Origin of the sequence: Pelagimonas phthalicica, from assembly GCF_004364805.1 — a bacterium.
In the GTDB taxonomy this organism is placed as follows: Bacteria; Pseudomonadota; Alphaproteobacteria; order Rhodobacterales; family Rhodobacteraceae; genus Pelagimonas; species Pelagimonas phthalicica.
This window is the reverse complement of the sequence record NZ_SOAP01000001.1, coordinates 1860533-1917950: the sequence shown is the minus strand read 5'-3', so window position 1 is coordinate 1917950 and position 57418 is coordinate 1860533. Positions and strand designations below refer to the sequence as shown.

Annotated in this window: 53 protein-coding genes (2 of these 53 cut by a window edge); 29 read left to right on the top strand and 24 right to left on the bottom strand. The window is 56.6% G+C overall.

Features of this window, described 5'->3' with window-relative positions; genetic code table 11:
- The 3 genes in view from gspD to CLV87_RS09325 are tightly spaced (at most 4 nt apart) and all read left to right on the top strand, a layout consistent with a single transcriptional unit that may run on beyond the window.
- Positions 1-359 carry the 3' end of a type II secretion system secretin GspD gene (gspD, locus tag CLV87_RS09335; protein WP_235871884.1) on the top strand. Its footprint begins 1639 nt before the window's first position, so the window shows 359 of its 1998 coding nt (coding positions 1640-1998); the start codon falls outside the window, past its left edge; it ends in the stop codon at positions 357-359.
- Between the two features lie 4 nt (positions 360-363).
- Positions 364-1821, top strand: a complete 1458-nt coding sequence (locus CLV87_RS09330; protein WP_099241691.1) for a GspE/PulE family protein — start codon at positions 364-366, stop codon at positions 1819-1821.
- On the top strand, positions 1818-3035 hold the full coding sequence (locus CLV87_RS09325; protein ID WP_235871883.1) for a type II secretion system F family protein: 1218 nt from the start codon (positions 1818-1820) through the stop codon (positions 3033-3035). Before CLV87_RS09330 ends, CLV87_RS09325 begins: the two co-directional genes overlap by 4 nt.
- A 321-nt stretch (positions 3036-3356) precedes the next feature.
- On the opposite strand, the gene CLV87_RS09320 is transcribed toward CLV87_RS09325, so the two are convergent.
- Positions 3357-3830 carry a hypothetical protein gene (locus CLV87_RS09320; RefSeq protein WP_133840731.1) on the bottom strand — a complete coding sequence of 158 codons (474 nt, stop codon included), beginning with the start codon at positions 3828-3830 and terminating at the stop codon, positions 3357-3359.
- 105 nt (positions 3831-3935) lie between these two features.
- Here CLV87_RS09320 and CLV87_RS09315 point away from each other — a divergent pair, with 105 nt between their 5' ends.
- The gene (locus CLV87_RS09315) at positions 3936-4448 is read left to right on the top strand and encodes an outer membrane protein assembly factor BamD (RefSeq protein WP_133840730.1); all 513 of its coding nucleotides are present in this window, start codon (positions 3936-3938) and stop codon (positions 4446-4448) included.
- 29 nt (positions 4449-4477) lie between these two features.
- Here CLV87_RS09315 and CLV87_RS09310 read toward each other — a convergent pair whose 3' ends face one another.
- From CLV87_RS09310 to CLV87_RS09300, 3 genes are all read right to left on the bottom strand, one after another.
- On the bottom strand, positions 4478-5674 hold the full coding sequence (locus tag CLV87_RS09310) for a tetratricopeptide repeat protein (protein ID WP_099241696.1): 1197 nt from the start codon (positions 5672-5674) through the stop codon (positions 4478-4480).
- Positions 5671-7206 (bottom strand): tetratricopeptide repeat protein, encoded by a 1536-nt coding sequence (locus CLV87_RS09305; protein WP_099241698.1) that lies wholly within the window; start codon positions 7204-7206, stop codon positions 5671-5673. The genes CLV87_RS09310 and CLV87_RS09305 overlap by 4 nt, the downstream gene beginning before the upstream one ends.
- A 101-nt stretch (positions 7207-7307) precedes the next feature.
- Positions 7308-8033 (bottom strand): prepilin peptidase, encoded by a 726-nt coding sequence (locus tag CLV87_RS09300; RefSeq protein WP_255301721.1) that lies wholly within the window; start codon positions 8031-8033, stop codon positions 7308-7310.
- A gap of 163 nt (positions 8034-8196) precedes the next feature.
- Here CLV87_RS09300 and gspG point away from each other — a divergent pair, with 163 nt between their 5' ends.
- The 7 genes from gspG to gspM all read left to right on the top strand — a co-directional run bounded on the left by gspG (position 8197) and on the right by gspM (position 13071).
- Positions 8197-8661, top strand: coding sequence for a type II secretion system major pseudopilin GspG (gspG, locus tag CLV87_RS09295; RefSeq protein WP_304363311.1), 465 nt, complete (start codon positions 8197-8199; stop codon positions 8659-8661).
- Positions 8646-9095, top strand: a complete 450-nt coding sequence (locus tag CLV87_RS09290; protein WP_166652703.1) for a prepilin-type N-terminal cleavage/methylation domain-containing protein — start codon at positions 8646-8648, stop codon at positions 9093-9095. Before gspG ends, CLV87_RS09290 begins: the two co-directional genes overlap by 16 nt.
- On the top strand, positions 9080-9454 hold the full coding sequence (locus CLV87_RS09285; RefSeq protein WP_099241704.1) for a type IV pilus modification PilV family protein: 375 nt from the start codon (positions 9080-9082) through the stop codon (positions 9452-9454). Before CLV87_RS09290 ends, CLV87_RS09285 begins: the two co-directional genes overlap by 16 nt.
- A complete protein-coding gene (locus tag CLV87_RS09280) occupies positions 9451-10104 on the top strand; it encodes a type II secretion system protein GspJ (protein WP_099244536.1) in 654 nt (217 codons plus the stop codon). Before CLV87_RS09285 ends, CLV87_RS09280 begins: the two co-directional genes overlap by 4 nt.
- Positions 10104-11048 (top strand): type II secretion system minor pseudopilin GspK, encoded by a 945-nt coding sequence (gene gspK / locus CLV87_RS09275; RefSeq protein WP_099241706.1) that lies wholly within the window; start codon positions 10104-10106, stop codon positions 11046-11048. The genes CLV87_RS09280 and gspK overlap by 1 nt, the downstream gene beginning before the upstream one ends.
- 332 nt (positions 11049-11380) lie before the next feature.
- Complete coding sequence (gspL, locus tag CLV87_RS09270; RefSeq protein WP_133840729.1) at positions 11381-12571, top strand: type II secretion system protein GspL; 1191 nt, start codon at positions 11381-11383, stop codon at positions 12569-12571.
- Positions 12568-13071: a type II secretion system protein GspM gene (gspM, locus tag CLV87_RS09265; RefSeq protein ID WP_099241710.1), complete on the top strand. Its 504-nt coding sequence runs from the start codon at positions 12568-12570 to the stop codon at positions 13069-13071. The genes gspL and gspM overlap by 4 nt, the downstream gene beginning before the upstream one ends.
- Before the next feature lie 48 nt (positions 13072-13119).
- Here the strand turns inward: gspM and CLV87_RS09260 are convergent, their stop codons facing one another.
- The 14 genes from CLV87_RS09260 to CLV87_RS09195 all read right to left on the bottom strand — a co-directional run bounded on the left by CLV87_RS09260 (position 13120) and on the right by CLV87_RS09195 (position 39110).
- Positions 13120-22746 carry a DUF7933 domain-containing protein gene (locus CLV87_RS09260; protein WP_099241712.1) on the bottom strand — a complete coding sequence of 3209 codons (9627 nt, stop codon included), beginning with the start codon at positions 22744-22746 and terminating at the stop codon, positions 13120-13122.
- A 166-nt stretch (positions 22747-22912) separates the two neighbouring features.
- A complete protein-coding gene (locus CLV87_RS09255) occupies positions 22913-25978 on the bottom strand; it encodes an FG-GAP-like repeat-containing protein (protein ID WP_099241714.1) in 3066 nt (1021 codons plus the stop codon).
- A gap of 27 nt (positions 25979-26005) precedes the next feature.
- Complete coding sequence (locus CLV87_RS09250) at positions 26006-26887, bottom strand: sulfotransferase family protein (protein ID WP_099241716.1); 882 nt, start codon at positions 26885-26887, stop codon at positions 26006-26008.
- A gap of 60 nt (positions 26888-26947) precedes the next feature.
- Positions 26948-28066 carry a hypothetical protein gene (locus tag CLV87_RS09245; protein WP_099241718.1) on the bottom strand — a complete coding sequence of 373 codons (1119 nt, stop codon included), beginning with the start codon at positions 28064-28066 and terminating at the stop codon, positions 26948-26950.
- A 64-nt stretch (positions 28067-28130) separates the two neighbouring features.
- Positions 28131-28538 (bottom strand): hypothetical protein, encoded by a 408-nt coding sequence (locus CLV87_RS09240; protein ID WP_099241720.1) that lies wholly within the window; start codon positions 28536-28538, stop codon positions 28131-28133.
- 260 nt (positions 28539-28798) lie between these two features.
- Positions 28799-31234, bottom strand: a complete 2436-nt coding sequence (gene gyrB / locus CLV87_RS09235; protein ID WP_099241722.1) for a DNA topoisomerase (ATP-hydrolyzing) subunit B — start codon at positions 31232-31234, stop codon at positions 28799-28801.
- A 110-nt stretch (positions 31235-31344) separates the two neighbouring features.
- Positions 31345-31866: a GNAT family N-acetyltransferase gene (locus CLV87_RS09230; protein ID WP_099241724.1), complete on the bottom strand. Its 522-nt coding sequence runs from the start codon at positions 31864-31866 to the stop codon at positions 31345-31347.
- Positions 31863-32966 carry a DNA replication/repair protein RecF gene (gene recF / locus CLV87_RS09225; protein WP_099241726.1) on the bottom strand — a complete coding sequence of 368 codons (1104 nt, stop codon included), beginning with the start codon at positions 32964-32966 and terminating at the stop codon, positions 31863-31865. Before recF ends, CLV87_RS09230 begins: the two co-directional genes overlap by 4 nt.
- Before the next feature lie 68 nt (positions 32967-33034).
- Positions 33035-34153, bottom strand: a complete 1119-nt coding sequence (gene dnaN, locus CLV87_RS09220) for a DNA polymerase III subunit beta (RefSeq protein ID WP_099241728.1) — start codon at positions 34151-34153, stop codon at positions 33035-33037.
- A gap of 176 nt (positions 34154-34329) precedes the next feature.
- On the bottom strand, positions 34330-35694 hold the full coding sequence (dnaA, locus tag CLV87_RS09215) for a chromosomal replication initiator protein DnaA (protein ID WP_099241730.1): 1365 nt from the start codon (positions 35692-35694) through the stop codon (positions 34330-34332).
- A gap of 482 nt (positions 35695-36176) precedes the next feature.
- Positions 36177-36440 (bottom strand): 30S ribosomal protein S20, encoded by a 264-nt coding sequence (gene rpsT / locus CLV87_RS09210; protein WP_099244538.1) that lies wholly within the window; start codon positions 36438-36440, stop codon positions 36177-36179.
- A gap of 268 nt (positions 36441-36708) precedes the next feature.
- Positions 36709-37485 carry an enoyl-CoA hydratase gene (locus CLV87_RS09205; RefSeq protein ID WP_099241732.1) on the bottom strand — a complete coding sequence of 259 codons (777 nt, stop codon included), beginning with the start codon at positions 37483-37485 and terminating at the stop codon, positions 36709-36711.
- A 64-nt stretch (positions 37486-37549) separates the two neighbouring features.
- Entirely contained in the window at positions 37550-38401 is an 852-nt protein-coding gene (gene mutM, locus CLV87_RS09200) for a bifunctional DNA-formamidopyrimidine glycosylase/DNA-(apurinic or apyrimidinic site) lyase (protein WP_099241734.1), read from the bottom strand.
- A gap of 49 nt (positions 38402-38450) precedes the next feature.
- A complete protein-coding gene (locus CLV87_RS09195) occupies positions 38451-39110 on the bottom strand; it encodes a hypothetical protein (RefSeq protein ID WP_099241736.1) in 660 nt (219 codons plus the stop codon).
- A 107-nt stretch (positions 39111-39217) separates the two neighbouring features.
- Here CLV87_RS09195 and ubiE point away from each other — a divergent pair, with 107 nt between their 5' ends.
- Positions 39218-39970: a bifunctional demethylmenaquinone methyltransferase/2-methoxy-6-polyprenyl-1,4-benzoquinol methylase UbiE gene (gene ubiE, locus CLV87_RS09190; protein WP_099244540.1), complete on the top strand. Its 753-nt coding sequence runs from the start codon at positions 39218-39220 to the stop codon at positions 39968-39970.
- 1 nt (position 39971) lies between these two features.
- On the top strand, positions 39972-41501 hold the full coding sequence (gene ubiB, locus CLV87_RS09185) for a 2-polyprenylphenol 6-hydroxylase (protein WP_099241738.1): 1530 nt from the start codon (positions 39972-39974) through the stop codon (positions 41499-41501).
- 61 nt (positions 41502-41562) lie between these two features.
- On the opposite strand, the gene CLV87_RS09180 is transcribed toward ubiB, so the two are convergent.
- Together CLV87_RS09180 and CLV87_RS09175 are read right to left on the bottom strand one after the other, a co-directional pair.
- Positions 41563-42243, bottom strand: a complete 681-nt coding sequence (locus CLV87_RS09180) for a flagellar hook capping FlgD N-terminal domain-containing protein (protein WP_099241740.1) — start codon at positions 42241-42243, stop codon at positions 41563-41565.
- A 9-nt stretch (positions 42244-42252) separates the two neighbouring features.
- Positions 42253-44499, bottom strand: a complete 2247-nt coding sequence (locus tag CLV87_RS09175) for a flagellar hook-length control protein FliK (protein WP_166652702.1) — start codon at positions 44497-44499, stop codon at positions 42253-42255.
- Positions 44500-44610: 111 nt separating this feature from the next.
- Here CLV87_RS09175 and CLV87_RS09170 point away from each other — a divergent pair, with 111 nt between their 5' ends.
- The 7 genes from CLV87_RS09170 to CLV87_RS09140 all read left to right on the top strand — a co-directional run bounded on the left by CLV87_RS09170 (position 44611) and on the right by CLV87_RS09140 (position 49770).
- The gene (locus CLV87_RS09170) at positions 44611-44880 is read left to right on the top strand and encodes a rod-binding protein (protein WP_099241743.1); all 270 of its coding nucleotides are present in this window, start codon (positions 44611-44613) and stop codon (positions 44878-44880) included.
- The gene (locus CLV87_RS09165) at positions 44873-45220 is read left to right on the top strand and encodes a flagellar protein FlgN (RefSeq protein WP_099241745.1); all 348 of its coding nucleotides are present in this window, start codon (positions 44873-44875) and stop codon (positions 45218-45220) included. Before CLV87_RS09170 ends, CLV87_RS09165 begins: the two co-directional genes overlap by 8 nt.
- 201 nt (positions 45221-45421) lie before the next feature.
- The gene (locus CLV87_RS09160) at positions 45422-46645 is read left to right on the top strand and encodes a flagellin N-terminal helical domain-containing protein (RefSeq protein WP_099241746.1); all 1224 of its coding nucleotides are present in this window, start codon (positions 45422-45424) and stop codon (positions 46643-46645) included.
- Positions 46646-46818: 173 nt separating this feature from the next.
- The gene (locus tag CLV87_RS09155; RefSeq protein WP_099241748.1) at positions 46819-48105 is read left to right on the top strand and encodes a flagellin; all 1287 of its coding nucleotides are present in this window, start codon (positions 46819-46821) and stop codon (positions 48103-48105) included.
- 77 nt (positions 48106-48182) lie between these two features.
- Positions 48183-48560, top strand: coding sequence for a flagellar biosynthesis regulator FlaF (gene flaF / locus CLV87_RS09150; RefSeq protein ID WP_099241750.1), 378 nt, complete (start codon positions 48183-48185; stop codon positions 48558-48560).
- Positions 48557-48961, top strand: a complete 405-nt coding sequence (flbT, locus tag CLV87_RS09145; protein WP_099241751.1) for a flagellar biosynthesis repressor FlbT — start codon at positions 48557-48559, stop codon at positions 48959-48961. Before flaF ends, flbT begins: the two co-directional genes overlap by 4 nt.
- A complete protein-coding gene (locus tag CLV87_RS09140) occupies positions 48958-49770 on the top strand; it encodes a DUF1217 domain-containing protein (protein ID WP_099241753.1) in 813 nt (270 codons plus the stop codon). The genes flbT and CLV87_RS09140 overlap by 4 nt, the downstream gene beginning before the upstream one ends.
- Before the next feature lie 30 nt (positions 49771-49800).
- Here CLV87_RS09140 and CLV87_RS09135 read toward each other — a convergent pair whose 3' ends face one another.
- Positions 49801-51165 carry a FliI/YscN family ATPase gene (locus tag CLV87_RS09135; RefSeq protein ID WP_099241755.1) on the bottom strand — a complete coding sequence of 455 codons (1365 nt, stop codon included), beginning with the start codon at positions 51163-51165 and terminating at the stop codon, positions 49801-49803.
- Between the two features lie 85 nt (positions 51166-51250).
- Between CLV87_RS09135 and CLV87_RS09130 the strand changes: the two genes are divergently transcribed.
- The 9 genes from CLV87_RS09130 to CLV87_RS09090 are packed head-to-tail and all read left to right on the top strand — an operon-like array spanning position 51251 to position 55796.
- The gene (locus CLV87_RS09130) at positions 51251-51628 is read left to right on the top strand and encodes a FlgB family protein (protein WP_099241756.1); all 378 of its coding nucleotides are present in this window, start codon (positions 51251-51253) and stop codon (positions 51626-51628) included.
- Positions 51629-51640: 12 nt separating this feature from the next.
- Positions 51641-52030 (top strand): flagellar basal body rod protein FlgC, encoded by a 390-nt coding sequence (gene flgC / locus CLV87_RS09125; RefSeq protein WP_099241758.1) that lies wholly within the window; start codon positions 51641-51643, stop codon positions 52028-52030.
- A gap of 23 nt (positions 52031-52053) precedes the next feature.
- Positions 52054-52347 carry a flagellar hook-basal body complex protein FliE gene (fliE, locus tag CLV87_RS09120; protein WP_099241760.1) on the top strand — a complete coding sequence of 98 codons (294 nt, stop codon included), beginning with the start codon at positions 52054-52056 and terminating at the stop codon, positions 52345-52347.
- A gap of 3 nt (positions 52348-52350) precedes the next feature.
- Positions 52351-52620, top strand: coding sequence for a flagellar biosynthetic protein FliQ (locus tag CLV87_RS09115; protein WP_099241762.1), 270 nt, complete (start codon positions 52351-52353; stop codon positions 52618-52620).
- A gap of 1 nt (position 52621) precedes the next feature.
- Entirely contained in the window at positions 52622-53335 is a 714-nt protein-coding gene (locus tag CLV87_RS09110; RefSeq protein ID WP_099241764.1) for a flagellar hook-basal body complex protein, read from the top strand.
- 9 nt (positions 53336-53344) lie between these two features.
- Entirely contained in the window at positions 53345-54130 is a 786-nt protein-coding gene (gene flgG / locus CLV87_RS09105; RefSeq protein WP_099241766.1) for a flagellar basal-body rod protein FlgG, read from the top strand.
- Positions 54130-54549 carry a flagellar basal body P-ring formation chaperone FlgA gene (flgA, locus tag CLV87_RS09100; protein WP_099241767.1) on the top strand — a complete coding sequence of 140 codons (420 nt, stop codon included), beginning with the start codon at positions 54130-54132 and terminating at the stop codon, positions 54547-54549. The genes flgG and flgA overlap by 1 nt, the downstream gene beginning before the upstream one ends.
- 8 nt (positions 54550-54557) lie before the next feature.
- A complete protein-coding gene (gene flgH / locus CLV87_RS09095) occupies positions 54558-55286 on the top strand; it encodes a flagellar basal body L-ring protein FlgH (protein WP_099241769.1) in 729 nt (242 codons plus the stop codon).
- Positions 55287-55295: 9 nt separating this feature from the next.
- A complete protein-coding gene (locus CLV87_RS09090; protein ID WP_099241771.1) occupies positions 55296-55796 on the top strand; it encodes a flagellar basal body-associated FliL family protein in 501 nt (166 codons plus the stop codon).
- A gap of 93 nt (positions 55797-55889) precedes the next feature.
- On the opposite strand, the gene CLV87_RS09085 is transcribed toward CLV87_RS09090, so the two are convergent.
- The 3 genes in view from CLV87_RS09085 to CLV87_RS09075 are tightly spaced (at most 6 nt apart) and all read right to left on the bottom strand, a layout consistent with a single transcriptional unit that may run on beyond the window.
- Positions 55890-56315: a hypothetical protein gene (locus CLV87_RS09085; protein WP_133840728.1), complete on the bottom strand. Its 426-nt coding sequence runs from the start codon at positions 56313-56315 to the stop codon at positions 55890-55892.
- On the bottom strand, positions 56312-57403 hold the full coding sequence (locus CLV87_RS09080; RefSeq protein WP_099241775.1) for an EscU/YscU/HrcU family type III secretion system export apparatus switch protein: 1092 nt from the start codon (positions 57401-57403) through the stop codon (positions 56312-56314). The genes CLV87_RS09085 and CLV87_RS09080 overlap by 4 nt, the downstream gene beginning before the upstream one ends.
- A gap of 6 nt (positions 57404-57409) precedes the next feature.
- On the bottom strand, positions 57410-57418 hold the end of the coding sequence (locus tag CLV87_RS09075) for a flagellar biosynthetic protein FliR (RefSeq protein WP_306438008.1). Its footprint extends 759 nt past the window's final position; 9 of the gene's 768 nt are visible here — the last part of the coding sequence; the start codon falls outside the window, past its right edge; its stop codon occupies positions 57410-57412.

Below are 57418 nucleotides of genomic sequence, written 5' to 3'. Positions count from 1 at the left end.
ATGGATCGGTCTCGCAGCGCGTACCGGGACTGTCCAAGCTCCCGGTTCTGGGCGCGCTTTTCAAAGGAAAGAACAGCAATAAATCGCAGCGCGTTTTGCTGATGCTGATCCGCCCGCAGGTGGTGACCAGTGACGCCGAGGCGCGACGTATTACGCGGCAAGTCACCAAGAAGGCCAAGGAAATCAGTACTTCCATTGCGCCGCTGGATGATGGAAGCTTTCCCAAAAGCAAGGTCGGCGGATTGCCCTTTGACGGTGCCGATCTGAACCAACCCTTTGACGCCGGATTTGTGGATGACGTTGCCCAGCGCCGAAACTACCCCCCGCTTCCCAGCCGACTCAAATTCGGCGGGCATTAAGGGCGTGACGTCGCAACGCTTGCCGTTTGCTTTTGCGCAGGATCAACAGGTTGTCCTGACGCCGGGCCGTGTGGTTCTGGGCCCAAAGGTCACGCAGTTGGGCCTGCGCGAGGTGCAGCGCCGCATTGGCGGGGCTGAGATTGTCGTAATTGAGGTGGATCAGATGGCCTTTGACACCGCCTTGGCCGAGGCCTATCGCGACAGCAACAACGCCGAAGGCTCCGCAACGGAAGACATCAGCTTTGACCTCGAAGAGGCGGAATTTGCCCGCCGTCAAAGGGATTTGCTGGACGAACCCGGCGACGCTCCGGTCATACAGCTTGTGAACCAGATGCTGCGCCGCGCGCTGCAAAGCGGAGCCTCTGACCTGCATGTGGAGCCGCATGAGGGCGGATTGCGGGTGCGCATCCGCGTCGATGGTGTCTTGCAAGAAATGCTGGACCGCCCGGACGTGCCGGTGAAACGCATCGTCTCACGGTTCAAGGTCATGGCCGGGTTGGACATTGCCGAAACCCGCCTGCCTCAGGATGGGCGCATCCCCCTGTCTCTGGGTGGTCGAGTGATCGACACGCGTGTCAGCTCGCTCCCCGGTCATTATGGCGAACGCATTGTGCTGCGGATTCTGGATCGCTCGACCGGGTTGATGCCCCTGACCGATCTGGGCCTATCCGAGGCGCAGGAAACCCTGCTGCGCAAACTGGCCGCCTTTCCTAATGGTGTCATTCTGGCGACCGGTCCCACAGGGGCGGGCAAAACCACGACGCTCTATTCGATCCTGCAACTCGCCAACCGGTCCGAGCGCAATATTGTCACGGTCGAGGATCCGATCGAATATGACCTGCCCGGCATCTCGCAATCACAAATCAATTCTGAAATCGGCATGACCTTTGCCGCCGGGTTGCGTGCCACATTGCGCCAAGACCCGGATGTCATTCTGGTCGGCGAAATCCGCGATGCCGAGACCGCAAGCACTGCCGCTCAGGCGGCTTTGACCGGTCACCTCGTGTTTTCCTCTCTGCACGCCAACAGCTCGGTCGGGGCAATTGTGCGTTTGCGGGATCTGGGGTTGGAGAATTTCCTAATCGCCGCCACCCTGCGTGGCGTGATCGCCCAGCGCCTGTTGCGGGTTCTTTGCCGGGAATGTCGCGTGGCCATCCCGCTAAGCGCCGATGATCGCGCGCTCTTTGAGCGTCACCAGATCACACCGCCAAACCATCTTTTCCACGCGGATGGTTGCCCCTCCTGCAACGGATCAGGCCATGCCGGTCGGATGGGAATTTTCGAAATCACTGAGGTCACGGAATCGCTGCGAAACGCCATTGACCAAGGCGAAAGCGAAGCCGCGATCAAATCGCTGGCCCTGACATCGCGCGACACGCTGACCGGCCAAGGGTTGCAAGCCGTCGCCGATGGCAAAGTCAGCCTGGGCGAGGCTTTGCGCGTGGTCGGAGACGTCACGTGAGGGCCTATAGCTACGTCGCCTATACCAGCGCCGGGCGCAAAAAGACCGGCACAATTGTCGCCGAAACCGAAACCCATGCAACGGAACAACTGGCGCGCCAGGACCTGTTTCCGGCCGAGATTTCCGAGGCCAAACAGGGTGGCTTAAAGTCATCGCTTAGTTTTGGCCGAACAGCGAGACGGCTAAGCCCAGATTTGCAAATCGTCTTTACCCGCCAGATGGCAGTCATGCTGGCTGCTGAATTGCCGGTGGATGAGGCCTTGGAAGCGGTTCGAAATGGCGGTCACCCGGCGCTCGAAGCCGTGGCTGCACGCAGCCGCGCCGAATTGCTGGATGGCGCGCCATTATCCCAAGCTTTGGAACGCTCTGGCGCGGGCTTTGCGCCGTATGTCTTTGCCTCCTTGCGAGCGGGTGAAGATGCTGGGGAATTGGCCGCTGTCTTTCAAGAACTGGCCAATCATCTCGAAGAGCTGAGCATCGGCAAATCCAAGATCGCCACCGCCCTGATCTATCCCGGGTTCGTCGCCGCCGTTTCCCTGTTGGTCTGCGGTATTCTCATGGTGAATGTCGCCCCTGAAATCGTGTCGATGTTCGAAATGACCGGGCGCGACTTGCCGCCTTTGACAGTAACAGTCATGGCAATTTCCGATTTCCTGTTTGGCAACTGGCAGATCGTTTTGGCCATCTTGGGCGCGGTGATCCTGTTGATCACGGCCATTCCCTATTTCCCCGCCCTGCGGCGCTTGCGCGACAATACCGCGTTGAAATTGCCAGTTCTGGGCAAGCTTGCGCGCATGTCCGAGGCGGTTCAATACATGCGCACCCTGGCCCTTGTCCTGGGGTCACGCCACGCGGTTCTCAGCGCCGTTGAAAGCGCGGCAAGTGTTCTGAACATCGACCAGTTTCAAAGCGAAGCGCAGGCCGTGTCACAAGCCATTCGACAGGGGCGCAGCCTGGCCTCCGCTTTGGAGGAACTCAGCTTTTTGCCCCCTGTCGCGCGCCAATTGATTTCGGCCGGGGAGATTTCCGTGCGACTGGCCCCAATGACGGATCGCGCCGCGACACTGACCGAACATCAGTTGCAAACCGAGCGCAAACGCATCGCCGCCCTGTTAGAGCCGCTATTGATGATGCTGGTTGGCGCTTTGGTATTGGTTGTGGTTCTGGCCGTGCTCTTGCCAGTCTTTGACCTGCAGGCCGCTGTGGCTGGCTAGGGTCAGGACCCATTAATTCACAATGCTCAGCATGGAAAAATACGTGTTATCAGTGGGTTGAATTTCGCAGACAAGGCTGGTTGCCTTGGCAAGAAAGTCGAGCCATTGAGAGCATGTATTTCTCCTTGCCCGTCCTCCCAAAGGGAGGCCGACTATGCTCGGCGCGCCTCTGGCGCGACGGGTTCGCCAAATTTTGCCCCAACCTGCGTTATATGCCCTTGAAATAGAACCACTATTCCTGCGGGCATATGCCTGGTCTGGAACAAAATTTGGCGAACTGAGCGTTGTGAATTAATGGGGCCTGACCCTAGGGTCCTGACCCTATGGCTGATCTACAAATTCCAGCAATTCCGGTTCATCCCCGGATCGCGACACCCAGACCCCGGCTTGGTCAATCTTGACCACCTGAATATCCTCCGCCAGATCATCGCCCCGGCGCACCAAGCGTTCCCCAGTTGGGTGGTCAATCATAGCCCAGGTCGCACTGCCCATTTGCACCATGCCCTTAAGCGCATAGCCCAAGGAGTCGATTGGCGGTTTCGGAGGTTTGGGTGGCTGGGGTTCTTCCTGGGGCGCATCCGAAACTGGCTTGGGCGGCTGAGGCTCTCCGAAAATTGGCGGCCAGTTGCGTGGCTTGCGTTCCACCACCTCATCAGCAACAGCGTCCACCGGTTTCGCATTGCCTACCAGCACGATCTGAGCCTCTTCCTGCTGGAGGTCCTGCCACAGATCATGACCAGCCTTCCCGGCAAAAGCCAGCGCAGCAAGCATCACGATCCAACCCAACAGACGCATAAAAACCTCATTCTCCAACGCTTTTGCCCAGACCATAGACCCAGCAACGCAAAATGGGTATACTCACTGGAAATACGCAAGAAAATAAGCGTTGAGAGAGCAGATATGCAGGTATTCCCGATGACCCGGGCCGGATTGACCGGCTTGGCTATTTTGTTTTTGGTCGGCTGCGATGATGCAGCTGTGGGCCAAAAAGGTTTTGAGGCCAAATATGCCGTCGCGCGCACAGCGCTAGAAGAGGGCAATTACGAAGCCGCCAAGCGCCATTACCTCAAACTGGTGCCGCAAGCTGGCCCGCTGGCCCAGCGATTGCAATTGGAATACGCCCATGCCGCCCTGCGCAGCAATGATTTTGGCAAAGCCGCGGCGGTGACATCATCGCTTGCCAATACGCAGACAGGCGAAGCGCGCTCAGCAGCGTTGGCGGTTTATGGCACTGCCAAACATGAAATGGGGATGATTGCCCTCGGCCAAGGGGACACGGCAAGCGGCAAAGCCCATTTGACGGCAGCCAAGGGCGCGCTGGCTGAGGTGGTGAAAAAGCACCCAGATATGGACCCAATCGGCTCTTTGACGGGGCGTTTGGCCAGCATCAAGGCGCAGCTGAAAGCGCTCTAGCGCACAATCAGCTTCGATCAGAGATCAACTTAATTTGACGACACCCGTTGCTTTGCCATGGTCTGCGCCATCGCAATTTGGGCCTGTGTCATCCGTGTGGCCAGAGTGAAATTCATGTCTCGCGCCGGGGCAAAACCGCTGGCCCCGGCCAAAACCAACCACATCTGCGCCAGCACGTAATCCTGTGGCAACGCCCATCCCTCAACATACATCACCGCCAGATTTGCCATGGCGGGCGCGTAGCCAGCCTCGGCTGAGGCACGAAACAACGCCTCGGCCTGTTGCAACTGCTCAAATGCCACATCAGTCTTGGACACGAGCAGCCAAGCCAGTTGGAACTGCGCCACCGGGTCGCCGGATTTGGCGCCAGTGGTCAATTGCTTGACGGTTAGCTCATCAGCCTCAACCGGCAGCAACCGTGGATCATAGACCGGGTGCAACTTACCGCTTTCCGACCCTGCCCGAGCGGCCTCTTTGGCCAATTCGGCCGAAAGGTCGTCGTCAAAATCTACGCCAAACCCATTTCCATACATGGTGGACAGATTGCTTTTGGCGACTGCCAAGCCCTGATCCGCAGCGGCCTTGAACAAGCGAAAGGCCAAATCATGGTCGACCTCGACACCTTCGCCACGGGCATAGATCAGACCTAGGTTATTCTGCGCTCTGGCATGACCGGCATTGGCTGCCTGTTGGTAGATCGACAGAGCCATCGCGAGGTCTTGCGGCACGCCGCGCCCTGCCTGCAGCAACACGGCCAAGCTGACAGCCGCGTCGACATGGCCCTTGTCCATGGCCTTGCCGTATTGGTTCGCCGCGAGCGCCAGATCAGCGTCACCCGACGCGCCATGCTCCAGAGCCAAACCATAGTCATACAGGAAATTTTCGTTCCCCTCAGCCGCAGCTTTTGACAGCCAGATCAAAGCCTGAGCGCGATCCTTGGCCACGCCAATTCCCGAATGATACATTTGCCCCAATCGGTTCTCGGCTTCTGGCAGGCCTTGGTCTGCGGCGCGTTGCAGCCACTTGGCCGCTTCCGAAAAATCCTGAAGCACCTCATTGCCTTCATGCAGCAGGATGGCCAGTTGATACTGCGCTTGAGCGTCTCCTGCTTCTGCTGCTTGGCGCAATTGCTGCGCTTCGCCAGCACCCCCTTGCGCCTGCACGGTTGGTGCCAGAACAGCCAATAACAACGCCAGAACCCAACCTAATCGGAGTGTGCGGATCATGGCTTAACCTCTGTCGGCGCGCTTGCCTGGTCAAAGAACTCTCTGGCAGCTGTTTGCGCCTCGGCGATTTGTTCAGGGGTCATCAGATCAACCAGAACATCCCGTTTTTCCGCCGCCGCCTCTACACCTCTGGCAGCAGCGATATTGACCCACTTATGCGCCTGAACATAGTCGAGCTCCACACCCTGCCCGGTGATGTACAATAGGCCCAGCTCATATTGCGCCCTTGCATCCCCGGCCGCCGCCGCATTGGTCAAAAGGGCCGCAGCATCGTCAGGGGCACCCTCGGTTCTGCCCGCCCATATGCCCAGAGCCGTTTGCGCAGGGCGCAACCCTTGGGCGGCTTGATCACGCAGCCAATCCAATGCCGCCTCGTCTCCGTTTTCGATGGAAGACATCACCCAAGGCACCATACGATGCGGTGCAAGCATTTCGGCCAATGCACCCGAGCTGGCCAATCTGCCCAATTCCAGCGACGCCTCGTCAAAGCCCAAATCCAGCGCGGTTCTGTAGAGTTTGACAGCCTCTTCAAGGTCACGTTCAGCCCCGCCTTGCGCTTGTTCCAACATCCCGGCCAAAGCGACCATTGCCTTTGGTGACCCGCGCTGGACCGCCTTTTGCAACAAATTGAGAGCAAGAGGTTCGTTCAACTCCACGACATCCCCAGCCAGATGGCCCTTTGCCAGTGATGTCATAGCCTCAGAACTGCCGGACTGCGCGGCGATCTTCAACCAGCGCTGTGCTTCTGCCCCGTTTGTGGGTACGCCGTCACCGGACAGGTATTTGCGCCCAACCGCCACCTGAGCCGGAATAAACCCACTCTCAGCGGACCTAAGCAACCATTCAAAACCCAGTTCGCGGTTTTGTTTCGCACCTTGGCCCTGATCCAAGGCATATCCCAGGAAATACTGCGCTTCGCGATGGCCCTGGCCCGCAGCCTCATTCAGCCAATACAGCGTTTGTTCCGAGTCCTTCGCCCTTGAGTAATGACGGCTTAGGGAAAATTGCGCATCCACATAGCCGCCAATGGCCGAAGCCCGCATCCAGTTAAAAGCATCTGCACCGCTTTTGGCGACTCCCTCGCCCTTTTGGTAAAGGCGTGCCAGATAATACTGGGCCTCGTGATTGCCAAGCGGCGCGGCGGCCTTGAGCAATTGCGCGGCGCGTTCAGGATCCCGCGCGGTTCCGTCCTCGGTCTTGGTCAGCAATAGGCGTGCCAAAAGAACGGATGCATTGGGTTGATTGGCCTCGATCGCCTTTTCCAGCCAAAACTCGGCCCCTTCCTGATCTTTGGGGCCACCCAAGCCCTGCAACAAAACCCGACCATAGCGGTACATGGCAAAAGGCATCCCCTCTTCCGCCAGAACCTTGAGCCCTCCGCGCACTTTAACAAAATCTTGTTGCGCCCAGGCTGCTTCGACCTCTTGCATGCTTAATTTGGGGTCCGCGCTCTCTTGTGCTGAAGCGGCGCCTGACAGGCCAAGAGCGATGCACAGGGCAAGGGCGGAAAGGGATGCGTTTGAAAAAGACATGGCTCGCTCGTTTCAAAGATCAAAAACAAAGGGGAACTCGAACACTGCTAGCAGACCCTAAAAGGTCAGGCAGGCAAACTCAAACCGGGAATCCTGTCAGGTCAAATGATATATCCCTGTCTCAGCACCCATAACAGCATCGCCGCCGCACAAAGTGCGGCCCCGAATGGCAGGCGATGCAGGCCAATCGGAGCGGTGGATCGTTTGTTTCCCAACCCAACGACACTGGCCAGCAAGGCCCCCAAAGACGCTATCAGCAAGAGTAGCGGCAAATCCCACGGCCCTGCAAAGGCCCCAAGCCCCGCCATGAGTTTGACGTCGCCAAGTCCCAATCCTTCGCGCTTGCGTATGGCTTGGTAGCCAATGCGCAAGGCAAGAAAGATCACCACACCCAGAAAAGCCCCTATTAGAGCAGCCTTCAAACCGATCTGCCCCGGTTGAACAGAAACACCCACTGCAGCGACCAAAAGCGCTGCGTTTAACGGGTCAGGCAGGCGAAACCAGATGAGGTCTGCCGCCAAAAGTGCCAGCAAGAGCCACAGGAACACCGCGCTGAGCCATATTTGCAACGCATCGCCGCCTGCGGACACCGCCACCACAGCAAGGCCAAAGGCCGCAATCTCCATATACAAGTGCCATGGGGACAGCTCTGCCCGACAATATCGGCATTTCCCGCCCAACCAAACATAGCTGAGCACCGGCACCAGATCCCAAACCGCCAAAGGATGCTGGCAATCCCGACATCTGGATCTTTGCCGGAAAACGTCCTCTTGTCTTGGCAACCGATCAACCAGAACCCCCAAAAAAGATCCGACCGCCGGAGCCATCAACAGCAAGAAAACGACTGCAAAAGCCTCTCCAAAACTCATAGGATGAGCCCGGCCTGCCAACATCGTCTGGACAACGGTAGGGCCGCGTGAATAATGGTTTGCAGGTGCATTGCGATCTTTCCAAACCCCTCGACCAGAGCTTTATCCATAGGCCTTATACATGCAGAATTCCGACAATCATGGCATGACCAAGACAAATCAGCCACAGGATGACGGGTTTTCCCTGCTCGAACTGATGGTCGTTGTGGTTATTCTATCAATCCTGGCTTTGGTCATCGTGCCACGGGTCATTGATCGACCAGATCAGGCGCGGGCCGCGCGGGCGCAATCGGACATTGCCGCCATTGTCAGCGCGATCAACCTCTATCGTCTGGACAATTTCCGCTACCCGACCACGGAACAGGGCCTGGCTGCGCTGGTCACCCGCCCCACCAGTGACCCTGCCCCGGCCAATTGGGCCGAGAACGGCTATATGGATCGCAACCCCGTCGATCCCTGGGGGCAGGAATACAAATATCTCGAACCGGGTGTGCACGGGGATTTTGACGTGTTTTCCTATGGCGCGGATGGCGTGGCAGGCGGTTCCGGGGCGGATGCGGATATAGGATCGTGGATGCTGAAGTAACAGAAAACGCGACAGACCAAGGGTTTACCCTGATCGAACTGCTGGTCAGTGTCGCCATTCTGTCAGTTCTTGCCGTTGGGGCCAGCCTCGCCCTGTCACGGCAAAGCGCTCCCGAAAGTCGCGATATGGCGGTTTTTCAAACCCTGTTTGATACCCAACGGGACCAGGCCATTCATTCGGGTCAACCCCGAGGCTTGGTAATCTCGACCACATCTTTTGAGTCTGCCGGGCTGCAATCAAACGGCTGGCAAACGGATACCAAGGAACGTGATTGGAGCGGGCGTGTTTCCCTATCTGCCAAGCTGCGACCGGCACAAACGCCCGATATTGTCCTCTTGCCGTCCGGAATGGTCACTCCGTTTCGGATATCCTTTGGGGGGCAAAATCAATGTGACCATGATGGGCTGACGGGGCTGCGATGTTCCGGAAACTGATCAAAGCCCGACAGGACAAGGGGATCACGCTGGTCGAGCTGGCCGTTGCCATCCTGATTTTGACGATTGGGACCATCGGTGCCTTGCAAGCTGTCGATCAATCGCAGCGCAATATCGGAGCAGAGACGCCGCGCCTGCTGGCTCGTCTTGTCGCGCGCAATCATGTGGAGCAGTTGCAGCTCTTGGGGCCCGACGCACAAATTCCAACGCAAGTACAGATGGGGCCGTATGAGTTCACCATTTCGGTCGACCGCCAGACCACGGCCGGTGGATTGGTTGAGGCACGCGTCACCGCGCGCAGCAGCAATGGCGAAGGCGCGCAATTGGTGACGTATCTCTCGCGCAGGACTGGCCCATGAAGGCGCAAAGATCAGATACCGGGCTAAGCCTGATCGAATTGGTGGTGGCCCTGTCGATTTTCGCCCTGGTCGCGGTGATGGGATCACAGGCCCTGACCGGCATGTTGCGCAATCGCGACATAATCCTTGAGCATGTCGACGACAATGCGGCCCTGTCCCGCGCTCTGACTTTGTTGCGCGCAGATCTTTCGGCCATTGTTCCCATGGCCTTTTACCCGCCAAACCGCCAATCTCCGCAATCTGCCTTGCGCTTTCGGGGGCAGACTCTGTCCATCTCAGTGGCCGGTCAACCCGCTTTCCTGGCGGATGGATCAATTGACGATGGGTTTCATCGGGTGGAATGGTCGCTGGATGAAAACGGATTAACCCGGCGCAATTGGGTGACACTGACACCTTTGGACTCAAGTTCGAAATCCGGTGACCAGCAGGTTCTAAGCAATGTCAGCGATTTGCGCATTCGCAGCTACGTCACCGGGCGGGGTTGGATCGACGGGTTAAACAGCGGCTCGGTCGGGGCAACGGATAGCGGCGGCGATGGCGACAGCGCCGGGGCCGCCCCCGAGATCTATTCCAGCGCCCTGCCCCAAGCGATTGAACTGAGCTTCACGCTTGAGGGCGTCGGCCCGATCAGATTGGTGCAAAGCTTTTGATGGTCGGGACCCGACATAAAGATCGCGGCTTTGTGCTAGTGAATGCGTTGATCCTTGTCGCAGCACTGGCTGCGGTCTCAGTCTTTCTGCTTTCCCGGTCCGAAGCAGGTCGGGCGCGATTGGTTTCAGGCTCCGGGGCCGAGCAGATTTCGTTGAACCTCGACGCTTTTGATGCCTTTGCATTTGAAACGCTTGCCCGTGATCTGAACGGCATTGATCATTTGGGCGAGGCTTGGGCAAAACCTTTGCCACCGGTTGATCTGGCCCGTGGTCAAGTGACTGGATCACTGCAAGACATGCAGGGCCGGTTCAACGTGAACTGGCTGGTGGATGCCGACAACCTCGTGGCGCAAAACGCGTTTGACAGCCTGTTAAAGATCCTGGTTCTATCGCCCGAATTGGGGCGAGACATCCGCGCCTTTCTCCAACCCGGCGGACCAAGTGACCGCGCGGTTTGGCGGCAGATGCAACCTGCCCTGGACCCGGTTGGCGGTGCGGTTTTAACGCTGGACCAGTTGCGGGCGATCCCTTCGCTGTCGGATGAGAATTTCACAAAAATGCAGCCCTATCTCACTGCCTTGCCAGGGGATTCAACCTTGAACGTCAACACGGCCAAACCAGAAGTACTGGCTGCCTTCCTGCCCAATCTGCCACCCGCCACCCGTGCCCGGCTTTTGGCCGCGCGTGACCAGGACCCGTTTCAATCAACCACAGATTTCCTGGCCGCTGCGCGTTTGCCCACCGAGGAAGAACGCGAAGGCCAGGGGGATGAAGTTGACCCGCTGCTTTTGACCGAACAACATATTTCCGTTGCCTCGGAATGGTTTCTTGTTCAATCGCAGACCAAAATCGATAAGCTGACCGCCCGTCGCGAGACGGTGTTGCATCGCAAGGGGCGACCGCCCGTGTTCGACGTGCTGTGGCGCCAAACACGACGCCCTTAGGGTCAGGACCCATTACTTCACAATGCTCAGCATGGAAAAATACGTGTTATCAGAGGTTTGAATTTCGCAGACAAGGCTGGTTGCCTTGGCAAGAAAATCGAGCCGCTGAGAGCATGTATTTCTCCATGCCCTGCGGGTTCGCCGGATTTTGTCCCAGCCTGCGTTATATGCCCTTGAAATAGAACCACTATTCCTGCGGGCATATGCCTGGTCTGGAACAAAATCTGGTGAACTGAGCATTGTTAAGTAATGGGGCCTGACCCTCGACCCATTGCACTTAAACCGCCCAATCGGCATTCTGCCCAAGGCTACACCACGACCGGAGACCAGATTTGCGCCATTCCGCCCAAAACCCAGACATGGCGCAAATGTTTGTTCGCGCGGGCGAAGCCGAGGCCACAAACCGTCAGGTGACATTGGTCTCGGGCAGCGACGTTCCCCTTGTTCAGTTGGACTTGCCTCCGCGATTGCGTGGTCAGGCACGTGAGCAAGTCGCGTTGCGGCAATTGTCGGACAGGCTGGGTTTGAAACCAGATCAAATCGCCATGCGGCCTTTTGTGTCTGGCCTTGATCCGAAAAAGAAAGCCCCTTGGAATACGGTTTTCGCGGCGGATAAGGCCTGGTTTGCCAATTTGCAAAAACTCCCCAGTCGCGCTGTTTTGCCAGATTATTTGTCTTTACCCGCGGCCCCCGATCTATGGGTGGTTCAACCAGTTGAGATTGACGGGCAACCCGGTCTAAGCCTGCGTTTTGGACCGGATGACGGGATGACAGCACTGACCCTGTTGGCAATTGCCGCTATGCGTCAGACGATTGAGAAAGGGCCTGCACCCAAGGCCATTCTGGCCATGGGCAACCTGCCAGAGCAAGTCTCCACCTTGGCGGCTGATGCGTCTATCCCGGTGGTGGCTGATGTAAATGAATTGGACAGGTTTCAAATAACACCCAAAACACTGGGCCATGGCGAATTGGAATTGGACCTGCGTAGCAATCCCGCCGCAGCCAAGGACCGCGTAGAAAAACAGATCCGCCCCTGGGTCTGGGCTGGGTTGGCGGCATCCTTGGCGGCGGGTGTCTGGGCGGGCGGCGAATGGCTGGCCCTGCAACGCAATCAATCGCAATCTCGCGATTTGGCGAAACTGATCACGTCAGAGGTTCAAGAGACCTTTACCAAAGGCGCGCCGGTTCTGGATGTGCGCCTGCAAGTCACGCGCGCGTTGGGCGCGATGAAAGCAAGCGAAGAGGCCCCATCCAAACCGCTCGACCCCTTGGATATGGGCGTTCAAATCGCGCAGATTTTGCACGCCGCGCAGGCAAAACCAGAGCTTGTCCGCTATGACGAAAAAGACGGGATGCGGGTTGTGGCGATCCTGTCTGACTTTGCATCCGTCGACACCCTGGCGGAGGCTATTCGGGCTGAGGGTTATACGGTGACGCTGCGCGATTCACGGACGGAAACCAGCCGAGATGGCATTCGTGCCGATTACGCTGTGGTGCCTCAGATTTCGGAGGGCGGCGAATGATTTCCCGATTGGCCAGCCTTGCCGCCACGCTTAGTCGACGCGAGCAAATCCTGCTGGGGTTAATGGTTGGCGTCGCCCTGCCTGCGGGTCTGGCAGTTGGGGTTCTTTTGCCTTTGCAAGAACAGCGCCAAGCTGCCGAGCAAAGTGTCGATGACTCGATGGCGCTGTATCAATGGGTGCTTGACCGGTCCGCCGAAGCAAGTTTATTGACCACCGAAACCACGGATGAGCCCCTAAAAACCTACGAACCCGTCGGAATGAGCGGGCTAGAAGACGGGTTAAGACGTGCAAAACTGTGGTCGTCATTGACGGAACTGGGCGCAGAAACGCAAAACGGAGTGCTGTTGCGGTTTGATGATGTGGATTTCATCCGTCTGGCGACCTGGCTTACGTCGTCGCATCCCGAATGGGGCTACACGATCAAGAGCTACCAGTTTCAGGCCAAGGATGCGCCCAGCCGGGTTTCAGCTCGGATCGAACTGCAAACACCCGCTCAGTAGGTAACAAAAAACGCCCCGAACATGCCGGGGCGTTTTTCATCATTGTGATCAGAAGTCCACCTGAACCTTGTGTTCCACTGTCAGGCTCTCAGTGTCTGGCATGGACAGGCGCGTCACGACAGACCCGCGATCATCGGCAAAGCGACGCTCGCGCGAGAAGCTAAGGAAGAAGCGGTTCAGCTCATCCATGCGCTCATAATCAATCTCGAACTCATAGGACAAACCCTTGTCCTTTTGAGTGGAAGAGACCGCCAGATTGATACCTGCGCTACAGTCCTGATCGTTCGAATAGGACGAGTATTCACAGGCCAGACGCGGGGCGATGCTGACCTCGGTCATCATGGCCCCGATGCTGTCCGCGCCCTTCTGCGATGTCAGACCCGAGAATTCGACCTCAGCATAGATGCGGGCACCGCTGAAGTTTGGCAGGTCAATGGTGCCGGTATCCGTCTGACCCAACTGGCGCGCGGTCACATCGGCATCGCTGACCCAAGCCTGAGCCACATCCAGACCGATACGCGGGCTGATCGAGTAGGTGTCATAATCGCGCTTACCGCTTAGAGCGACACCACCGAACAGGGCGACATAGGAATAATCCCCCTCAGCGTCGATATCCCCCAAAGCCGAGTCAAAGGTCAGATCGTAGCTGTGCAGACCAACTGCAGCTGAGCCGTAATAGTCGACGAACAACCCGCTGCCAGTCGCTTGTGCGCCGTAAATCCCGGCATTCAGACCGTAACCGGTGATCGATCCATCTGCGGTGCCATCGACACTGTTCTGGCTGAAATAGCCCCCCCAGAAGAAGCCGCGAATGGCATCATCCGACAGGAACCGCTCGGTCTGACGCGAGAATTGCAGAATGGCCTGCGTCCCCTGATCCGGCGTCCAATTCAGCGAGAAGCTGCCATCCAGGATCTCGCGTCGCGAGGTCTGGCAGTTATAGGTTTCCCAGCCAAACTTACCGTCGCTATTGGCGCTTTGATCGGTGATGGTCAGGCTGCCGGTCACATCCGGGCTGGCAATTGTTCCGCATTGCTGATCTTCGCGACCTTCATGCAGACGCCCAAGCGCCCCTTTGGCCATGCGGCTGAATTGACGCTGCTGGCTACGCACCGTTTCCTCAAGATCGTCCTTGAGGATTTCGGTCAGCGGATCGCGGATCTGGTCGACCAAATCATCCGTGACCGTAACAGCAGCCAATGACAGAGCGAACCCGTCAAAGCGTGTGTCCGTAGAGGCAACGCTGACCGTTGGCTGACAGCTATGGGTGCCCTCAACGTCATCGTCATCTCGTGCGCTGATTGTCAGCACCTGCGCGGTGTCGAAATTCGCCGATGTAAAGGTGATCGTTGCTGGCGATACGCTACATTGCGCATCCCCCGCGAAAGACAAGGTCACATCTGCGGTTGGCTGGCCCAGCAAGACAAAGCTCATCGAGGCGTTGTCATCCCCGTTTTCCGAGGCGGTTAGATCCAGGTTGGTCACCGCAATCGAAGCAACGTCATCGTCAGTGATGTTGACCGTACCAGACAAATCCGCCGAAACCGTACTGAGTATGGTCACGTCATCGCCCGATGTCACCGCCGTCAGAGTCAAAATAGCGGTTTCGGTGCCTTCAACAAACGCGTCCTCGATGACGTCCAGATCGACGGCTGCTGTCAGGTCACCCGCCGGAATGGTCAGCGTGCCACTGGCGGCGGTGTAGTCTGTGCCATCAGTCGCTGTCCCGCTCATGCTGTAGGACACAACTGTATCCAGCACCGAAATGCGATCCTGAGCAATGGTAAAGCCGATGGCATCCGTTGTGGCACCATTGGCCTCGGCCCCGTCATCAGTTGCGCTGACAATCACCGGGTTCTCGGCACATTGGGTCAACGGGATGTTGTTGGCCAAGACATCCGGGTCACCCGCTTCGATCACAAAGCTGCTGTAGAAGGTCGGGTTGGCCGCCAAGGAGGCATCCGCCAACTCACCCGTGCTGCCAAACTCGGTTGAGCCCAGAACCGCCGGATCAGATGGCAACAAGCTGGTCACGTCCAGAGTGCCCGAAGACAGACGTGTCGTGCTCGGGATGCCCGCCGTTGCCGGATAGCTATACGTTACCGAATAGGTACCTGGCCGCAGGGCGAACCACTGGTAGAAGCCAGATGAACCGTCCTGAACAATGGTGATGTCGTTGGATGTGCCAACCGAGCTGTTGGATCCGGACGGACCGGATACCGAGATACCGCCACCCGACAGAATGCGCCCGTCATCTTCGCAGTAGAAATAACCGGTAGGATCATAATCCGCTGCGTCCGGGATACTGTCACCGTCGCGGTCCGCTGTGGCGCTTTCTTTGCTGTCAGCAACACCGTCACCATCTGCATCAGCGGCAGCCGGATCGGGCGTACCGGTCAGATCGGCCGTAACAGAGACTTCGTTGCTTTCATCATTCGGGTTGCCGCTGGCATCAGAGGCCGCGCCAGCATCCAGAACAATCGTGATCTCACCATCATGATCCGGCGTCACGGTCAGAACGTAATCCGCATTGCTGCCGGTCAGAGTGGTGGCTGTGCCGCCCGAGATGGTAAATCCGCCGGTCGCAAGGCCGGTGACCGCTTCGCTAAAGGTCACTGTGACATCAAATGGCTCAGATTGCGGCGTTGTCGGTGCAACCAAGGCCACTGTTGGTACGGTGGTTTCCTTGTCGACGGTATCGGTGGCCGGGGTGCTTTCATTGTCAAAGCTGTCGGTCAACGTAACGGAAAGTCTGAGCTCGCCATCCCCCAACCCGGACAGGTCCAAGCCGCTGATCTGATCCGTCGCAGTTGCGATCGTGCCTGTGCCCGTGACATTCGTACCGCCGCCATCAGACGAGATGGTAAAGGCATAGGTCGCCCCAACTTCGGCCCCCGAAAAGCTAAAGCTGCCCGAGGTCTCATTGGCTGCGTTGATGACCGAAGCATCAAAGCTGGCTCCGAATCCTGCTGGTGCCGTTGTGTCCATGGTCAAGCTGGCTGTGGCCTGTGGCGCGGCATTGCCTGCCACGTCAGACACATCCGCCGTCAATGAAAGCGTGCCATCACCAAGGCCGGACAGATCAACCGTTACGCTCCAGACATTGCCGGTCACGGTCGGGTTGAAGTTCAGGCTGGCTGTTGCGGAATCGGTGACCACTAAGGTGACGGTCTGGCCATTTTCCACATCTGTGGTTGTCCCAGAAAGGGTAACCGCGCCTGCTTCGGCGTTATTGACAAGGTCGTCCGTGGATAGCGGTGAGTCAAAGCTGACCGTGGGAACCGCAGCATCCTTGGTTGCGGTATCCGTCACGGCTGCGCTGGCATTGCCTAAGGCGTCAGTCAATGTCACGGACAGGGTCAAGGTCCCGTCGTTCAGACCAGAGAGATCAAGACCGCTGATCTGGTCCGTCGCGGTTGCGATCGTACTTGTGCCCGTGACATCCGTACCTCCGGCATCGGACGAGATCGTATAGGCAAATGTCGCCCCAATCTCTGCCCCCGAGAAGGTAAAGCTGCCCGCCGTTTCGTTTGCCGCGTTGTAAATCGCTGTGTCAAAGGTCGCGCCGAACCCTGTTGGGGCGGTTGTGTCCTTGAACAGGCTGGCGGTTGCTTGCGTGGCCGCATTGGCGGCCACATCCGAGACATCTGCTGTCAAAGTGATTGTGCCATCTACCAAGCCAGACATGTCAACAACAGTGCTCCAGACACCACCGGAAACCGTTGCTGTCGGCGTCAAAACCGTTGATCCGCTATCGGCCACGCTCAACGTGACAGTCTGACCATCCTCAGCGCCGGTTGTGGTCCCGGACAGGGTCACGGTCGATGCCTCGGCCCCGCTGACCTGATCGTCACCAACAAGAGGTGAGTCAAAGGCGATGGTTGGCGCTGCCACGTCCTTGGTTGCCGTGTCTGTGACTGCGGCCCCAACATTGCCCAGGGCATCGGTCAGGGTCGCCGACAGGGTCAGCGTGCCATCCCCCAAGCCAGAGAGATCAATCCCGGTGATCTGGTCGGTCGCGGTTGCGATAACCCCAGTGCCGGTGACATCCGTGCCGCCTCCGTCAGAGGAGATCGTGAAGTTGTAGGTCGTGCCGACCTCAGCACCGGAGAAAGTAAAGCTGGCTGCACTTTGTGTCGACGCGTTGTAAATCGCCGCATCGAAAGGTGCCGCAAAACCGGTTGGTTGCGTGGCATCCTTGGCCAAGCTCGCCGTCGCTTGCGTCGCCGCGTTGCCTGCCACATCGGATACGTCTGCCGTCATGTTGATCGTGCCATCGGCAAGGCCGGACATATCAACAACAGTGCTCCAAATCCCGCCAGAGACATTGGCCGTTGGGCTCAAAGACCCCGAGCCGCTATCGGTGATCGACAGGGTCACAAGCTGCCCATCCTCGGCCCCCGCTGCCGTGCCGGACACGGTGACAGTGCTCGCTTCAGCTCCGCTGACCTGATCATCCCCAGCAAGCGGTGAATCAAAGGCCAGAACCGGCGCAACCACGTCTTTGGTGGCCGTATCGGTCACTGCGGGCGCGGAATTGCCCAAGCTGTCGGTCAGAACCACTGAAAGCGTCAGCGTGCCGTCGCCCAGGCCGGAAAGATCGATCCCGGTGATCTGATCTGTTGCGGTTGCGATGGTCCCTGTGCCGGTCACATTTGTGCCGCCGCCATCCGAGGAAATCGTATAGGCGTATCCGACCCCGACCTCGGCAGCTGCAAAGGTAAAGCTGCCCGCGCTTTGGTTGGCTGCGTTATAGATCGCCGCGTCAAAGCTGACAGAGTGGCCCGCAGGAGCAGTTGCATCCTTGGCCAAGCTCGCCGTGGCCTGCGTTGCGGCATTGCCGGCCACATCCGACACATCCGCCGTCATGTTGATCGTGCCATCGGCGAGGCTGGACATATCAACAACGACGCTCCAAATCCCGCCGGAGACATTGGCCGTTGGGCTCAAAGACCCCGAGCCGCTATCGGTGATCGACAGGGTCACAAGCTGCCCATCCTCGGCCCCCGCTGCCGTGCCGGACACGGTGACAGTGCTCGCTTCAGCTCCGCTGACCTGATCATCCCCAGCAAGCGGTGAATCAAAGGCCAGAACCGGCGCAACCACGTCTTTGGTGGCCGTATCGGTCACTGCGGGCGCGGAATTGCCCAAGCTGTCGGTCAACACAGCTGACAGGGTCAGCGTACCGTCGCCAAGGCCTGAGAGATCAATCCCGGTGATCTGATCCGTTGCGGTCGCGATGGTTCCCGTGCCGGTCACATTTGTGCCGCCACCATCCGAGGAAATCGTATAGGCGTATCCGGCCCCAACCTCGGCAGCTGCAAAGGTAAAGCTGCTCGCGCTTTGGTTGGCAGCATTGTAGATCGCCGCGTCAAAGCTGACGGAGTGGCCAGTGGGGGGCGTCGTATCAATGTTGAATGTGCTAGTCGCCGGACCCGCAAAAGACCCATTGGCATCCGTGACAGTGGCAGAAATGCTCGCCAACCCATCGGCCAAACCGCTTAGATCTTCGGTTGTTGTCCATGTGTTGGAACTGACCGTTGCCGTAAAGGTATGGAGAGTCAAAGCCCCGTCGCCAATTGCGATGCTCACCGTGCGGCCATCACCGACCAACCCGGTGGTGCCAGAGATCGTCACAGCGCCGGCCTCAGCCCCGTTGATGATATTGTCGGCGGTAAACGGCGTGTTGATGGTGATCGAGGGCACGTTCAACGTGGCCGCCGCCGCGCCGGAATTGCCCAGAGATGTGATCAGATCCGATGTCGTCGTCGATTTGGCTCCGACCGTGGTCGCGCGTACATCATAGCTGATGATACATCCGCTCAGCGCCGGAATTGTGAAACCGGTAAACGACATGCTCGACCCGCCATTCGCGGCCGTCAGAGTGCCTCCGGTACAGGTGGAGGATGCATTTGCCGGAGTAGCTGTGCTCAGCCCAGCTGGGTGGGTTTCCGAAAAGCTGGCCCCGGTGGCATCCATGAAGGACCCGGTATTGTCGATGGTCAGGGTCACTGTGCGCGTACCATTCAAGGACACGCTGGACAGGCCGAACGACTTGGTAAAGGTCGGAACCGGTGCAGGCGTCACTGATAGGCTCGCCGACGCAGTTCCGCTGTTACCCAGGGAAGAGGTCAGATCACCCGATGTGTTGGTCAATGTCCCTGTCCCGGTCGCACGAACATTGACGGCGACGGTACAACTCGACGATGCCGGAACGGTGCCGCCGGTATAGGAAACGGTGCTGGTGTTGGCGACAGCCGTCAATGTGCCGCCAGTACAGCTGCTTGCCGCATTTGGAACGGGGGCAACTGTCATCCCTGCCGGAAGGGTATTGGTGAAATCAAGCGCGCTTGCCGGGTTTCCGGCGGCGGCGTTGTTGATTGTAAAGGTGATGCGCGCTTCGGCACCCTGCGGTATCGTCGCTGGCGAGAACGCCTGACTAAACAAAGGCGCAGGTTCAACAGTCAGGTCATCGGTTGCAGGATTTGCGATAGACAAACCGTTTTGCAGCAAGGCACTGGAGGTATTTGTAAAGGTGCCCGCCGTGACAGATGACGGCATTTGCAAGTCAAAGCTGATTGTACAGACCGCGCTTGGGGCGATGCTGATATTTTCAACCTGGAGCAAACTGGTTCCCGACGCGCTCACGCCTGCACCACAATTGGCAGGAGCCGAAGTCAGGCCGGTTGAAACCAAACCGGAGACAACGGCGCTCAGATCATCCGAGAATCTCAGGTTCGACAAAGTCGATGTCGCGCTTTGGTTTGTGATCGTAAAGGTCAGTGTGGATGTGCTGCTCGGACCGACAATATCGGGCGAAAACGCTTTGGCGAATGTCACTGCGACGGCTTCATTGACGCGCAAACTGGATGACGCGGCATCGCCAGCCAAGACGAGATCGTCAGACACCCGTTCCGCAGACAAAGCCCCCGTGTTTCCGCTGTAATCGTCAGGTGTCGCACCCGATGGAACTTGAACTGTTGCCGTGATCGTACAGCTGTCATTCGCAGCCAGAGATCCGCCAGAGAAGGTCAAGTTGGACGTGCCGGACAATGTGCCCCCACAGGCGGATGCAGGCAGGCCGGTCGCAACCATGCCCGACAGGAACGCATCCAGATCGTCGGTAAAGCTGATTGTGTCGATTGCCTCACCCAATGTGTTGGTCACGACATATTCAACCGTGGTCGTATCGCCAGCCTGCACAGGATCTGTCAGGTGCTGTTTCGCTAGGGTCGGCCCGCCAGAGATGAACTCAATTGTGTCTGACAGAGCTGGCAGGACAACGGTACTACTGTTGACCAAGACTGTTGGGCTGGAGGTGGTGAACGTAAACGACCCTTCAACGGTTGACGTAATCGACAGCGGTACGTCGATGATACAGGTATCACCCGCCGCAACCTCGACACCTACGAAGATCAGGAAAGTCGTGCCTGACAGCGAAGGTGACGCCCCGCAAGATCCGTTATGCGAAAAGGATGTCGCTGACACACCCGTGGGCGGGTTTAGGCTATGCGTCAAAATCAGGTTGGTATAATTGCTCGTCCCGCCTGAATTGTCGAACGTGTACCGGATCGTTTCTACATCCCCGGAGTTCAAAACATAGGTGTCGCTGCCAAATTCCATCGAGGTCTGAAGGACCCCGCCTTCAAAGACGGTAATGTCGTCGCTGGCTGCAGCCGCAGTTGTGGCCTGACCGCCCGCCGTTCCGGCCAGGCCGGATGTCGTGTTGGTAAAGGTGCCGGTGCCCGTAGGGCCCATCGTCACATTCGCAATGATTTCACAGCTATCACCCGGGGCAATCGTGCCGCCGGTATAGGAGAACGTGCTGGTCCCGCTGGCAGACCCACCACAAGTATTGGTCGGCGTGGAAAGAAATGTTGTTCCGGTAAAGAAGGCATCCAGATCATCGGTAAAAGCCAGACCGGTCGCCGTTGAGGGCGATTCTTCAGAGCTCGAAATGGTAAATCGAATTTGGGTCTGATCACCGGTTGCAACCGTGTCGTCCAGGAATTCCTTAGTGAAAGACAGGTTTGCCCCACCCGAAACCTGCAAGATATCCGACGCAACCGGACCTTCAACGCTTGCCCCGTTGACAACTGCACTAATGGAGGATGTTGGATAGGCCTGCAAACCAGGCGCGGTTCCGGCAGGGACCGTCGCAGTTACGGAGAAACTACAGCTATCATTGGCGGCAACGCTGCCCCCGGTAAATTGCAACTCTGTAGCCCCACCACTACTGGTTAGGAAATGGGTGCCGCCACAGGCCGAAGCGGTCGCAGGCGTTATGTTGGTCAGCGTAACAGGAAAGTCGGTAAAGCTGATACTGGTCGCGGCATCGGATGTGTTGGGGTTGGTTAGCGTGTATTCAATCGTCACGGTGCCACCGGGTGCAACCGGATCATCGGTAAAGCTCTTGCTCAGCTCAACAGGCTGGAACCCATCACCCAGAACACGCAAAGTGGCGATGGCAGGATCGGATGTAAACGACCCGCCCCCGATGGACCCCGTCAAATTGCTGGTGACATTGGTATAGGTTGCATTCCCCGCCACACCGGAAGGCAAAGCCACTTCGACCTCAAACTCACAGCTCTCGCCCCCGGCCAAATTGCCGCCGGTCAGGCTCAGAGTGGAACTGCCAGTAATTGCAGATCCCGCGCCACATGGCGTTGATGGCAACGATGTTGCGACGGCACCAGTCAGAAAAGCATCGAGATCATCTGTAAAGGTCAAATTTGTCGCCGCGTCAGAGCGTGTTGTATTCTGAAGCACGAAGCTAAGCTTGACCGCTTCACCAGTCACGGCCTGAGAAACACCAAAGGATTTGCTCAAACCGACGCTTGAGGCAGGCAGTGTCGGAACGGTCAGAGCCGCGCGGATAAAATCCGTACGGCTCGGGGTGCCGGAGTCGAATGTCGTAAAGGTTGTTTCTAATGTGTAGTCACCGCGATCAACGGCCAGCACATCAAAGCCAACCGTACAGCTGGTTGGTGCTGCCGAAGGCAAGGAAAGCGTAACAGTTGATCCACCTGCCGTCGCACTCAGCGTGCCACCACAATCCTGTGACGCATTTGCCGGATCAGCCAGAACCAGCCCAGAGGGCAGTGTGGTAGCGAGGTTAAAGTAGTTAAACAAACCGCCAGTCGTGTGCGTGTAGTCATAAGTCACACGCGTCACGCTACCCGGGTGGACAGTGGTCGGCGTGAGCGTTTTGGTGATGGAATGATTGGAGGCAGCGACTTCGAGCGTGTCGCTGACTGCCAGCGCCGACCCCTGATCGGATGTCAGTGTCGAGGTCGAAATAGTGTGGGTTCCCACCGTGCTCGACGTGACGGGAACAACAATCTGACAGGTGCCAAGGGCTCCGAGCTGACCACCTGAGAGCGAAAAGCTGCTGGCACCAACCGAGGCCGCCAGCGAACCGGCACAGCCATTTTGGACACTTCCGATGCCGACAGAGACGATCCCGGCTGGCAAATTACCAGTAAAGGCAATGCTTTCTGTCGGGACAGCATCCGTTGTTGAAATCGTAAACGTCAGCTCGCTCACGCCACCCGGGATAATCGGGTCTGGCGACACGCTCACAGCAAGCTGTGGCGCTGCCATGGCGGCAGTGCCAATCAGTGGAAGAGAAACAACGGAAATCGCACGAAACAAGCGGCCCAGCTGGCAAATCATAGGTGTCCCCAATGCTTGGTCGTATAAACACAGGCCCACCGTTTTGGTGGGTATTTTTCGCCCACCTTATTGCGCCACAAGTTAACTGAACAACGTTTGACGTTCCTCAGGGTCAATTAAAATTGCAGTGTAGCACTTTCGCACTTTTTTCAATTTTCGCGCATGTTCAATTCCGCTGCACCAGAACGATTTGTCCTGCCGTTATAGGACCTTGCAGCTTTGTCTCGCCCCCATTTGGCCAAGCGATTAGCGCTTCTTTTACACTTTTACCGTGTGCCAACCCAAAATGTGCTTGCGGGGCGTCAAAGCTCATGAATCCACCGCCCAATTGCAATTCACGGGATTGCTGCGATCCATCTTCGTGGATCAAAGTGACACGCGCGCCAATCCCGTCGCGATTGCCGGACATGTCTTGCAAACGAAAGACCAGACCGGGGTTCTGGCTGTTATTGCGGTAAACCAACAGCGGCCCGTTAACCGGGTGCGTCACAATATCCAGATCGCCGTCACCGTCCATGTCAAAGGTCGTGGCCGCCGCCGTCATCAGATAGTCTTCGAGCCCAAAAGCACGCGTATCCTCTTGAAACCGCTCTTGGCCTTTGTTCAGCAGGAACATGTTAGAGGGCGACACCTCATTCGGGACCCAAGTCCCATTGACGATAAAGATGTCTTGCCAACCGTCCTGATCGAAGTCAGCGATTTTCGTGTCCCAGCTCCAACCACCAACATCAAGTCCGCGTTTGGCAGCAGTGTCGTCATAGGCCTGCCCGTTCCATTCCAGGACGACATTGGACCGCAGAATTTGTTGATGGGTCAGCGCAATCTCATCCGGTTTGGGCTGGCGCGCGGGTTTGAAATGGATCTTGCAATAGGCTTTGGCCACGCTCTGACCCGCAGGCACCAGATCACAAAGCGATGGGTCACCTTTTTGAATGGCAAGATCCTTGATCAAAAGCGCCTTGCATTCCGCTTGATATCGTCCCTCAAGCTCAAGACAGCGATGGGCATAGGTGGGGTCAAAGCTGTTGCCGGATTTGTACCAAGTCTTGATTGCCATATTCTGTTCGCAAACCGATTTGGCCTGGGTGTCCTGAATGGCGTCGCAATAGAGGTCCAGGCTCTGCATCTTGAGGTTTTCCGACACGCCAGAGGAACGCCCGGCGATCTGGGCAAAATACAAAACCGGTCGGCCCGTGTTGAACAGATCGGCAGACTTCACAGCCATTGTTGTTGTGGTGGTGTGTGGAATGATCCCTTCGGGCTGGGTGATCATCTCCATTCCACCCTGACCGTCACCACGATAGACATAATCCGGGATGTCAAAATCATTGCCGACAATCAGGTCCTGATCCCCGTCCAGATCAATGTCGGAAAACAGTGTCGTCAGGGTTTCACCGGGAATGCCCGGCAGATCATAAAAGGCACTGCCGTCCAAGGCTCCGCCTTTGTTCAGCACAACGCGATTGCGCGATTCCTCGCCCGGGATACGGCGATACCAGCCTGCCGCCCAGTTACCCAAAGCCACATCAAGAAAGCCATCTTGGTCAAGATCCGCAAAGCTTAGCGCCAGACTTAGCGGGCTATCCGGATTATTGGCGACAGGGCGCAACGGTTCGGCACCAAATTGCCCGTCAACATTTCGCCACCAATAATTGCCGTTCAAGTAGGTGGCAATAAACAGATCAGGCCAACCGTCATTGTCGATGTCAGCAAAAACAGCGTTGAAAACATGCTCTTTTGCCAATGGCCCCAGATCGATCTCTTGCCGCGAAAACGCGCCACTACCATCGTTCAAATAGAGATACAGCCCGACCTCGGTCGAGGCGATGGCCAAATCTATATCCCCATCCCGATCGAAGTCTGCGCTCGACAGGCTGCGTCCTTCCCAAAAAGGCGGCCACATGTCTCGCATCGTGAATTCTACTGGCTTGTCGATACCAATTTCGACCGCTTCCATGCGGGTAAAACCGGTTTCGGCGGGCGGGCTGGCGGGCTTAAAGGGTGTTGCAAACACCGAGATTTGGTCCGCATCACCACTGATCACAACCGGCGCAGCCTCAGCTTCAGAGGCTTGCGCGGCCCCCCAGGGCGCGATCTGTTCGGCGTCTCCCAATAGCAATTCCAACGCCCGTTTGGTTTGCCATTCATGGTAGGCATTGGCCCCAAAACCGGATGCAAAACCAAGACAAGCAATCGCCGCCGCCATCATAAGCGCCGCGCGCAGTCCCAGCGTTTGGTTGATGATAAAGAACGAATAGATCGAAAAGCTGCCCAAGGTGAACAGCAACGCCATGACATAGCCGTGTGAAAGACCGGTCGCGATCAGCGCACCGGTCAGCACAACGTCAAAGGACATCGGAACCGGCAGAAACAGACCAATCAGCGTGACTAGGGCCAAAACCCCTAGGCTGAACCCAAGGCCTAGGATCAAATCCTGCGGAAAGAGGGTCGCCACAATCGATCCCAGAAACCCTGCCAAGAGCATCAAGGGCACGGTCATCTTCAGAATGTACCAGAGGTTGGCAAAATAGCTTTTGACAAAGCCAATCACCGCCTGGCCCACATGTTCGGGCTTGTCCCCAAGTTCAGCCATCGACCAGGGCGTTTGCGCGGCTTCGGGGGTTTCGATTGCCTGTTGCGGCAGGCTGCGGCTGATCAACGGGACCAGCACCAAGGCCAGTACCAGACTGAGGGCGATCTTGGTCACTGCCATGTAGAAAGGCAGCAAACTGAACAACATAGACAGGACGATGATGTTCAAGGTCGGAGAGGACACCATCGCCGACAGTACCGCCTCGGCTCGCATGCCGGCGGAATACATGCCGCGTCCAATAGGCGCGACGCAATTTGCGCAGACACCCAACGGCGCGCCGACAAACATACCCATCAAAGAGTTGGCAAACCCATTCCGAAAGCTTCTTTGCTGCAGGTAAGACAGCATGGTCATAAAGCCCGCCGCAAATAGCAGGCCAAACGTCATGCCGCGCTTGTTGGTGTTGATCCAGTTCAGCGTTGAATACCAGATCTTTTCCAGGGTCCCCATGGCCTCGGTCAGCGGGAATTTTGCCTCAAAACTCAGCGGATCCTCCAACTGGATCGCACCCGACATCATCGCCTTTTCGTTCAACGCGGGATAGCGGCTGCCCGTCCAGAAATAGAGCGCAAGAACAGTTAGAAACAACGCCGCCAGAACAAAGCGAAGACGAAATTGCGGGTGAACAAAACTGGTCATTACAGGTCCGTTCCTCTCTAAGAATTGCTAGAGAATGAAGTCGTTTGGCACCTTATGCGCCAAATCCATTATTTCGGCGGTGCGCTGTCTTTGCGCGCTGGTAAACAGGTCACTTTTAGAAGGGTCCGCCCGACCACGGCTGCTCGGTTGAACCAAATGCGGCCCTACATCGGCGGGAACGGGCCGGTTCAGGAATGCAAAGAGGCGTCGGATTTCACGCGCGGGGTCCATGCACAAGGCTTCGTAACTAAGCACATGAAACCTCTCGCCCATTTTGGTGCGCCCATAGTCCATTGTGCGCGTATTGGCGGCCAGCCAAAAATCCAGCATGTCGGAGGGAGTCAGGTTTTGCGGATCAAGCTGGCGAACCACATATTTGGAATGCCAGTTTTTGGCCTGCGCTTTGTTATTGCTCAACGCCATGTCCAACCCGTCGCGGATCACATGGATGTAGCGAAAGCCGGGGATGATCTGATCAAGCTCAGGCAGCAGAACATGCGTGTTCGGCTCTTTCCATCCCCATTGGCCATTGGCCGTTTCTGGAATGCCGGTGACCGCATTCAATTGGTCCAGATCTTCGGGGCCAACACCGATAGAATAATTCGTGTTTTCAGCCAGGTCTTTGGTGATCCGCGCGATCAGATCTGTGTCGCCCTGCACAAGGTGCCCCTGCGCGCCTTTCAAGCTGATTTTACGAAACAGGTCATAGGCTTGTGCGATCTCTTCTTGATCTGGAAACTTTGCCATCCAAGCCGCGCGTTTCAGCAAGAACGTGAACCACAGATTGTCGTTTGACCCGTTCAGTACACACCCCATATGAATGCCAGCGCGCTGCAGAAAATCTGCAACGACGCGGGTGCCACTGCCGCCCACGGCACCAATCGCGATCGGAGGTAAGGGTGTCGTCATAAAAGCATTAAGGCCCTGCCCCGGGTGAGGAGCAAGGCCCTTTCTCAAAGTTCCAGCGGCTTATTGCAGCTGTTCGGTCAGCTCATCAATGCGCTTTTGCTGAGCCAGCGTGTAAAGGGTCAGCTCTTCGACCTTTTCAAGCAGTGCGATCTGCAGCTCACTGACATTGATGCCGTTTTCGGCAACGTCAGCCGCCGATGGAATGCGCGGCAGGTGACCGTTTTCCGCGATGAAGTTTTCCACTTCAGACAGCGGCATCAGGTTGTAACCTTCTTCAAACACATAGTCCGGGAAGCTGGACGGGGTGCTACCTACATTCACGGTCAGGCTGCCCAGCAGGGACAGGTTACCGTCTTCATCCAATGCGAATTCTGTTGTACCGGCTGTGTCCTGGTTCAGAATGCGGAATTCGTTACCGTTATGAGAGAATTTGAAGACATTTACCGCCGCCGTGGCGCTGTTGTTTTCAAAGATCATCTCGAGGATGTCATTCGATTCCAGCTTTAGCATATCAACACCTGCTGCGGCACTTGTGCGGCGGATGTGAACAGACGCTTCAGGGGAGCTTGTACCAAAGCCGAGGTCGCCATCTGCAGCGATGTGAATCGAATCCTGGGGTGCGCCAGGCTTGGTGCGGAAAACCAGGGCGCTGCCATTGGTGACATCGCGAATAAAGAAGTTGGCTTCGTTGGCAGCAATGTCATAGGTCTGCGGTGTAAAGCCGCTGGAACCGTCCTGCTCCAGACGCAGAGTTGGCGTGTTACCATCGACCGCATGCAGATTAACAGCCGGGTTCGAGGTGCCTATCCCAACATCACTGTCAGCTTCGACATAGAGTGCATTGTTGCGCGCACCCGCTTCGACGCGGAAGGGGAACCGATTGGCATCGACATCTTGGATGCCAAAATAGTTTGAACCACCGTTCGTGCTGTCGTTGGCTGTCAAACGCCAATCATTGGTCGGAAAGCTTGCCGACGCCGATGTATCCTGAAAATGAAAACGCACGTTGTTTTCTTTGACCCGGATGGTGTCAAAGCCAAAGCTTTCGCCGTTAACACAGTCAAGACCGACGCAGGCACTGCCGTCGACAATCAGGTCGTCCAAAATGACTTGGTCCGCTTGCGCGATGCTCGCAACCAAGCCGAGCGCCGCAACGCTGGTAAAAAGTGATTTTTTCATGGCATTTCTCATTTCTAATCCTCGCCCTGCTTTAAGAGGTCACCCGTCAGGGCACCGTTCCGTTCTATTCTTCTTTGATTTCTTCCGGAGTGATGATCACACCGCGCGACACGACAAACGAACCAGACATATGGAATGGTTTGTTCTGTGACGTTGCCACGGATTCACGCCCGTTATTGACCGCATTCACGATCTCTTCTTTTTCATCCGTGGAGGCGCTCAGCTCATACCGGTACACACCATCCTGGGCCTGACCACGTTCCAATTCGTAAACCGGAGTGCCAGATTTCGCAAAAACGGAAGTGAGTTTCCCGTTTGGAGCGGCAACAGTCAGCGTCGCATTTTGCAACCCAATCCAGTTTTCAAACCACACGGCGTTTGAATTGTGCTGCTGGACTGGATCAACATTACTGGCACCGGCCAAAGAGGCAAAGCTCACAAATGCAGCGAGTACCGCGAAAAACAAACGCATAAATCTGTTCCCTGTGTATGTATCGACTTGATGAAACACAAACTCGTCACACCACAAAGGTGACCTTAGGGCATGATACTAAAATTATACACGCAAAAATAACAAATCTTAACGCTTCTGTCACCCTGTTACCTCTGACAGATCACACAAGCTCTGGTTGGGGGAGCGATTCCAGGCATTTTCTTGGGTGCTCTACCTTGAAATGCAAGGCGGCGCTGGCTTTCGCCAAACGCCGCCTTTGATGCCTTGTGGTGGCTAACTTAGAAATCCAGGTTTTCAACGCTCAGCGCGTTTTGCTGGATAAAGTCGCGACGCGGCTCAACCACATCGCCCATCAGCTTGGTAAACAGATCGTCTGCCTCGGCCATATCGTCGATGGTTACCTTCAACAAAGTCCGCGCATCCGGGTCTAGCGTGGTCTCCCAAAGCTGGTCGGGGTTCATTTCGCCCAAACCTTTATAGCGTTGAAGAGACAGGCCTTTTTCACCCTCTTCAAGGATCGCCTTGAGCAGTTCAAGCGGTCCGTTGATCACTTGCAAACGGTCCTTGCGTTCCAGCGTTGCCGAGGTGCCGTAAATCGACTGCAAACTCTCGGTAAAGCTGCCGGTTTTGCGCGCCTCACCGGACCGCAACATTGGTCCATCCATGGTGCGCACTTCTTCGACTCCACGCAGGATACGCGCCAGACGAATGCCTTTGTCCTGAGTGATGCGCCCCTGCCAACCGCGCTCATATTCCAGCGCAACCAAGTCGAGGCGTGCTGCAACTTTATCCGCCACGCCCTGCAAGTCCGAATCAACTGCGCCGGGAACAAAAGCACCGGCAACGGCGGCCTGCTCCAGGATGTGACGCGGGTAGTGAGTCGGGAAGGCTTCGATGACGCGGCGCAGCTGTCGTGCTTCGTCCACCACGCGGGCCAAATCCTGACCGACGATGACTTCGCCAGTGCCCAGTTTCAGCTGCGCGCCCTCGATTCCCTGATGGATCAGGTGATCATCCAGTGCCATCTGGTCTTTGAGGTACACTTCGGACTTACCGCGCGCCACTTTGAACAACGGCGGTTGCGCAATATAAAGGAAGCCGCCTTCGATCAGCTCTGGCATCTGACGGTAGAAGAAGGTCAGCAAGAGCGTGCGAATATGCGCGCCGTCTACGTCCGCATCGGTCATGATGACGATCTTGTGGTAACGCAGCTTTTCGATGTTAAACTCATCGCGGCCAATGCCGGTGCCTAGCGCCATGACGAGGTTACCGATTTCCTGGCTGGACAGCATCCGGTCAAACCGCGCCCGTTCCACGTTGAGGATTTTACCCCGCAGTGGCAGGATCGCCTGGTTTTTCCGATCACGCCCCGTCTGGGCCGATCCGCCGGCGGAGTCCCCCTCCACCAGGAAGAGTTCGGTCAGAGACGGATCTTTTTCCGAGCAATCCTTGAGCTTGGCGGCATTAAAGCTGACATCCATCGCCGTCTTGCGCCGGGTCAATTCACGCGCCTTACGGGCGGCTTCGCGCGCCAGTGCAGCCTCGATGATCTTACTGACGATCTGCTTGGCCTCGGCTGGGTTTTCCTCAAACCACTCGGCCAGCTTTTCGTTCATCAGGCTTTCAACCGCCGGGCGCACCTCGGATGAAACCAGCTTATCCTTGGTCTGGGACGAGAATTTCGGGTCCGGCACTTTGACTGACAGAACCGCTGTCAGCCCTTCGCGCGCATCGTCGCCGGTGAACGACACCTTCTCTTTCTTGGCGATTCCACTTTCCTGCGCGTATTTGGAAATCTGACGGGTCAGAGCACCGCGGAAACCGGCCAAGTGTGTACCGCCATCGCGCTGCGGGATGTTATTGGTGAATGGCAGGACGTTTTCGTGGTAACTGTCATTCCACCACATGGCGATTTCAACACCGATCTCATCCTTTTCACCGTTGATATAAACCGGTTCGGGCATCACCGATTGCTTGGAGCGGTCAAGGTATTTGACGAATTCCTTAACGCCACCCTCAAAGAACAGCTCGGTTTTCAGAGGCTCTGCCGGGCGTTCATCCTCCAAGATAATCCGCACGCCAGAATTCAGGAATGCCAACTCACGCAAGCGCTTTTCCAGCGTCTCGAAGGAGTATTCCAGGTTCGAAAACGTGCCTTCTGGGTCTTGCGTCTTGGCCGATGCCAAAAAGCGCACTTCGGTTCCGGTTTCGCCTTCGGCATCGCCGACAACGGTCAGATGCTCGGTACAATCGCCGTGTTCGAACTTGGCATAGTGTTCCTTGCCATTGCGCCAGATGCGCAGTTCCAGCCAAACCGACAGCGCGTTTACCACCGACACACCCACGCCGTGCAGACCGCCCGACACCTTGTAGGAGTTGCTGTCAAACTTACCGCCCGCATGCAGCTGGGTCATGATGACCTCGGCGGCGCTGACACCTTCTTCGGGATGGAGATCAACCGGAATCCCACGGCCATTATCGCGCACAGAAACGCTGGAATCCGCGTGGATTTTGACTTTCACATAATCCGCATGTTTGGCCAGCGCCTCGTCGATACCGTTATCGACAACCTCATAGACCATGTGGTGCAGGCCAGAGCCATCATCGGTGTCGCCGATATACATGCCGGGGCGTTTGCGAACCGCCTCCAAGCCTTTGAGAACTTTAATGGAATCCGCGCCGTATTCTTCGGGTGCGCCTGCGGGTTCGGACATGCCGCCATCCTTTGTTATTTTGTCCCGATTTATAGCGATAAGATGTAGGTTTGTCACGTAAGAGACACAATATATTGCCGCTTACGCGCAGGTTTTACAGCGTGCCTACCTTAGAACAGCGGTCCAAGAAAATCGACCTGCTCACCCTCTGGCCAAATCCGCGATGTCAGGGGACGCACCATGAGGAAATTGGCATCCCGCTGCGCCAGCTCATTGGTTTGTGCTCCGGTCATATCCACACACAGGTAAGGGTTCTTTTGCGCCACAAACCCAGCCCGGTCATAAAGCGTGCGCTTGCCGAAAAGTAGCGCAAATTCCGCCTGGCTCTGCGCGCCCAACTCCAAAGCCCGCGCCATCAACGCACTGCCAATCCCTTGGCCGCTATGCTCCGGCAAACAGGCCACGTCACCAATGCCGATGATCGGCAGCAGCTCGCCGCCAAGCCTGATGGAGCGATAAAACACAGAGATCTGCGCAACAATCACCTGCGCGCGCCTCACAACACGCAGATGCGGGCGCTGCTGGTAAAAGCTCCGACCCGCATAATCCGTGGGAAAACTCTCGCGGATCACCTCTGCGATCTGTGTCTCGTCCTGTGCGCTTAGCTCGACTTCCGGGATCACCTCGATCATTTGATCTGAACCTGAGAGCCGCCAGTCGTATCGTCCACCTCCAGATATTGCGCACGATCCCCAAGATCCGCAAAGAGTTCTGGCCCCGTGCCCGTCATCCAGGCCTGCGCCCCCAACGCGCAAATCTCATCATAAAGTGCGGCGCGCCGCCCCGCATCCAAATGCGCGGCAACCTCGTCCAGCAAAAGAATCGGGGGGGCACCAATATCAGCAGCCAAAGCGCGGGCGTTTGACAGGATCAGCGAAATCAGCAGGGCTTTTTGTTCGCCGGTTGAGCAGTCAGAGGCTGCGATCCCCTTATCCGCATACATGCCATACATGTCGCTGCGATGCGGCCCGACAAGCGTGCGCCCGGCGGCCATATCGCGAAACCGGCTTTCCTGAAACGCCTCCAGCAGATCCGCCTCGGTCTCGGGCATCGTGCCTTCGCTTTGCTGCAGCTCAAGCTGGGCCGAGGGGAATTGCGTTTCCGCCCCGGCCTGCGCCTCGGCCAGACGCTGCAGCGCGGTGACACGGTTGGCATGAATGGCGGCCCCGGTAGCGGCCATCTGCTTTTCCAACACCGCATACCAATGCGCATCACGCACTTGCTCTTTCAACAGCCGGTTACGTTCGCGCATGGATTTTTCGTAAGTCAGGGAAGCCTCGGCATGACTAGGGAAAAAGGACAACACCATCCGGTCAAGAAAGCGGCGGCGGCCCTCTGCCCCTTCGATCCAAAGCCGGTCCATGGCTGGGATCAGCCAGAGCACCCGCACCAGAGACGCCAAAGCGGTTTGCGGCACCGATTTGCTGTCGATCTGCACCTGACGTGCTGCCCCCGCCTCGGAGGTGATGTCGATCTCATGGGTGCTTGTCGGCGTGTTCAGCAGGCCGTGCAGCTTCCAACCCAACGCCTCAGGGCGGCGCGCCATTTCCTGAGCTGATGCGCGGCGCAATCCGCGACCCGGTGAAAACAGCGATACCGCTTCGATCAGGTTGGTTTTACCAGCGCCGTTCGACCCGTAAATCGCCACCGGGCGCGCATCCAGATCCAAACGCACCAGCTTGTGCGATCGGAAATGCGACAGGGTCAGGTGCGAGAGATAGAGTGCGCCCATGCCCCTGCCTTCTTCTTGGTGACAAATACTCCCGCCGGAGGCCTTTGGGTTTTCACCGAAAACCCAAATCAGACACGCATCGGCATGACGACGTAAACAGCCGTTGTGTCATTGCCTTCGCGCATCAAGGCAGGGTCGCCAGACGAGTTGAACAGGAAGACCGCATTTTCGCGATCCACCTGGCTGGCGATTTCCAACAGGTATTTCGCGTTGAACCCGATTTCCAGCCGCTCATCGCCATAGGCCACGGCCAGCTCTTCCTCAGCTGCACCGCTGTCGGGCGCATTCACAGAGAGGATCAGGCGATCTTCGTCCAGTTGCAGCTTGACCGCCCGGGAACGTTCAGACGAAACGGTCGCCACACGGTCAACCGCCTTGGCAAAATCGCTCGCATCCACTTCGAGTTTGCGGGTGTTTCCTTGCGGGATCACGCGGGTGTAATCCGGGAAGGTGCCGTCGATGACCTTGGAAGTCAGAGTGATCTCGGGCGTGGCAAAGCGGACTTTGGTCTCGGACACGGACACCGCGATGTCCATATCGTCTTCGTCCAGCAGCTTGCGCAGCTCACCCACGGTTTTACGTGGTACGATCACGCCAGCCATCTCAGCCGCGCCTTCGGGCAGATCCGCATCAATACGCGCCAGACGGTGGCCATCAGTTGCAACGCAGCGCAGCACCTGGCCGCCATCCGCATCAGCAATATGCATATAAACGCCGTTCAGATAGTAACGGGTTTCCTCGGTTGAGATCGCGAATTTCGATTTGTCGAACAACCGGCGCAGCACTTCGGCCTTGGCCTTAAAGTTGCTGCTATATTCCGACGACGCCATAATCGGGAAGTCTTCGCGCGGCAGGGTCGCCAGCGAGAAGTTCGAGCGGCCCGCAGACACTGACAGACGGCCAGCGGCGCTGTCTTCTTCCAACTCAACCAAAGCGCCATCCGGCAGTTTGCGCACAATCTCGTGCAGGGTGACAGCGGAAACGGTTGTTCCACCCGCGCGGCCCACTTTGGCCGGTGCCTTATCCAGCACTTCGATATCCAGATCGGTGGCGCGGAAGGTAACGGTGTCACCCTCGGCATCGATCAGCACATTGGCCAGGATCGGAATAGTGTTGCGGCGCTCCACAACGGATTGTGCCTGTGCCACTGCACGCAAAAGCGTGGCGCGTTCAATGCTGATCTTCATCGCCCATCTCTCCGCTAGCCGGATGCGCACCCTAGACCGGTCGGCCCCGCGCTCCAAGCCCGTTTTTACGATTTGTCTGATTGTTTTAAAGGGGCGTCAAGTGCAACTGGCCGCCCGAGGGCGGCCATGTTGTCACCTGTTGTGTCATTGTCCCATTGCGAGAGTGAAATAGCCCGTTACGCCTCAAGCGCGCGACGCAGCATTTCCACGTCTTCGTCAATCTGACCGTCGGATTGGCGCAGCTCTTCGATACGACGCACGCCATGCATAACCGTGGTGTGGTCACGACCGCCAAAGCGACGACCGATTTCCGGCAAAGAACGCGAGGTCAGCTGTTTGCACAGATACATCGCTATCTGACGCGGACGGGCAAAGGTGCGCACACGTTTCGGGCCAATCATGTCAGACAGACGAATGTTGTAATGCTCGGCCACCTTGCGCTGGATCTCGTCGATCGAGATCTTGCGTTCCGAGGCGCGCAGCACATCAGACAGGCTGTCCTGCACCAGATCCATATTGATCGGCTTGCCCACCAACGAAGCAAAGGCAAACAAACGGGTCAACGCCCCTTCGAGCACGCGCACATTGGTGCTGATGCGATGGGCGAGGAATTCCAGCACGCCATTCTCGATCTCGAGACTTGGATACATGCTCCGATAGGTTTCGACCTTGGACTGCAAGATACCAAGACGCAATTCATAGTCGGTCGGGTGCAGGTCCACCACCAGACCCGATTGCAGGCGCGAACGGATACGGTTTTCCAAATCCTTGATCTCATCCGGGGCGCGATCCGCCGAAATGATGATCTGCTTGTTCTGATCCACCAGCGCGTTGAAGGTGTGAAAGAACTCTTCCTGCGTGGAATCCTTGCCAGCGATGAATTGCACGTCATCAACCATCAAGACGTCAACCGAGCGGAACATCTCTTTGAAGTCCATCATCTTGCGTTCGCGCAAAGCCTGCACAAAACGATACATGAACTGTTCTGCTGAAAGATACAGCACGGTCAGCTGCGGATTGCGCGCGCTCAGCTCATGGGCAATCGCATGCATGAGGTGCGTTTTACCCAGACCAACGCCGCCATAAAGGAAGAGCGGGTTAAAGGTAACGGGGCCACCTTCGGCAACACGCTTGGCCGCGGCATGGGCCAATTCGTTCGGCTTACCGACAACGAACGTATCAAAGGTAAAGCGCGCATCCAAAGGCGCGCCTGGCAATTCCTTGGGGGCCGGGGTCTCAGCCGGTTTCACCTCTTCGACCTCAGTCGCCGGTGACGGGGCCGCCGCTGCGCCATTGGCTGCCGCAACCTCATAGGCGATGCGACGCACTTGAGGTGCCATAGTCGAAATCTGGGCCAACAACATGTCCCCAAAGTTCTGAGACACGTAAGAGCCGAAAAAGCTCGTCGGTGCGTTCAGGGTCACAACACCCCTGTCACTGATACCTACAAAAGAAAGTGGCTTGATCCAGGTCTTGTAGTTGTTTTGCCCAATCGTATTGCAAATCTGCTCTTGCAACGCGCCCCATTGCTCTCTTGTCATTTGTCCCCATTTCCTTCCTGACTTTTCTTCACCGGCCGTGACTCCGGCGGCGCGTCACTAATTCAGAGGGCACACACTGACAGACCCCATGCACACGCATGAGTTGCGAGGGTTCTCCTCGACGTCATGTTACCAGTCCCTCGCATCCCCAACGAAGGCCGAGTCAGAACAGACTCGATAACTGTTATGGACATGGCCAGGGCTAATCCCCTGTAACTCATCTAAACCATTACGGTTTTAGCCTGAGTGACCCTGGTTCCGCTTGTTATAGCGGTTTTGGGCCGGCAGCCTGTCCCCCCTGCGAAGTGACTCGCAGGGAGAAATTACCAATCTCAACCGAGCTGCGGCAACCGAACTTACGCCTTGACTCAGGGATTCCTGAAAAAGAATCTCTACATGCTTAAGATGTAGGCCTCGGACGCAAAAGGGGCGCCACATCTGGTGGCGCCCCCGAAATCTTCGCACTAAATGGCGTGATATTTTTATCCCAGCGCTTTCACGCGTGCCGCCAGGCGGGACACTTTACGCGACGCAGTGTTCTTGTGGTAAACGCCCTTGGTGACGCCGCGCATCAGCTCTGGCTGAGCAGCGCGCAGAGCAGCAGTTGCCGCTTCTTTGTCGCCGGATGCGATTGCTTCTTCTACTTTGCGCAGGAAGGTGCGGATGCGCGAACGACGTGCTTTGTTAACTTCCAAACGCTTTTCGTTCTGACGTGCGCGTTTCTTTGCCTGAGGAGAGTTTGCCATGATGATCGGTCCTGGTTTCTTTGTGTACGTATGTTCTGATTGCAGCGAGACGCTCACAAAGCCGAATTTTCCCTAAGGAACACCATCGGTCCGATTCTTGCCTAAGCGGGCATCACGCGCATGTATCGGGGGCGTATAGCCAAAACCTGTGACTTTGGAAAGCCCCAAAAATCGCGAGGCGCGCCATAAAGCGCAACGCGCATTTGAAAGACCCAATATGTCCGAAAATGTCCGAAACAACGGCTGTTTCGGACATATTGCTGTCGTCTTATCTGTCCCGGAATTGCGGGGTGCGCTTTTCCATAAAGGCCGCCATGCCTTCCTTTTGGTCCTCGGTCGCGAACAGCGCGTGAAACAGCCGCCGTTCATAAAGCAGACCCTCGGACAGGGTTGTCTCGTAAGACCGGTTGACCGCTTCTTTGACCGCCATAGCCGAGATCATCGACTTTTCCGCGATCTTTTCAGCGGCACCCTTGGCCTCTTCCATCAAGGATTTTGCCGGAACGACGCGGCTGACAAGGCCGGAACGCTCTGCCTCTTCGGCGTCCATGAAACGACCGGTGAGGTTCATATCCATGGCTTTGGATTTGCCAATAAACCGGGTCAGGCGCTGCGACCCGCCAATACCGGCAATAACGCCCAGATTGATCTCGGGCTGGCCAAATTTGGCAGTATCGGCGGCGATGATAAAATCGCACATCATTGCCAATTCACAGCCACCGCCCAGCGCGTATCCCGCAACAGCGGCGATAATGGGCTTGCGAGTCTTGATGACTGCATTGCCTTCCTTGCCAAAGAAGTCGGACATGAACATGTCCACATAGCTCTTTTCCGACATCTCTTTGATATCGGCACCGGCGGCAAAGGCCTTGGCAGATCCGGTGATGATGATGCAGCGTACCTTGTCGTTCTCATCTGCCTCAGCCAGCGCAGCGGTCAGCTCACCCAAAAGCTGGGTGTTCAGCGCGTTCAATGCGTCCGGGCGATTCAATTTGATGGTAGCGACGTGGTCTTCTACTTCGACGATGATCGTCTCATAGGCCATAGGGTGCGGGCTCCGTCCGTTTCCTTAGACGCCAAGCCTTAGCATGACCTGCGCGCGGTTCAAGCTAACTTTGACAGCTTGGGCAGAAGAAAGAGGATCGGCCTGACTGCACGATTCGCGCGATTTGCGTCCCGCATCCGGGGGCTTTGCAGGCCTCTCCCTCACGCCCATAAACATCAAAGCTGTGTTGAAAATATCCAAGCTCTCCATCAGCTTGGCGGAAATCCTTGAGCGAGGATCCCCCCGCCTCGATCGCCTCTGACAACACCTCGCGGATGATCGGAACCAGCGCGCGAATCTCGTTTTCCGTCACGTCACAGGCCCGCCGGGCTGGGTGGATTTTGCCACGGTAAAGTGTTTCGCAAACGTAAATGTTTCCCAAACCGGCGATTATTTTTTGGTCAAGCAAGGCAGATTTCATCGGCATCTTGCGCCCTTTCAGGGCTGCTATCAGATGGGATTCGTCGAATTGATTGCCCAAAGGCTCCGGCCCGATCCCGACCAAAAGCTTGTGCTGTTCCTGAGTGGCCGTATCCAGCAGGTCCATCGCTCCAAAACGGCGCGGATCGTTAAAAGTCACCCGAGCCCCATTGTCGAAATCAAGAACGACATGATCATGCTTTTCAGTCGCTGGGTGCTCAAGCACAAAATTACCCAAAGGATCGCCTGACACCAACATGCGCCCCGACATGCCGAGATGGATCAACAAGGTTTCGGCGCTGGAAAGTTCGGCCAAGATGTATTTCGACCGCCGCCACATGCGCTCAACACGCTTCCCGGTCAACCGTTCCGCAAAATGCTCAGGGAAGGGCCAACGCAGATCGGGTCGGTTGACCTGAGCCTGCGCGATCACCGCCCCCTGCATCGACGGTGCCAAGCCCCGCATAACGGTTTCGACTTCAGGTAATTCTGGCATGTGGCCCTCCGATTTTCAAAGCAGAGGGTAGAGCGCAGTTAGCCAGCCTTCAACGTCCGTTTATCCGCAATGTTTCCACGATGATTTCACGCAGTGTCGATCGCCCTTCGACAAACAGCGGCACTGAAACGCTGTTCCCACAATCAAAACGAAACTCAAACCCGTCATCATCGACTTTGGCCTCTGAAAGGCGGGCAAGATCGTAGGTTTTCATGTCAAACCAACGTGTCATTGCCCGCAATTCATGATCAAGAATTTCCAACCGGTAGGACCACGCATAAAAACTCAACCAGATCGACAGGCCGGTTACCCCCAGGATCATAAGCCAATCTTCAAAACTGTATTGGGCATCTTCACCAGAAAACCAAAAGGTAAAACCGATCAGGAAAACACAGGCCGGGAAAATGCCGTATCGCATGCCCGCCTTTGGCCGGAAAACCAGCTTTCGACCACGACGACGCGGGGCATCTCGGCCCAAATCATATACCTTGGCCAAAGCCTCTTTGGGATTCCCGATTGGCGAGGCAATCCCGGCGGCTTCTTTGAGAATCCGCCAACTGAGGTGTTCGTTTTCTCTAATGTCTCGTGGTGCGCCAAATTTGGGAAGTTTGCGCGTGACAATCAAAAACGCCACAACGCCGACAACAGGTAAAATCAAGATCGCTGGCCCGATTGTTGCCAGGATGTATAGCCAATCCTCAAATTCCATCGCCTTGCCCTACTCTTTACCTTTTGCGCGCATTTGACTGTTTGTTCTTTCCGCCCCACCTCTGTACGAGAGTTGCGACGATAGTAAGGCCAAACCGGATCGCTATGATGACCGAGACTTCTGACAAGACCACGCATTTCGGATTCACCAACGTGCCCGAGCATGAAAAGGCCGGGAAGGTGCAGGGGGTGTTTACCTCTGTGGCGTCGAAATATGACGTGATGAATGATGCCATGTCGATGGGCATTCACCGCATCTGGAAAGACGCGATGATGGATTGGCTGGCGCCGCGTCCGGGTCAACGCCTTTTGGATGTGGCGGGCGGCACGGGCGACATTTCCTTTCGCTTTTTGGAACGGGCCGGAGAGGGTCATTCGACGGTTCTCGACCTGACGGAATCCATGTTGGTTGAGGGCCGCAAGCGCGCCGAGGCTGCGGCCATGTCCGAAAGCCTGGACTGGGTGGTTGGCGACGCAATGGCGCTGCCTTTTGCCGATAATACTTTTGACGTTTACACAATCTCCTTTGGCATCCGGAACGTGACCCGCCCCCAAGAGGCGCTGAACGAAGCCTATCGGGTTTTGAAACCGGGCGGGCGGTTGATGGTGTTGGAATTCAGCCAGATCCCCAACGACATGATGCAAAAGGCCTATGATCTGTATTCGTTCAACGTGATCCCCCGCATGGGCCAAGCGATTGCCGGAGACCGGGACAGCTATCAATATCTTGTTGAATCCATTCGAAAATTTCCGGATCAAGAGACATTTTTGTCGATGGTGCGTACCGCTGGTTTCGAGAATGCCAAGTATCGTAACCTGACCATGGGCATCGCTTGCCTGCATTCCGGGTGGAAGATCTAAGATGCGCGGCCCGCACAATATCATCCGTCTGATCCGCACCGGAGCGACCTTTGAGCGAACCGGTGCGATGGGGGTCATCCTTGACGCGTTCGACGCCCCTGCCCCCTTGCGTATTGCCGCGCGGGTTCTGGCCTGGCCGTTCAAATGGTTGGGCCACAAAGGGGATCCGTCGATGCCGCCTGCCGTGCGTGCCTTGAACGCGCTTGGGCCGGCCTATATCAAGTTCGGCCAAATCCTGTCGACGCGCCCGGATGTTGTTGGCGATGATATGGCGCAGGAATTGCGGGTCCTGCAGGACAAGCTGCCAGCCTTTTCAATCGAAGAAGCCAAGGCACAGGTCACGAGCGAGCTGGGCATCCCAGTGGGCGAGGTCTTTTCTGAATTCTCCGAACCTGTTGCGGCGGCGTCGATTGCGCAAGTTCACAAAGCCACCCTGTGCGAAACCGGCGAAACCGTTGCTGTCAAAGTGCTGCGCCCCGGTATTGAACGCGCGTTTCGCGTCGATATCGACGCGTTCTACTTTGCCGCCGGGTTTATCGAGTTTTTCTCGCCCTCGTCACGGCGTCTGCGCCCCACCGATGTCATCACCCATTTCGAAGGCGTGGTGAACGGAGAATTGGATCTGCGGCTCGAGGCCGCTGCGGCCAGCGAATTTGCCTCAAACACCAAGGATGATGAAGGGTTCCAGCTGCCCACGGTCAAATGGGGCTATTCCGGGCGCCGGGTGATGACCATGGGCTGGGCCGAAGGGGTTCCATTGGGTGACAATGCCGCCCTGGACGCGGCCGGGCATGACCGCGTGGCCCTGTCTGAACGGGTTTTGCAACTTTTTCTAAACCACGCCCTGCGTGACGGTTTTTTCCATGCGGATATGCACCAGGGCAACCTCAAGGTCGCCGCAAATGGTGATATTATTGCGTATGATTTTGGCATCATGGGCCATATCGACGAATATACGCGTCGGGTTTATGCCGAGATCCTGTTTGGCTTTATCCAGCGTGATTATCTGCGAGTGGCTCAGGTGCATTTCGAAGCGGGCTATGTGCCTGCTGACCAGGATGTTGATGAATTTGCGCGCGCCTTGCGCGCAGTGGGCGAACCGATTTTCGGTATGGATGCCACCCGTATTTCCATGGGCAAACTGCTGTCTTACCTGTTCGAAGTCACCGAACGCTTTGGCATGCAAACCCGGACCGAGCTGATCCTGCTGCAACGCACCATGGTGGTGGTCGAGGGTGTGGCCCGGTCGCTGGATCCGCATATGAATATCTGGACCGTCGCGCAGCCAGTTGTCGAAGACTACATCAAGACCTCAATCGGCCCCAAGGCCGTGGCACGCGACATGGCGCTGACCGCCAAGGTCCTGGCCCGTTTTGGGCCACGGCTGCCCGGTTTGGTAGAAACGGCTTTGATCCGTCAAACCCAAACGCCGGACACAGGCCCCACCTATCCCAGGCTGAAAAAGCTTGCCTGGCTCGGTGGCGGGGTCGTATTGGGCGCGTTGATCACTATCTTAGCATCGTCTCTTTAAAGCGTTGGTGTAGCCCTTCGCGCCGCTGGGGAGTTGTTCACCCTGTGTGCCGTTGCAGTGTTCAGGACTGAGCGGATCGCAAGCCGTTGACCTGCGTGGATTCAACTTCGATCCCGCCAGCCAGACGAACCACAACACTGGTGCCTTGATTGCGGATTTCTTCGACCCGCGTATAGACCGAGGCCAAAGTTGTTCCAGTCAATTCGCCATTTTGATAGCTTTCGATTTCAAAGCGATAGACATCATCTGGCAAAGCGTTTTGCTGATCGTCATATCCGGCCCACAGCACCTCTTCCTGGCCAACCGGAATGCTCAAGCGTTGCACAACTTCACCCGCGGAATTGCGAACCGCAACGATTGCACTATCGGCGTTTGGCTCATAATCGGGGCGAACTACAATCGGATTGCCAGTGAATTCGGCAGGAACCCGCGCCAAGGCATCCATCCCCACCCAAGACCCATATTGCTGCAGCGCATTCCCGCCCAGCATGTCGCCTAGGTTACGCAGCAAATCATTGGTCAAAACCTGCTGTTCAACCGACGAGAAGGTCGCCAATTGCGAGGCATATTCGCTCGAATCCATTGGATTCAATGGGTCCTGGTTTTGAACCTGCGCCGTCATCATCTTGAGAAATGTTTCAAAATCTGAACTGACCAGACGCTCTGCGTCGGCGGTCGCACTGGTTGTCGAGGTCACGCTTGTCGTGCCAACAGAGCTTTGTGTTGCTGCTACATCTGTCATCTCAATTCCTCACACTCTGATGTCCAGCCCGTCCTGGGGCGCTGTCTGTTGTGGTTTCACGACGGCTACCTCTTCGGCCACCGGATCTCCCCCCCGTGAGCCGAATTGGTTTTGATGCCCTTGGCTTCCGTCATCACCAAAGGAAAAGCCCGCATTTTCAAAGCCACTATCGGCCAGGTCACGCGCCAGTTGATCGATATTTTTGCGTATCAGGTCCAATGTCTCGGGCCGGTCAGCCTGGATGTTGACCGTCAGCCCCTGTTCGGTCGTGACAAACTGCATGCGCACGGTTCCAAGCTCTTCGGGGCTCAGGCGCAATTCAACGCCACCATCTGACATCCTGTTTGCCACCTCGGCGATTTGCCGCATTACGTGGTTAGCGGATGGGCGGACAATTGTCTGCTGGGTTGGGAACACGGTTTCTGCTGTACGCTTGACGTCACTTACTGAAGAGAACAGTGTTTCCTCAAACTCAACCGCCGTGTCTTCACCGTCCAAAATAAACGGGTATGTCACCGCTCCGTTTGTGGCTGGAGCTGGTTGCGCCATGGTTAGGGTCGCCTTGGCCTCTGGGACAACACGCGTCTCTTGACCTTTTGTCAGCACGACCTCATCGGACTCTACAACACCCCCTTCACGCGTGTCCCTTCGTCCCGGCCGAGACGTGTCGGGTTTTGTCGGCGGCGCGGATATGGTCACTGTTTCGGGGCGCGGGGTTTGCGTTTCAAAACCAGTTTTTCCACCTTCTGCCGCGGGCATGGCGGCACTTTCGCCCTTACCCGCAAATGGTTTAATCGAAATATTCAAGTCGTCTGGCTGACCGCCAAGAGCCATTGCAGGGGACGAAACCGCGGTTGTATTTGGTGCCGCAGGAGCAGCCTTTGCTTCAGGCGTTGATACCTTTCCAGCCGGATCACTTTCCTGCAATCCAGGCGGCGAAATTACTGGCCTTTCGGTCAGAAAAGCATCAGCTTTCAGCTGAGGCGAAACGGTTTCGCCTGCATTGGGTTTGGCCACTATTTCGGCGACACCTTCTACCCCAACTTTTGCAAGCGCAGCATCTTTAGCGATTTCTGGCACGGCTGTTGGAAAAGCGGCTGCTGTCGCGAGAGCATCTTTCGCACCAGCATCGACGTGGACGACGGCTTTTGCCTTTGGAGTGTCACGACTAGAGTTCGTGATTTCCACGTTTGTCGGCTGCGGCTTGGGGGCTTCGTTTTGCACAACAATCCGGGGCTCAACACCGTCTTCATTCGGGTGAGCTTGCAGGGCTGCGTAAGAGAACCGCGTTTCAACATGTTCATCTGTCGCAGTAGGCACAGCGGTTGCAGTTCCGGCCCGGTTCCAGCGATCAGAGGCATCAGCCTCAACCGTTCCTGTCACAGCTTGGTCACCAATGACTCTGGATGCTTCAAACATCGCAGGCTTGCTTGGCGCAGCAGGTTCTAGTCTTGCGAAATCAACGCCGGGCTTTGGCGGTTCCTTAACGATCCCAGCATTGTCTCCGGCAACCGGTGCCAAATTCCCTGAATTGACCGCCTGACCTGTCGCCATGGAAGCAACCTGCGCTTCTGGTTTCATGTCAGCCTTTTCCGGCGCAGCAGCCAGTTGTGGCTGCGGCGTGTTGTCTTTTGCAGGAGCCGTTCCTGATCCAAGCACCGGTTGAAAACTGGCCGGGGTGGCAATTGTTTCAGGTTTGCTTTGCATTGCCGAATTCGCAGAGCCAGCCTGGATATTGCTTATACCTGCTATCCTAATTTCGCGAACCACCTGCGAGGGAGCTGGCTCCGCCCCTGAAGCACTCGTCCCCGCAACAAACCTTGGCATGGCATCAGTGTTTTGAGTTGGGGTCCAATCCGGATCACCCCTAAGAGATTGATCGACCCGCACCTGATCATTTTCTTGGACAGGTTTGAGATCAAAAACCTGATCCGCCGCCTCATGATCCAAGCTTTCGACGGTGTTGAACTCTACCTCACTCTCAAGCAGTGCATCTGTCAGCTCAGCCGTTTCATCCAACTCGGCGTCGCCGGTTTCCGGGTCAGAAACATCTGCATCCGCGGCGACGTCTTCGTTCTCAACCTCGTCTGGTTCTTCAACTGTCAGGTCGTCCTTAGTCGTTTCAGTATGCTCCCCTGAAACGTCCAGTTGTTCAAAAATGGCGGCAAAATCATCTTTGTCTTTAGCCGCCACGTCCTTGGATGACGTTGTGGCGAAAAGGTTCGGCCCTGCAAGGCCAGACAGTTGAGTAAGCATGTGAGCTCCCGGAATTCTTCCTTGCTCATCATGTAAGCGAAACATCCTTACTGGTTCTTTACCGCATTGCGTTCAAATCGAAACAACCGAGTCGAATTGGAGCAAATTTTAATGGAAACCCTCCCCGTAACATCGACCCTGTCTGGTAAACAGGATCAGGCCCTGCGCCAGGCAGCCCAAGAATTGGAGGCGAATTTCTTGGCAGAAATGCTGAAATCCGCCGGAATCGGAAAAACCCCCGAAGGGTTTGGCGGAGGCGCTGGCGAAGACCAGTTCGCGTCCTTCATGCGCCTCGAACAAGCCCGACAAATGGCCGCGCAGGGTGGCATTGGACTGGCCGAATCCCTGTTTCACGCCCTGAAGGAGAGAATGGATGACTGATATTACGCTGACAGAACAGCTCGATCTTTTGCTGCAGGCCGAGCGCGCCGCACTTTTGGCGGGGGATTTTGATCAGATTGCTGAACTTCTGGAGATTAAAGAGGCGCTGACCGCGGACCTGTCCGAACAAAACATCTCCAGAGAGGAGCTGGCCCCGTTGCAAGATGGGATGCGCCGCAACCAAGAGCTTTTTGATCAGGCCTTGGCCGGTATTCGGAATGTTGCGTCTCGGCTGGGCGATCTGCAGCGCATTCGCAAATCCATGGATACCTATGATGCGCTTGGGCGTCGCATGACCATTGATGCCCCTAAAATCAACAAGTTGGAGCGCAGAGCGTGAAGATTTGCCTCAAATGCTCCCGATCTTGTCGGGGGCTCTTAGGGCTCCGTTAGTATTCCGGGTTCAAGTTGCCGATGCACCGTTTTGGGTGGCGCAGTTGGGGAATTTCCTGGGCTGCATCCGTCAGAAAGACGTCAGAGATGCCGTTCGCGGCAAACGCAACCGGCGCAAAAGCGCTATTGAAACCTAGGGACTATTTGTATGTCTAGCATCCTGACGAATAACGGCGCCATGGTGGCGCTGCAGACTCTCAAGTCTATCAACTCCAACATGGCCAGCACCCAGTCTGAAATCTCGACTGGTAAGTCCGTTGCAAACGCCAAAGACAACTCTGCTGTGTGGGCAATCTCCAAGGTTATGGAAGCTGACGTGAAAGGCTTTAAGGGCATTTCCGACAGTCTGAACCTGGGCCAGTCCACGGTTGCAGTTGCGCGTCAAGCGTCTGAAACCGTGACCGACCTGCTGACCGACATCAAAGGCAAAATTGTTGCGGCTCAGGAAGAAAACGTTGACCGTGACAAGATCCAAACCGACATCGACGCGCTGCGTGATCAAATCGGTGCGGTTGTTGGTGCGGCTCAGTTCAACGGCCTGAACCTGCTTGCCAACACCGATACAACCGCCGGTTCCGGCTCTATCAACGTTCTCGCGTCGCTTGACCGCTCGGCAAGCGGTGTTGCTGCATCTGATATCTCTGTCGCAAAGCAGGATCTTGGTTCTTCTGCTCAGGCAGTGGGTACGCGGACAACCAACACTGGTGGTTCCAACAGCGCAATTGCTGACGGTGCGACCGCTCTGGCGATCACCTTTACAGGCACCCCCGAAGCGGGCATGTCCTATGAGGTTGTTGCTGGTGGCCTGGCCTTCTCTGCTCCGGTTCAATACGTGGCACGTGATGGCGATACACTGGGTGATGTCACCAATAAAATGGTCGACGCCCTGAACGAACAAGCCGCAATTGACGAAATCGATGTGTCCTTTGCAACAAACGCAACCACCGGTCAGATCGAAATGACCAACAACACTGGCAGCTCAATCACTGTTGCGACCGCAGACGTTTTCCAGTCGGCCGCTTCCGGTGAAAGCGACGGTACAGTGGGCGGCGGGCTTGCCAACCTGGCCGATATCGACGTGACCTCGCAATCCGGTGTTGATGAAGCTCTGGTCCGCATCGAAGGTCTGATCCAGACCGCCGTTGATTCCGCAGCCAACTTTGGTTCGGTACAGGGTCGCATCGAAACCCAGTCCGACTTTATCTCCGGTCTGACCGACGCTCTGAAATCTGGCATCGGTTCGCTGGTTGATGCCGATATGGAAGAAACCTCAGCCCGTCTGCAGGCCCTTCAGGTCCAGCAACAGCTGGGTGTTCAGGCGCTGTCGATTGCCAACCAGGCACCACAGCAGCTGCTGTCGCTCTTCCGCTAAAAAATTCGGGAGGGGCTTGGTTCTGGCCCCTCCCGTTATTGAATTCCTCGCACCTGGAATAGGTGGCGCAGCCTGAGCAACACTAGGTCTGCATCCGTCAGAAAGACGTTGAAAATGCCGCTCGCGGCAAACGCAACAAGCGCAAAAGCGCTGCAAAATTAAGGATGATACACATGTCTAGTATCCTGACGAATAACGGCGCCATGGTGGCGCTGCAGACTCTCAAGTCTATCAATTCCAATATGGCTGACACCCAGTCGAAAATCTCGACCGGTAAGGCCGTTGCCAACGCAAAAGATAATTCCGCCGTTTGGGCGATCTCCAAGGTTATGGAAGCCGACGTGAAAGGCTTCAAAGGCATTTCCGACAGCCTGAACCTGGGCCAGTCCACTGTGGCGGTTGCACGCCAGGCGTCCGAAACCGTGACGGACCTGCTGACCGACATCAAAGGCAAGATTGTTGCCGCTCAGGAAGAAAACGTTGACCGCGACAAAATCCAAACCGACATCGCTGCACTGCGCGATCAGATCGGTGCGGTTGTTGGCGCGGCTCAGTTTAACGGCCTGAACCTGCTGGACAACAAAGATACCACAGCCGGGTCGAATACCATCAATGTTCTGGCTTCCTTGGATCGTTCCGCGACCGGTGTTGCGGCATCTGACATTTCCGTCGCCAAGCAGGATCTGGGCATTACCGCCTCTGAAATCACCGGTGCTGGTGGTGGTACCGAAGTTTCCGGTGCAGCGGTTGGCAGCACAGTCGCGCTTAACGGTGCGGCAACGGCACCAACGACCAGCTTTACTATCGTCGCAGCTTCGGTCGCTGCAGGTGTTGGTTACACAATCGAACTGACCGCTGGCGCAGGAGACATGGCGACTGCCAACACATCCGCCTCTACTGGTCACCCATCCGAAGTCATGTATGTGGCACGCGAAGGCGACACCAACCAAGACGTGTTTGACGGACTCAACGACGCGCTGAAGACCCACCTCGCGGGCGAAGGTCTGGACGCTGACGATCTGTCCATGTCGTTCAACGCCTCCACTGGCCTTGTGACAGTTACAGGTTCGTCCACAACCGGCAACAACATCACTGTCGAAGCTGAATCCTATGCCGCCGCAGGCAACACCATCGGTGGTGGTCTTGGTGAAATCGAACATATCGATGTCACCACTCAGGAAGGCGTGGACTCCGCCCTGACAGCCATCGAAGGTCTGATCCAGACCGCCGTTGACTCCGCAGCGAACTTTGGTTCGGCCCAGGGCCGCATCGAAACCCAGGCGGATTTCATCTCTGGCCTGACCGACGCTCTGAAATCTGGCATCGGTTCGCTGGTTGATGCCGATATGGAAGAAACTTCGGCCCGGTTGCAGGCCCTGCAAGTCCAGCAACAGCTGGGTGTACAGGCGCTGTCGATTGCCAACCAGGCACCGCAGCAGCTGCTGTCCCTCTTCCGTTAAGTCAAACATTGGGAGGGCCGGAACAACCTGGCCCTCTCACCTTTAATTCCTGATCATTCAAACCAGAAGGTTGTGAAGTGAACGCCCAGTCCCTTGCCCATCGCGGCTACTCTCAAAACGCCAGAACCACACGCACGCCCCGCGGCACAGAATATGAGCTTTTTGCCCGTATTACGCATCGCATCAAAGCATCTGCTGAGGCTGGACCCAAGTCCTACCCGAAATTGGTCGAGGCGCTTTCCGATAATCAACGTCTTTGGACAACTCTGGCCGTAGATGTGGCTGACAAAGACAACGAGCTGCCTCAGGAACTGCGCGCCCAAATCTTCTATCTTGCAGAATTTGTCCAACAACACACAGGCAAGGTTTTGGCCCGCAAAGCCCGCCTCGCCCCCTTGTTGGAAATCAACGCCGCCATTCTTCGTGGGCTTGGTGGCCGGAGGATGAAACCATGAGCGGATTGGTACTGAAACTTGGACCGCGTGAACGCGTCTTGATCAACGGAGCGGTGATCGAAAACGGCGATCGGCGCAGTCGCATGTCAATTGTCACCCCAAATGCAAACGTTCTGCGGCTGCGTGACGCGATCCACCCTGACGAAGCTGTCACACCGGTGCGGAGGCTGTGTTACACGGCGCAATTGATCCTGACAGGGGATTCTGAACCGACAGACGCGCGCCAACAGCTGCTACCCAGGATCGAAGAGCTCAGCCATATCCTGATCGATGCAGACAGCCGTCGTCTGTTGACGCAGGCCACTGATGCTCTGTTGGGCAATCAGTTCTACCAGTGCCTCAAGGCTCTGCGTGCCCTGATCCCACGCGAGGACCGGCTGCTGGCCGCGGGTCAACAATGAGCTTTCAGCCCGTCATTGTCGGGACCGGCTTGGTCGGTTGGCAATTCCTGAAATCAACCCAGGAATCGCAACGAGAAGTGTTTGAAGCTGGGGCCCAGCTTCAACGCGATACCGAGTATTTTGCCGAGAATATCGGATCAATCAAAACTGCCGAAGATCTGGTCTCCGATCTGCGTTTGCGCCGTGTCGCCTTGGGGGCGTTTGGCCTTCAGGAAGACATCAACAACAAGTTCTTTATTCAAAAGATCTTGGAAGAGGGCACGTCGGAACCCACAGCCCTGGCCAACAGAATGGCAGATGAGCGGTACAAATCGCTCACCAATGCATTTTCCTTTGATTCCCCACTTGGACCACGGACCTCGCTCAGCAAGTTTCCAGAGGAAATTCTGTCTCGTTATCGTGCGCAAGAGTTTGAAATTGCGGTCGGCAACCAAGATGAAAACCTGCGTCTATCGCTGAATTTCGAAAGAAACCTCCCCGAGATTACCGAAGAAGGCACCACAGCAGATACGCAATGGCTGCGCGTGATGGGCACAGCCCCGCTTCGCAAGGTTTTTGAAACCGCGCTTGGATTGCCAAGCAGTTTTGCACAGATAGATCTCGACAAGCAGATGGAGGTGCTGCGCGAGAAAAGCCAGTCCCGCTTTGGCGCGAGTGAAATTGCCGATCTGGCTGAGCCGGAAGTCATGGAAAAAGTTATCCAATCCTTCCTTTTGCAGAGCCAGATACAGGAGTTTTCGGCCACGTCCTCCAGCCAGGTTGCCGTTACCCTATTGGCGCAGATCCCGCGGACGTCTTTGTTTGGCTAAGCAGGGTTTCACCCCTAGCCTAACCCCCAACTACTTCCCAATCGCCGCCGGTACCTGGCGGCGTGCTGGGGCAGGGGCCGACATCGAACGCCGCAGGATCAGTTGAAGCATTTGAAACGCCATTTCTGGCCCATCCGGAGATGGCTCGGCAAGGAACGCATCCAAATCAGGCCAAACTCGAATGGCTTGGTCCAGCACCGGATCCTCTCCGTCTTTGTACAAACCGGCACGTAACATGGTCTCGGACCGCGCATAGGCACCAAGCAATGCCCGAACCTGTTGGATGATGTCGTTTTCAGATGGGTTGGCTGCTTCGGGCAGGCTGCGTGAGACTGATTTCAGCAGGTCGATGGCTGGAAAGCGCCCCCTTTCAGCGATTTGACGGTCCATAACCACATGCCCATCCAAAACGCCGCGTAAAATGTCAGCCACCGGTTCATCCATATCTGACCCGGCCACCAGAACGCTAAAAATCGCAGTGATATCCCCCGCATCCCCCATGCCGGGGCCGGCCCTTTCGGCCAAACGCATAATCTGATGCGCCACCGATGGCGGATGACCACGCAAAGCCGGAAGCTCTCCCGCAGCAATCGCGACCTCGCGGTGCGCCTCTGCAAAGCGCGTGATCGAATCGGCCAGGTAGAGCACATGGGCACCTTGATCGCGGAAATGCTCCGCAATGGTCATGGCCGCCATGGGGCAACGCCGCCGCTCCAAAGGAGATCGATCAGAGGTTGCGGCAACCACAACGCTGCGCGCCATACCTTCTGGACCAAGAACATTGCTTACAAAATCAAGGACTTCGCGGCCACGTTCCCCGACCAGGGCCAAAACAACAATGTCGGCTTTAACGCCTTGAGCGAGCTGCGCCAAAAGCCGGGATTTCCCTACACCGGATCCAGCGAACAGGCCCACACGCTGACCCTGAACAATGGGTAAAAGCGTGTCGAAAATCGCCAGCCCGGTGGACAAACGTCCACCGAGACGGCGGCGGGCCGCCGCAGGGGGCGGGCTGGCACGAAATGGTCGGCGGCGAGGCCCAGGACCCAAAGGCGCGCCATCAAGAGGGCGGCCATAGGCATCAATCACACGCCCGATCCAGCTGTCACATGGGGCCAATGTCGGCGCGCCCAAAACAGCGACGCGATCACCCTTGGAGACGCCCTCGGCAACCTCATCCGGTAACATGGCAACCAGATCATCACGGATTCGCAAAACCTCGCCACCCAGCTCACCGCCCGGCTGAATCAGCCGTAACCGGTCACCGATACAGGCATCTTCAGCCAACCCGCTGACCCAAATCGTGGTGCCATCCACCGATTGCACCCGCCCCACAGCTTTCACTGGCTGCATCTGAGCAATTCTTGCTCTCAATCCGGCAATGTCTTCGTCCATCGGGCGCTCCGTTCATTTCTATGCAAACTGTTTCTAAAGGAATCACGGTTAAGCCTTGGTTGAAGCAATCGAGGGAGAAGCCCCGATGTTCCAGAATTTGGACATCTTCAGAACGGCGATGGCAATGGCGCGTCATTCCGGCAGTCAACAGGCGTTGAGTGCTCAGAATATCGCCAATTCCGATACGCCCAATTATCGGGCACGCAAAATGCCCAAGTTCCAGGATACGTTGAGAAATTCAATGATGGGACAGCGCGCAACACGCGAAAATCACTTGCATGGGCAAGTTGGGCGCGCGGTCGAAGCCTCCTTTACCGACACACCGCTCGACCCGAATGGGAACTCTGTTTCTCTTGAGGAAGAGATGGTTTTGGCGGTCGATGCCAAACGTCAACATGACAAGGCCCTGGCGATTTACCGCAGCAACCTTTCGGTTTTGCGCACCAGCCTTGGCCGTCGTTAAATGAGGTAACTTATGAGCGCTTTTTCCGAAGCCCTGTCCGTCACTGCCAGCGGGCTCAAAGCGCAGGCCAATCGTCTGCGCGTTGTGTCCGAAAATATCGCGAATGCCGATACGCCTGGCTACCGACGCAAGACCGTACCGTTTGAGGTAAACAACGCGGACACGGCTCTTGCTCGTGTTGAAACTGGTCGCGTCAACCTTGACCGGAGCGAGCTGACTCGCATTCACGACCCGTCGCATCCGCTTGCCGATGCCACCGGACATTATCAGGGGTCGAATGTCGACCTGATCATCGAGATTGCCGACGCACGCGAAGCACAGCGCAGTTACGAGGCCAACCTCAAGATGTTTGACCAGACACGTCAGATGTCCACGGGGCTGATGGACTTGCTGCGCCGATAAAATTCAAGACATAGGAGACCAGAATGGACGTCCGCTCACTATTTGCTGCTCAGAAATACGCAGCTTCCATGCCGGCGATGGAGCCAAAGCCCGAGCCGCCAGCACAGATTGAAACACAATTTGCAGATTTCGCGCAGGAATTTGCAGACACTTTGAAACAAGCCGAAGTTACATCCGCCAGCACCATGATGGGCGAAGCTGATCCACATGCGCTGGTCGAGGCTTTGGCGCAGTCGGAATTGGCGGTCGAAACCGTTGTTGCCGTGCGTGACAAGGTTGTCGAAGCCTATCAGGAAATCCTGAGGATGCCGGTCTGATCCATGCTGACCGAAACCATCTTTTTCGACACGTTGCGTCAAGGATTGTGGGTGGCCACGATCACCTCGGTCCCGATCCTTTCCGCCGCATTGCTGGCTGGTGTCGGGGTTGGGCTATTCCAGGCCCTGACATCGATCCAGGAAATGACCCTGACCTTTGTGCCCAAGCTTTTGGCCATTGTCGCGGTCTTCTGGATTTCGATGAGCTTTATGACCCGCACCTTGGTCGATTTCTTTCAAAACCTGATCATTCCCATCATCACCGGAGGCTAATATGGAAACCGCAGGCTATACGGCGCTCTCCCGTCAGACGGGTTTGATGCGTGAAATGCAGGTTATTGCGAACAACATCGCAAATGCCAACACCACCGGTTTTCGCCAAGAAGGGGTGATTTTCTCGGAATATGTGACCGACGGCGACGGGCTTTCCGGCGTTGCGATGGCGGCTGCACGTGTGCGCAACACCTCCTTTGTGCAGGGCACATTGGAACAAACCGGCGGCACATTTGATGTTGCCATCGAAGGGGACGGTTTCTTTTTGATTCAGGCTCCGGGTGGCCAGCGTCTGACCCGCGCCGGGGCGTTTTCGCCCAGTGCCGAGGGCACTTTGGTCACGCCAGACGGGCACCAGGTATTGGATGCCGGCGGGGCCCCGATCTTTGTACCGCCGAACTCTGACGATCTGGCCATTGCGGGCGATGGCACCATCAGCAGCGATGGCCGCGCCATTGGTCAAATCGGCGTCGTTCAACCCCTGGAGCCGCGCCAGATGGTGCGCGAAGGCGGCGTCATGTTCCGCGCCGATGAAGGGTTTGAACCGGTGGACAACCCACGCGTGCTGCAGGGGTTTGTCGAGGCATCCAATGTCGATCCAATCCTGCAGGTCGCGCGCATGGTCGAGGTCCAGCGCGCCTATGAATTGGGTCAAAGCTTTATGGAACGTGAAGATGAGCGCGTCAGAACCGCTCTCAAGGCATTTATCAAATAGGAGGCAGCAATGCGTGCGTTAAAAATTGCCGCAACGGGTATGAGCGCCCAACAAATGCGGGTCGAAGTCATCTCCAATAACCTGTCGAATATGAGTACGACGGGCTACAATGCCCGCCGAGCAGAATTCGCGGATTTGCATTATCAACAGATGGCGCGGGCGGGCACCGTGAACGCAGCGGATGGCACTGTCTTGCCGACGGGCATTCAGCTGGGCCTGGGCGTGCGCCCGTCTTCGGTCACCGTACAACTCGCGCAGGGCTCATTGTCAGCGACAGGTGGCGATCTGGATCTGGCTATCGAAGGCGGTGGTTACCTAGAGGTCACCTTGCCCTCCGGTCAAGCCGCCTATACCCGCGACGGGGCCTTGAAACGCACCGGCGAAGGGTTGATCGTCACTTCTGAGGGCTACCCTGTCTCCCCCGAAATCGTGATCCCGTCAGATGCTCTGAGCGTTTCGATCAATGCCGATGGTGAGGTTTACGCCTATTTCGCCGAAACCGCCGAGGCGCAGTTGCTGGGTCAATTGACCATGGCAGGCTTTACCAACCCAAAAGGGTTGGAAGCCATCGGATCAAACATGTTCACCGAAACCGAGGCCTCGGGCCCTGCGATCCAATCCACTCCTGGACAAGACGGTTTGGGCACTGTGCGGCAGGGTTACCTTGAGGACAGCTCTGTCGACGCGGTCAAGGAAATCACCGATTTGATCGAAGCCCAGCGCGGGTATGAGCTGAACTCCAAAGTCATCTCAGCGGCAGACCAGATGCTCAGCGCGACCAGTCAGGTGCGCTGATGCGGTGGGGGTTCGCGATATGTCTTTTGCTGCTGGGTAACCTGGCCTGGGCCGATACGATCGTTGCCACCCGGTCCATCCGGCCTCAGCAAATCATCACGGCCGAGGACGTGCGCGTGGACCCCTCTGATGTGCAAGGCGCACATGCCTATTTGGGCGAGGTCATTGGCCAGGAAGCACGCGTTGCCATTTATCCCGGTCGCGCTGTGATGCTGGGCCAGGTTGGGCGCCCTGCCTTGGTGGAACGCAATCAAATGGTTGAGCTGGTCTTTGCCAAAGGCGGGTTAAGGATCGTGGCCGAGGGCCGTGCTCTTGCGCGCGGCGGGGTCGGCGAACGCATCCGTGTGATGAACATAGATTCCCGAACCGTGCTCTTTGGCACGATCTCGGAAAACGGAACCGTTCTGGTTTCAAGGTGAGGAAGAATATGTCTAAAGTTTTTGGCGTTTTGATGTTTGCCCTGCTTGTCGCAGCCTGCGGTCGGTTGAACCATATTGGCAAACCCCCGGATTTCACCCCGCCGGTTGAAAGCCCCGAGCGCGTTGCGATGATCGCCTCAGGCGTCCCCGAAGTGGTTCCTTTGGGGCGCAAAACCGAGGCTGCTTCGCTTTGGAGCGGTGGAAAAACCTCATTGCTTGGGGATCGGCGCGCGATGAAGCGTGGTGACATCATGACGGTCGTCATCGAAATCGATGAAAGCGCCGAAATCTCCAACTCAACGGCCCGTTCGCGATCAGGGTCGGAAAGCCTGACCATCCCACATCTGTTTGGAATCCCGCAACGTATCAATCAGGGCATCACTGATGGGGCCAGCCTTGACAATGCAGTCGATCTGGGAAGTTCCAGCAGCGCCAATGGCAACGGTTCCGTCCGCCGCAGCGAAAGCTTGACCTTGCGGGTGGCGGCAACGGTTACAGATGTTTTGCCAAACGGAATTCTGGCGATTGAAGGCATCCAGGAGGTGCGGGTGAACTTTGAGCTCAGAGAGCTGTTGGTTTCTGGCTATGTCCGACCCGAAGACGTGTCGCGTCAGAACGAAATCACCTATGACAAGATCGCCTCGGCCCGCATTTCATATGGCGGACGCGGACAGATCAGCGACATGCAGCAACCGCGCGTCGGTCAGCAAGTGCTTGATGTCGTTCTGCCATTCTAAGGAGGTAACATGAGGAAAATTCTCCCGATCTTACTGGCTTTGATTGGCACTGGGGCAGGAGTAGGCGCTGGCCTGTTCCTGATGCCTGAAAAAACCGCGGAGGAGCATGCAGCCGTAGATTGCGTCGTTCCAACCGAAGAAGTGCAGCACGCAGCGCCAAAAGACGCGGAGGAGGACGTTGCGGCGGGACGCGAATATGTCAAATTGAACAACCAGTTTGTCATTCCGATTGTTGGCCCTGACCGCGTTCAGGCCTTGGTTGTGGCGTCGCTCAGCGTTGAGGTTGCGACCGGATCCACCGAAACTGTCTATGCCAGGGAACCCAAGCTGCGCGACGTCTTTCTGCAGGTCTTGTTCGATCATGCAAATATCGGCGGGTTTGAGGGAACATTTACCTCCGGTGATCGCATGTCCATTCTGCGAAACGCTTTGCTGGAATCTGCCAAGCCAATCCTGGGGACGGATGTGACAGACGTGCTGATCACTGAAATCGCCCGGCAGGATTCGTAAATCGTGCAAGGGAATAGGGTTTGATTCACCCACTCGAAACTCGACGAAACTAACGAAAAAAGGGGAGAGCTTCACGCTGTCCCTTTTTTGGCATCAATCGGCGGCAAAGCCGCGCCTTAGAACACTGAGATCATCCAAGACATCCGCCGCTTTTCTCAGCTTGTCTTTTCGTCTCGCCAAAATCTCGTCCCTTAAGACAGATTGGGACGCTTCGGATTTTGCAAATGCCGCCCGTGCGCGGGTCAGGCTTTCTGTTTCATAGGCGCGCGCAATCGCCGCCTCGCGCATAAGTTCCGCCCGCCGGCGCATCAGCCAACTGTCCCAAAGCGCATCAGCCCCAACGCTTCGACGCGCCATCAGGCTGTTTTCATCACGCAATGCCTGTTGCCGCAACGTATCGATCTGCTCAATCTCTTGGGCAATCCTCTGACTTTCTTGAACATTTTTGCGATGCTCAGCCAGGGCACGCTCTTTCAGCATGTCAGAAATCTGCACAAGCTCTGTCAAATCCTGTGTCATGTCCAACCTTTCTGACGCGCTTTTTCACGCATATCCTGAGCAAAGCGAATGGCGGCAGCGACCGGTTTATAGTGTTCTGTCGCAATCTGCTGGCCGATATCGGTCGTAGCGTAGAGGGCACGCGCCGTCGGTGGATCTGAATGGATGGGCACCCCGGCCTCGGCCGCCACTTCCCTGATCCGCAGGGCAACCTCATCGACCCCCTTGGCAACACATTCCGGCGCGCTTCCAGGCATCCGGTTCCATTTCAAGGCGACCGCGTAATGGGTCGGGTTGACGATAATCACATCCGCCTCGGGCACATCCGCCATCATCTGGTTCAAGGCGAGCTCTTGCGCCTTTGCCCGACGATGCTGCTTGAGATAAGGGTCGCCCTCGGCCTCCTTCATTTCGTCTTTGAGCTCTTTCAATGACATACGATTCTTGCGCATATGCTCGGCCCGTTGCCAAAACGCATCCAGGCCGCCAATCACCATGGCAATCAAAACAACGATGAACAAAAACTTGGTCATCAGGGTCAGGATCATCATGACAACTTCACCAGGTGATGTGCGCACCATGCCGATAATCGGTTCAAGCTGGTTTCGCAAAAAAACCGTGAGCAAGACCGAGTATACGGACAGTTTGACGAAGCTTTTGAAAAACTCGAACAGCCCGCGCCGACCATATTTGTTCTTGGCATTCTCAATCGGCGACAGGCGGGAAAATTTTGGAGTCAGCTTTTGCCCCGAAAACACGATCCCGCGGGTCGCGAAAAGGGTCAGCAGAACAAAACTGGCGGGGGCCAGGAAGAACGGCAGGCTTTGCCCCAAACTGGCTGACATGATCTGACCTGCCACCGGGCGTGCATTCCCGCCAAAGAACAACTCAGCCAAGCGGTCTGGCTGTTCGATCAGCGGCAAAACACTATCGGCAAAGCTGGTCAACGTGTAGCCGCCAATCGAAACCGCCCCGGCCAACATTCCCAAATAGGCCATCGCTGTCAAAAGATCTGGGGCGCGGGGGATCTCACCCTTTTTGCGGGCATCTTCGAGTTTTCGTTGGGAGGGTTCGTGGCTTTTTTCGCCGCTTTCATCCTGTTCGGCCATGGCTACCTACCTAAA

What these genes read in the sequence shown, in the direction of transcription:
- CLV87_RS09320 (WP_133840731.1), bottom strand. Translation starts at nt 3,830, where the DNA reads ATGCGTCTGTTGGGTTGGATCGTGATGCTTGCTGCGCTGGCTTTTGCC.
- CLV87_RS09315 (WP_133840730.1), top strand. Translation starts at nt 3,936, where the DNA reads ATGCAGGTATTCCCGATGACCCGGGCCGGATTGACCGGCTTGGCTATT.
- CLV87_RS09310 (WP_099241696.1), bottom strand. Translation starts at nt 5,674, where the DNA reads ATGATCCGCACACTCCGATTAGGTTGGGTTCTGGCGTTGTTATTGGCT.
- CLV87_RS09305 (WP_099241698.1), bottom strand. Translation starts at nt 7,206, where the DNA reads ATGTCTTTTTCAAACGCATCCCTTTCCGCCCTTGCCCTGTGCATCGCT.
- CLV87_RS09300 (WP_255301721.1), bottom strand. Translation starts at nt 8,033, where the DNA reads ATGGCTCCGGCGGTCGGATCTTTTTTGGGGGTTCTGGTTGATCGGTTG.
- gspG (WP_304363311.1), top strand. Translation starts at nt 8,197, where the DNA reads ATGCAGAATTCCGACAATCATGGCATGACCAAGACAAATCAGCCACAG.
- CLV87_RS09285 (WP_099241704.1), top strand. Translation starts at nt 9,080, where the DNA reads ATGTTCCGGAAACTGATCAAAGCCCGACAGGACAAGGGGATCACGCTG.
- CLV87_RS09280 (WP_099244536.1), top strand. Translation starts at nt 9,451, where the DNA reads ATGAAGGCGCAAAGATCAGATACCGGGCTAAGCCTGATCGAATTGGTG.
- gspK (WP_099241706.1), top strand. Translation starts at nt 10,104, where the DNA reads ATGGTCGGGACCCGACATAAAGATCGCGGCTTTGTGCTAGTGAATGCG.
- gspM (WP_099241710.1), top strand. Translation starts at nt 12,568, where the DNA reads ATGATTTCCCGATTGGCCAGCCTTGCCGCCACGCTTAGTCGACGCGAG.
- CLV87_RS09260 (WP_099241712.1), bottom strand. Translation starts at nt 22,746, where the DNA reads ATGATTTGCCAGCTGGGCCGCTTGTTTCGTGCGATTTCCGTTGTTTCT.
- CLV87_RS09255 (WP_099241714.1), bottom strand. Translation starts at nt 25,978, where the DNA reads ATGACCAGTTTTGTTCACCCGCAATTTCGTCTTCGCTTTGTTCTGGCG.
- CLV87_RS09250 (WP_099241716.1), bottom strand. Translation starts at nt 26,887, where the DNA reads ATGACGACACCCTTACCTCCGATCGCGATTGGTGCCGTGGGCGGCAGT.
- CLV87_RS09245 (WP_099241718.1), bottom strand. Translation starts at nt 28,066, where the DNA reads ATGAAAAAATCACTTTTTACCAGCGTTGCGGCGCTCGGCTTGGTTGCG.
- CLV87_RS09240 (WP_099241720.1), bottom strand. Translation starts at nt 28,538, where the DNA reads ATGCGTTTGTTTTTCGCGGTACTCGCTGCATTTGTGAGCTTTGCCTCT.
- gyrB (WP_099241722.1), bottom strand. Translation starts at nt 31,234, where the DNA reads ATGTCCGAACCCGCAGGCGCACCCGAAGAATACGGCGCGGATTCCATT.
- CLV87_RS09230 (WP_099241724.1), bottom strand. Translation starts at nt 31,866, where the DNA reads ATGATCGAGGTGATCCCGGAAGTCGAGCTAAGCGCACAGGACGAGACA.
- recF (WP_099241726.1), bottom strand. Translation starts at nt 32,966, where the DNA reads ATGGGCGCACTCTATCTCTCGCACCTGACCCTGTCGCATTTCCGATCG.
- dnaN (WP_099241728.1), bottom strand. Translation starts at nt 34,153, where the DNA reads ATGAAGATCAGCATTGAACGCGCCACGCTTTTGCGTGCAGTGGCACAG.
- dnaA (WP_099241730.1), bottom strand. Translation starts at nt 35,694, where the DNA reads ATGACAAGAGAGCAATGGGGCGCGTTGCAAGAGCAGATTTGCAATACG.
- rpsT (WP_099244538.1), bottom strand. Translation starts at nt 36,440, where the DNA reads ATGGCAAACTCTCCTCAGGCAAAGAAACGCGCACGTCAGAACGAAAAG.
- CLV87_RS09205 (WP_099241732.1), bottom strand. Translation starts at nt 37,485, where the DNA reads ATGGCCTATGAGACGATCATCGTCGAAGTAGAAGACCACGTCGCTACC.
- mutM (WP_099241734.1), bottom strand. Translation starts at nt 38,401, where the DNA reads ATGCCAGAATTACCTGAAGTCGAAACCGTTATGCGGGGCTTGGCACCG.
- CLV87_RS09195 (WP_099241736.1), bottom strand. Translation starts at nt 39,110, where the DNA reads ATGGAATTTGAGGATTGGCTATACATCCTGGCAACAATCGGGCCAGCG.
- ubiE (WP_099244540.1), top strand. Translation starts at nt 39,218, where the DNA reads ATGACCGAGACTTCTGACAAGACCACGCATTTCGGATTCACCAACGTG.
- ubiB (WP_099241738.1), top strand. Translation starts at nt 39,972, where the DNA reads ATGCGCGGCCCGCACAATATCATCCGTCTGATCCGCACCGGAGCGACC.
- CLV87_RS09180 (WP_099241740.1), bottom strand. Translation starts at nt 42,243, where the DNA reads ATGACAGATGTAGCAGCAACACAAAGCTCTGTTGGCACGACAAGCGTG.
- CLV87_RS09175 (WP_166652702.1), bottom strand. Translation starts at nt 44,499, where the DNA reads ATGCTTACTCAACTGTCTGGCCTTGCAGGGCCGAACCTTTTCGCCACA.
- CLV87_RS09170 (WP_099241743.1), top strand. Translation starts at nt 44,611, where the DNA reads ATGGAAACCCTCCCCGTAACATCGACCCTGTCTGGTAAACAGGATCAG.
- CLV87_RS09165 (WP_099241745.1), top strand. Translation starts at nt 44,873, where the DNA reads ATGACTGATATTACGCTGACAGAACAGCTCGATCTTTTGCTGCAGGCC.
- CLV87_RS09160 (WP_099241746.1), top strand. Translation starts at nt 45,422, where the DNA reads ATGTCTAGCATCCTGACGAATAACGGCGCCATGGTGGCGCTGCAGACT.
- CLV87_RS09155 (WP_099241748.1), top strand. Translation starts at nt 46,819, where the DNA reads ATGTCTAGTATCCTGACGAATAACGGCGCCATGGTGGCGCTGCAGACT.
- flbT (WP_099241751.1), top strand. Translation starts at nt 48,557, where the DNA reads ATGAGCGGATTGGTACTGAAACTTGGACCGCGTGAACGCGTCTTGATC.
- CLV87_RS09140 (WP_099241753.1), top strand. Translation starts at nt 48,958, where the DNA reads ATGAGCTTTCAGCCCGTCATTGTCGGGACCGGCTTGGTCGGTTGGCAA.
- CLV87_RS09135 (WP_099241755.1), bottom strand. Translation starts at nt 51,165, where the DNA reads ATGGACGAAGACATTGCCGGATTGAGAGCAAGAATTGCTCAGATGCAG.
- CLV87_RS09130 (WP_099241756.1), top strand. Translation starts at nt 51,251, where the DNA reads ATGTTCCAGAATTTGGACATCTTCAGAACGGCGATGGCAATGGCGCGT.
- flgC (WP_099241758.1), top strand. Translation starts at nt 51,641, where the DNA reads ATGAGCGCTTTTTCCGAAGCCCTGTCCGTCACTGCCAGCGGGCTCAAA.
- fliE (WP_099241760.1), top strand. Translation starts at nt 52,054, where the DNA reads ATGGACGTCCGCTCACTATTTGCTGCTCAGAAATACGCAGCTTCCATG.
- CLV87_RS09115 (WP_099241762.1), top strand. Translation starts at nt 52,351, where the DNA reads ATGCTGACCGAAACCATCTTTTTCGACACGTTGCGTCAAGGATTGTGG.
- CLV87_RS09110 (WP_099241764.1), top strand. Translation starts at nt 52,622, where the DNA reads ATGGAAACCGCAGGCTATACGGCGCTCTCCCGTCAGACGGGTTTGATG.
- flgG (WP_099241766.1), top strand. Translation starts at nt 53,345, where the DNA reads ATGCGTGCGTTAAAAATTGCCGCAACGGGTATGAGCGCCCAACAAATG.
- flgA (WP_099241767.1), top strand. Translation starts at nt 54,130, where the DNA reads ATGCGGTGGGGGTTCGCGATATGTCTTTTGCTGCTGGGTAACCTGGCC.
- flgH (WP_099241769.1), top strand. Translation starts at nt 54,558, where the DNA reads ATGTCTAAAGTTTTTGGCGTTTTGATGTTTGCCCTGCTTGTCGCAGCC.
- CLV87_RS09090 (WP_099241771.1), top strand. Translation starts at nt 55,296, where the DNA reads ATGAGGAAAATTCTCCCGATCTTACTGGCTTTGATTGGCACTGGGGCA.
- CLV87_RS09085 (WP_133840728.1), bottom strand. Translation starts at nt 56,315, where the DNA reads ATGACACAGGATTTGACAGAGCTTGTGCAGATTTCTGACATGCTGAAA.
- CLV87_RS09080 (WP_099241775.1), bottom strand. Translation starts at nt 57,403, where the DNA reads ATGGCCGAACAGGATGAAAGCGGCGAAAAAAGCCACGAACCCTCCCAA.